General features: G+C 61.2%; 54 protein-coding genes (1 of these 54 running past the window's edge). 23 read left to right on the top strand and 31 right to left on the bottom strand.

Annotated features, from left to right (window positions below):
* Nucleotides 1–126: 126 nt before the first annotated feature.
* From ACQY47_RS11535 to ACQY47_RS11525, 3 genes are all read left to right on the top strand, one after another.
* The gene (locus ACQY47_RS11535; RefSeq protein WP_012722004.1) at nt 127–498 is read left to right on the top strand and encodes a translation initiation factor Sui1; all 372 of its coding nucleotides are present in this window, start codon (nt 127–129) and stop codon (nt 496–498) included.
* Between the two features lie 212 nt (nt 499–710).
* Nucleotides 711–2,624, top strand: coding sequence for an arginine decarboxylase (speA, locus tag ACQY47_RS11530; protein ID WP_017136738.1), 1,914 nt, complete (start codon nt 711–713; stop codon nt 2,622–2,624).
* Between the two features lie 175 nt (nt 2,625–2,799).
* On the top strand, nt 2,800–3,663 hold the full coding sequence (locus ACQY47_RS11525; RefSeq protein ID WP_428557122.1) for an alpha/beta hydrolase: 864 nt from the start codon (nt 2,800–2,802) through the stop codon (nt 3,661–3,663).
* 8 nt (nt 3,664–3,671) lie between these two features.
* Here the strand turns inward: ACQY47_RS11525 and ACQY47_RS11520 are convergent, their stop codons facing one another.
* The 3 genes from ACQY47_RS11520 to ACQY47_RS11510 all read right to left on the bottom strand — a co-directional run bounded on the left by ACQY47_RS11520 (nt 3,672) and on the right by ACQY47_RS11510 (nt 5,859).
* Nucleotides 3,672–4,100: a hypothetical protein gene (locus tag ACQY47_RS11520; RefSeq protein WP_428557121.1), complete on the bottom strand. Its 429-nt coding sequence runs from the start codon at nt 4,098–4,100 to the stop codon at nt 3,672–3,674.
* A 118-nt stretch (nt 4,101–4,218) separates the two neighbouring features.
* Entirely contained in the window at nt 4,219–5,562 is a 1,344-nt protein-coding gene (locus tag ACQY47_RS11515) for an MATE family efflux transporter (protein WP_428557120.1), read from the bottom strand.
* A 3-nt stretch (nt 5,563–5,565) separates the two neighbouring features.
* A complete protein-coding gene (locus tag ACQY47_RS11510) occupies nt 5,566–5,859 on the bottom strand; it encodes a hypothetical protein (protein WP_017136733.1) in 294 nt (97 codons plus the stop codon).
* Between the two features lie 154 nt (nt 5,860–6,013).
* Here ACQY47_RS11510 and ACQY47_RS11505 point away from each other — a divergent pair, with 154 nt between their 5' ends.
* The 5 genes from ACQY47_RS11505 (at nt 6,014) to ACQY47_RS11485 (ending at nt 10,689) form a co-directional block, all read left to right on the top strand.
* Entirely contained in the window at nt 6,014–6,322 is a 309-nt protein-coding gene (locus tag ACQY47_RS11505) for a MazG-like family protein (RefSeq protein ID WP_017136732.1), read from the top strand.
* Nucleotides 6,315–7,064, top strand: a complete 750-nt coding sequence (locus ACQY47_RS11500) for a methyltransferase (RefSeq protein WP_017136731.1) — start codon at nt 6,315–6,317, stop codon at nt 7,062–7,064. Before ACQY47_RS11505 ends, ACQY47_RS11500 begins: the two co-directional genes overlap by 8 nt.
* A gap of 24 nt (nt 7,065–7,088) precedes the next feature.
* The gene (locus ACQY47_RS11495; RefSeq protein WP_200433787.1) at nt 7,089–7,691 is read left to right on the top strand and encodes a DUF4136 domain-containing protein; all 603 of its coding nucleotides are present in this window, start codon (nt 7,089–7,091) and stop codon (nt 7,689–7,691) included.
* Nucleotides 7,692–7,736: 45 nt separating this feature from the next.
* Nucleotides 7,737–8,294, top strand: a complete 558-nt coding sequence (locus tag ACQY47_RS11490) for a DUF4136 domain-containing protein (protein WP_428557119.1) — start codon at nt 7,737–7,739, stop codon at nt 8,292–8,294.
* Nucleotides 8,295–8,712: 418 nt separating this feature from the next.
* Complete coding sequence (locus tag ACQY47_RS11485) at nt 8,713–10,689, top strand: pilus assembly protein TadG-related protein (protein WP_428557118.1); 1,977 nt, start codon at nt 8,713–8,715, stop codon at nt 10,687–10,689.
* Here ACQY47_RS11485 and ACQY47_RS11480 read toward each other — a convergent pair.
* Both ACQY47_RS11480 and ACQY47_RS11475 read right to left on the bottom strand, forming a co-directional pair.
* Nucleotides 10,686–13,415: a PAS domain-containing sensor histidine kinase gene (locus ACQY47_RS11480; protein WP_428557117.1), complete on the bottom strand. Its 2,730-nt coding sequence runs from the start codon at nt 13,413–13,415 to the stop codon at nt 10,686–10,688. The genes ACQY47_RS11485 and ACQY47_RS11480 overlap by 4 nt on opposite strands.
* Nucleotides 13,412–13,852 (bottom strand): TadE/TadG family type IV pilus assembly protein, encoded by a 441-nt coding sequence (locus tag ACQY47_RS11475; protein ID WP_428557116.1) that lies wholly within the window; start codon nt 13,850–13,852, stop codon nt 13,412–13,414. The genes ACQY47_RS11480 and ACQY47_RS11475 overlap by 4 nt, the downstream gene beginning before the upstream one ends.
* 72 nt (nt 13,853–13,924) lie before the next feature.
* Between ACQY47_RS11475 and ACQY47_RS11470 the strand changes: the two genes are divergently transcribed.
* Together ACQY47_RS11470 and ACQY47_RS11465 are read left to right on the top strand one after the other, a co-directional pair.
* Complete coding sequence (locus tag ACQY47_RS11470; RefSeq protein ID WP_428557115.1) at nt 13,925–14,398, top strand: prepilin peptidase; 474 nt, start codon at nt 13,925–13,927, stop codon at nt 14,396–14,398.
* A 126-nt stretch (nt 14,399–14,524) separates the two neighbouring features.
* Nucleotides 14,525–15,307 (top strand): response regulator transcription factor, encoded by a 783-nt coding sequence (locus tag ACQY47_RS11465; RefSeq protein WP_428557114.1) that lies wholly within the window; start codon nt 14,525–14,527, stop codon nt 15,305–15,307.
* A 188-nt stretch (nt 15,308–15,495) separates the two neighbouring features.
* Here ACQY47_RS11465 and ACQY47_RS11460 read toward each other — a convergent pair whose 3' ends face one another.
* From ACQY47_RS11460 to cpaB, 8 genes are read right to left on the bottom strand one after another with little or no spacing between them, the layout of a single operon-like run.
* Nucleotides 15,496–15,765 (bottom strand): DUF3613 domain-containing protein, encoded by a 270-nt coding sequence (locus ACQY47_RS11460; RefSeq protein WP_017136724.1) that lies wholly within the window; start codon nt 15,763–15,765, stop codon nt 15,496–15,498.
* A 2-nt stretch (nt 15,766–15,767) separates the two neighbouring features.
* Nucleotides 15,768–16,490 (bottom strand): tetratricopeptide repeat protein, encoded by a 723-nt coding sequence (locus ACQY47_RS11455; RefSeq protein WP_017136723.1) that lies wholly within the window; start codon nt 16,488–16,490, stop codon nt 15,768–15,770.
* Between the two features lie 10 nt (nt 16,491–16,500).
* Entirely contained in the window at nt 16,501–17,394 is an 894-nt protein-coding gene (locus ACQY47_RS11450; protein ID WP_428557113.1) for a type II secretion system F family protein, read from the bottom strand.
* A gap of 1 nt (nt 17,395) precedes the next feature.
* Nucleotides 17,396–18,277 (bottom strand): type II secretion system F family protein, encoded by an 882-nt coding sequence (locus ACQY47_RS11445; protein WP_428557112.1) that lies wholly within the window; start codon nt 18,275–18,277, stop codon nt 17,396–17,398.
* Nucleotides 18,278–18,296: 19 nt separating this feature from the next.
* The gene (locus ACQY47_RS11440) at nt 18,297–19,559 is read right to left on the bottom strand and encodes a CpaF family protein (RefSeq protein ID WP_428557111.1); all 1,263 of its coding nucleotides are present in this window, start codon (nt 19,557–19,559) and stop codon (nt 18,297–18,299) included.
* Nucleotides 19,556–20,749, bottom strand: a complete 1,194-nt coding sequence (locus ACQY47_RS11435) for a pilus assembly protein (protein ID WP_428557110.1) — start codon at nt 20,747–20,749, stop codon at nt 19,556–19,558. Before ACQY47_RS11435 ends, ACQY47_RS11440 begins: the two co-directional genes overlap by 4 nt.
* On the bottom strand, nt 20,746–21,966 hold the full coding sequence (locus tag ACQY47_RS11430) for a type II and III secretion system protein family protein (RefSeq protein ID WP_099548151.1): 1,221 nt from the start codon (nt 21,964–21,966) through the stop codon (nt 20,746–20,748). Before ACQY47_RS11430 ends, ACQY47_RS11435 begins: the two co-directional genes overlap by 4 nt.
* A gap of 15 nt (nt 21,967–21,981) precedes the next feature.
* Nucleotides 21,982–22,908 (bottom strand): Flp pilus assembly protein CpaB, encoded by a 927-nt coding sequence (gene cpaB / locus ACQY47_RS11425; RefSeq protein ID WP_099488030.1) that lies wholly within the window; start codon nt 22,906–22,908, stop codon nt 21,982–21,984.
* A gap of 331 nt (nt 22,909–23,239) precedes the next feature.
* Between cpaB and ACQY47_RS11420 the strand changes: the two genes are divergently transcribed.
* The 3 genes from ACQY47_RS11420 to ACQY47_RS11410 all read left to right on the top strand — a co-directional run bounded on the left by ACQY47_RS11420 (nt 23,240) and on the right by ACQY47_RS11410 (nt 24,163).
* A complete protein-coding gene (locus ACQY47_RS11420; RefSeq protein ID WP_200433799.1) occupies nt 23,240–23,434 on the top strand; it encodes a Flp family type IVb pilin in 195 nt (64 codons plus the stop codon).
* A gap of 66 nt (nt 23,435–23,500) precedes the next feature.
* Nucleotides 23,501–23,695, top strand: coding sequence for a Flp family type IVb pilin (locus ACQY47_RS11415; protein WP_200433800.1), 195 nt, complete (start codon nt 23,501–23,503; stop codon nt 23,693–23,695).
* A 60-nt stretch (nt 23,696–23,755) separates the two neighbouring features.
* On the top strand, nt 23,756–24,163 hold the full coding sequence (locus ACQY47_RS11410) for a response regulator (protein ID WP_200433801.1): 408 nt from the start codon (nt 23,756–23,758) through the stop codon (nt 24,161–24,163).
* Nucleotides 24,164–25,068: 905 nt separating this feature from the next.
* Here the strand turns inward: ACQY47_RS11410 and ACQY47_RS11405 are convergent.
* The 4 genes from ACQY47_RS11405 to ACQY47_RS11390 form a co-directional block, all read right to left on the bottom strand.
* Complete coding sequence (locus tag ACQY47_RS11405; protein WP_428557109.1) at nt 25,069–26,751, bottom strand: ShlB/FhaC/HecB family hemolysin secretion/activation protein; 1,683 nt, start codon at nt 26,749–26,751, stop codon at nt 25,069–25,071.
* A 183-nt stretch (nt 26,752–26,934) separates the two neighbouring features.
* The gene (locus ACQY47_RS11400) at nt 26,935–28,734 is read right to left on the bottom strand and encodes a collagen-like triple helix repeat-containing protein (RefSeq protein ID WP_428557108.1); all 1,800 of its coding nucleotides are present in this window, start codon (nt 28,732–28,734) and stop codon (nt 26,935–26,937) included.
* A 302-nt stretch (nt 28,735–29,036) separates the two neighbouring features.
* Nucleotides 29,037–29,885, bottom strand: coding sequence for a MaoC family dehydratase (locus ACQY47_RS11395; protein ID WP_428557107.1), 849 nt, complete (start codon nt 29,883–29,885; stop codon nt 29,037–29,039).
* Between the two features lie 2 nt (nt 29,886–29,887).
* Nucleotides 29,888–31,231: a 3-oxoacyl-ACP reductase gene (locus ACQY47_RS11390; RefSeq protein WP_428557106.1), complete on the bottom strand. Its 1,344-nt coding sequence runs from the start codon at nt 31,229–31,231 to the stop codon at nt 29,888–29,890.
* A gap of 114 nt (nt 31,232–31,345) precedes the next feature.
* Between ACQY47_RS11390 and ACQY47_RS11385 the strand changes: the two genes are divergently transcribed.
* Together ACQY47_RS11385 and ACQY47_RS11380 are read left to right on the top strand one after the other, a co-directional pair.
* A complete protein-coding gene (locus ACQY47_RS11385) occupies nt 31,346–32,623 on the top strand; it encodes an acetyl-CoA C-acetyltransferase (RefSeq protein ID WP_428557105.1) in 1,278 nt (425 codons plus the stop codon).
* Between the two features lie 134 nt (nt 32,624–32,757).
* Complete coding sequence (locus tag ACQY47_RS11380) at nt 32,758–33,654, top strand: PA4780 family RIO1-like protein kinase (RefSeq protein WP_017134705.1); 897 nt, start codon at nt 32,758–32,760, stop codon at nt 33,652–33,654.
* A gap of 213 nt (nt 33,655–33,867) precedes the next feature.
* Here the strand turns inward: ACQY47_RS11380 and cueR are convergent, their stop codons facing one another.
* The 3 genes from cueR to ACQY47_RS11365 all read right to left on the bottom strand — a co-directional run bounded on the left by cueR (nt 33,868) and on the right by ACQY47_RS11365 (nt 36,928).
* Complete coding sequence (gene cueR / locus ACQY47_RS11375) at nt 33,868–34,269, bottom strand: Cu(I)-responsive transcriptional regulator (protein ID WP_017134706.1); 402 nt, start codon at nt 34,267–34,269, stop codon at nt 33,868–33,870.
* Nucleotides 34,266–36,482, bottom strand: a complete 2,217-nt coding sequence (locus ACQY47_RS11370) for a heavy metal translocating P-type ATPase (protein ID WP_428557104.1) — start codon at nt 36,480–36,482, stop codon at nt 34,266–34,268. The genes cueR and ACQY47_RS11370 overlap by 4 nt, the downstream gene beginning before the upstream one ends.
* Nucleotides 36,483–36,547: 65 nt before the next feature.
* Nucleotides 36,548–36,928, bottom strand: coding sequence for a hypothetical protein (locus tag ACQY47_RS11365; RefSeq protein WP_017134708.1), 381 nt, complete (start codon nt 36,926–36,928; stop codon nt 36,548–36,550).
* Between the two features lie 147 nt (nt 36,929–37,075).
* Between ACQY47_RS11365 and ACQY47_RS11360 the strand changes: the two genes are divergently transcribed.
* The gene (locus ACQY47_RS11360; RefSeq protein WP_017134709.1) at nt 37,076–37,273 is read left to right on the top strand and encodes a heavy-metal-associated domain-containing protein; all 198 of its coding nucleotides are present in this window, start codon (nt 37,076–37,078) and stop codon (nt 37,271–37,273) included.
* Nucleotides 37,274–37,360: 87 nt separating this feature from the next.
* A complete protein-coding gene (locus ACQY47_RS11355) occupies nt 37,361–38,554 on the top strand; it encodes a multidrug effflux MFS transporter (RefSeq protein ID WP_017134710.1) in 1,194 nt (397 codons plus the stop codon).
* Between the two features lie 8 nt (nt 38,555–38,562).
* Here the strand turns inward: ACQY47_RS11355 and ACQY47_RS11350 are convergent, their stop codons facing one another.
* The 3 genes from ACQY47_RS11350 to ACQY47_RS11340 form a co-directional block, all read right to left on the bottom strand.
* A complete protein-coding gene (locus ACQY47_RS11350; RefSeq protein WP_017134711.1) occupies nt 38,563–38,745 on the bottom strand; it encodes a hypothetical protein in 183 nt (60 codons plus the stop codon).
* Between the two features lie 145 nt (nt 38,746–38,890).
* Complete coding sequence (locus tag ACQY47_RS11345) at nt 38,891–39,904, bottom strand: zinc-binding alcohol dehydrogenase family protein (protein WP_017134712.1); 1,014 nt, start codon at nt 39,902–39,904, stop codon at nt 38,891–38,893.
* Between the two features lie 158 nt (nt 39,905–40,062).
* A complete protein-coding gene (locus ACQY47_RS11340; RefSeq protein ID WP_017134713.1) occupies nt 40,063–40,356 on the bottom strand; it encodes a putative quinol monooxygenase in 294 nt (97 codons plus the stop codon).
* Nucleotides 40,357–40,474: 118 nt separating this feature from the next.
* Here ACQY47_RS11340 and ACQY47_RS11335 point away from each other — a divergent pair, with 118 nt between their 5' ends.
* The 3 genes from ACQY47_RS11335 (at nt 40,475) to ACQY47_RS11325 (ending at nt 43,698) form a co-directional block, all read left to right on the top strand.
* A complete protein-coding gene (locus ACQY47_RS11335; RefSeq protein ID WP_428557103.1) occupies nt 40,475–41,389 on the top strand; it encodes a LysR family transcriptional regulator in 915 nt (304 codons plus the stop codon).
* Nucleotides 41,390–41,537: 148 nt separating this feature from the next.
* Entirely contained in the window at nt 41,538–42,224 is a 687-nt protein-coding gene (locus ACQY47_RS11330; protein ID WP_017134715.1) for an ArsR/SmtB family transcription factor, read from the top strand.
* A 103-nt stretch (nt 42,225–42,327) separates the two neighbouring features.
* A complete protein-coding gene (locus ACQY47_RS11325; RefSeq protein ID WP_428557102.1) occupies nt 42,328–43,698 on the top strand; it encodes an MFS transporter in 1,371 nt (456 codons plus the stop codon).
* A 131-nt stretch (nt 43,699–43,829) separates the two neighbouring features.
* Here the strand turns inward: ACQY47_RS11325 and ACQY47_RS11320 are convergent, their stop codons facing one another.
* Nucleotides 43,830–44,783, bottom strand: a complete 954-nt coding sequence (locus ACQY47_RS11320; RefSeq protein ID WP_017134717.1) for an adenosine deaminase — start codon at nt 44,781–44,783, stop codon at nt 43,830–43,832.
* A 194-nt stretch (nt 44,784–44,977) separates the two neighbouring features.
* On the opposite strand from ACQY47_RS11320, the gene ACQY47_RS11315 reads away from it, so the two are divergent.
* On the top strand, nt 44,978–46,069 hold the full coding sequence (locus ACQY47_RS11315) for a calcium:proton antiporter (protein WP_236462734.1): 1,092 nt from the start codon (nt 44,978–44,980) through the stop codon (nt 46,067–46,069).
* A gap of 781 nt (nt 46,070–46,850) precedes the next feature.
* On the opposite strand, the gene ACQY47_RS11310 is transcribed toward ACQY47_RS11315, so the two are convergent.
* The 3 genes from ACQY47_RS11310 to ACQY47_RS11300 all read right to left on the bottom strand — a co-directional run bounded on the left by ACQY47_RS11310 (nt 46,851) and on the right by ACQY47_RS11300 (nt 49,459).
* Complete coding sequence (locus ACQY47_RS11310; RefSeq protein ID WP_428557101.1) at nt 46,851–48,209, bottom strand: 8-oxoguanine deaminase; 1,359 nt, start codon at nt 48,207–48,209, stop codon at nt 46,851–46,853.
* A 187-nt stretch (nt 48,210–48,396) separates the two neighbouring features.
* On the bottom strand, nt 48,397–49,083 hold the full coding sequence (locus ACQY47_RS11305; RefSeq protein ID WP_017134720.1) for an SDR family oxidoreductase: 687 nt from the start codon (nt 49,081–49,083) through the stop codon (nt 48,397–48,399).
* Nucleotides 49,084–49,108: 25 nt separating this feature from the next.
* On the bottom strand, nt 49,109–49,459 hold the full coding sequence (locus tag ACQY47_RS11300) for a MerR family transcriptional regulator (protein ID WP_099550558.1): 351 nt from the start codon (nt 49,457–49,459) through the stop codon (nt 49,109–49,111).
* 83 nt (nt 49,460–49,542) lie between these two features.
* Here ACQY47_RS11300 and ACQY47_RS11295 point away from each other — a divergent pair, with 83 nt between their 5' ends.
* Nucleotides 49,543–49,959, top strand: coding sequence for a hypothetical protein (locus ACQY47_RS11295; protein ID WP_428557100.1), 417 nt, complete (start codon nt 49,543–49,545; stop codon nt 49,957–49,959).
* 66 nt (nt 49,960–50,025) lie between these two features.
* On the opposite strand, the gene ACQY47_RS11290 is transcribed toward ACQY47_RS11295, so the two are convergent.
* From ACQY47_RS11290 to ACQY47_RS11275, 4 genes are all read right to left on the bottom strand, one after another.
* Nucleotides 50,026–50,607, bottom strand: coding sequence for an IMPACT family protein (locus tag ACQY47_RS11290; protein ID WP_065930576.1), 582 nt, complete (start codon nt 50,605–50,607; stop codon nt 50,026–50,028).
* 12 nt (nt 50,608–50,619) lie between these two features.
* Entirely contained in the window at nt 50,620–51,279 is a 660-nt protein-coding gene (locus ACQY47_RS11285) for a TetR/AcrR family transcriptional regulator (protein ID WP_017134724.1), read from the bottom strand.
* A gap of 87 nt (nt 51,280–51,366) precedes the next feature.
* Entirely contained in the window at nt 51,367–52,761 is a 1,395-nt protein-coding gene (locus tag ACQY47_RS11280) for a uracil-xanthine permease family protein (RefSeq protein ID WP_428557099.1), read from the bottom strand.
* An 88-nt stretch (nt 52,762–52,849) separates the two neighbouring features.
* A complete protein-coding gene (locus tag ACQY47_RS11275) occupies nt 52,850–53,770 on the bottom strand; it encodes a LysR family transcriptional regulator (RefSeq protein ID WP_017134726.1) in 921 nt (306 codons plus the stop codon).
* A gap of 125 nt (nt 53,771–53,895) precedes the next feature.
* Here ACQY47_RS11275 and ACQY47_RS11270 point away from each other — a divergent pair, with 125 nt between their 5' ends.
* Nucleotides 53,896–55,164, top strand: partial view of an aspartate aminotransferase family protein gene (locus ACQY47_RS11270; protein WP_017134727.1) — the 5' portion only. The gene runs 81 nt beyond the window's last position; only the first 1,269 of its 1,350 coding nucleotides appear in the window; its start codon is at nt 53,896–53,898; the stop codon falls past the right edge of the window.

Raw genomic sequence — 55,164 nt, 5'->3', positions numbered from 1 at the left:
CACCCGAACCGCCTTGGCGTTTCGGTAGCGCTGCCCCTGCCTGAGTGGGGCTTCGCGGTCGGTAAGCTGCCTTTTGTAACGAGAGCCGGGTTCCGATCAGTCTTTGTCCTCCCAAGAGGATTGCCGGTGGCCAAAAAAGCCGCATCCTTCGCCGCCCTTGGTGGCCTGGTATTTTCCACCGACGCAGGTCGACACTGCCCGGACTGTCGTCAGCCCGTGGATTCGTGTACCTGCAAACAGACCCTGATCCCTGAAGGCGACGGCATTGCCCGCGTACGACGCGAGAGCAAAGGCCGTGGCGGCAAGACGGTGACTACCATCACTGGCGTGCCCTTGGCTGAAGAAGCCCTGAAGGAACTGGCTACCACGCTGAAAAAGCGCTGTGGCACCGGTGGCGCGTTGAAAGACGGCGTCATCGAGATCCAGGGCGATCACGTCGAGTTGCTGTTGGCCGAGCTGATCAAGCTGGGTTACAAAGCGAAGAAATCCGGCGGCTAGCAGCCTCTGTGAAACCCACCCCGATGGCCCTTTGCTGAACGCGAACTGTCGTCTCCATGGTTTTCACAGAGCCTGTTCCTGACCGGTGTCTAAACTCTGTCCTGCGAGTGGGGTCTACCTTCCTTACAGGCAAATCGTCATTTTCATTCTTTAGACTTCGCCAGCCTTGCAAGAAGGGCGTGGTGATCTTCGACTTTATATAGGGGACTTCGATGTCCGTACGACGCACACGCAAAGACGATGGCAGCCAATGGACAGTTGCGGACAGCCGCAGTGTTTATGGGATTCGCCATTGGGGGGCCGGGTATTTCGCGATCAATGATGCCGGTCGCGTTGAAGTCCGTCCGAACGGCCCGAACAGCACACCGGTTGATCTGTACGAGCAAGTTGACGAGCTGCGCAAAAGCGGTTTGTCCTTGCCGCTGCTGGTGCGTTTTCCCGACATCCTGCAAGACCGTGTACGCCAGCTGACCGGTGCGTTCGATTCGAACATCGAGCGCCTGGAATACCAGAGCAAGTACACCGCGCTGTACCCGATCAAGGTGAACCAGCAGGAAGCGGTGATCGAGAACATCATCGCCACCCAGAACGTGTCGATCGGCCTGGAAGCTGGCTCCAAGCCCGAGCTGCTGGCCGTGCTGGCCCTGGCACCCAAGGGCGGCACCATCGTCTGCAACGGTTACAAGGACCGTGAGTTCATCCGTCTGGCGCTGATGGGCCAGAAGCTTGGTCACAATGTGTTTATCGTGATCGAGAAAGAATCCGAAGTCGGCCTGGTGATCGAAGAGGCTGCGAGCCTCAAGGTCAAGCCGCAGGTTGGCCTGCGTGTGCGTTTGTCGTCGCTGGCGTCGAGCAAATGGGCCGACACCGGTGGCGAGAAGTCCAAGTTCGGTTTGTCGGCGGCGCAATTGCTGTCGGTGGTCGAGCGCTTCCGCGCCGCTGGGCTGGACCAGGGCATCCGCTTGCTGCACTTCCACATGGGTTCGCAGATCGCCAACCTGGCCGACTACCAGCACGGGTTCAAGGAAGCCATTCGTTACTACGGCGAACTGCGCAACCTCGGCCTGCCGGTCGACCACATCGACGTGGGCGGTGGCCTGGGCGTGGACTACGACGGCACGCACTCGCGTAATGCCAGCTCGATCAACTACGACATGGACGATTACGCCGGTGTAGTGGTGGGCATGCTCAAGGAATTCTGCGACGCGCAGAGCCTGCCGCACCCGCACATCTTCTCCGAAAGCGGCCGCTCCCTGACCGCCCACCACGCCATGCTGGTGGTACAGGTCACCGACGTTGAAAAACACAACGACGACGTGCCGCAGATCGAGAACAAGGAAAGCCTGCCGGAAACCGTGCAGTGGCTGGTGGACCTGCTGGGCCCGACCGACATCGAAATGGTCACCGAGACGTATTGGCGCGCCACTCACTACATGAGCGACGTGGCTACCCAGTACGCCGACGGCAAGCTGACGCTGGCCGAAAAAGCCCTGGCCGAACAGTGCTACTTCGCCGTGTGCCGTCGCCTGCACAACTCGCTCAAAGCCCGCCAGCGCTCGCACCGCCAAGTGCTGGACGAGCTCAACGACAAGCTGGCCGACAAGTACATCTGCAACTTCTCGGTATTCCAAAGCTTGCCGGACACCTGGGCCATCGGCCAGGTGCTGCCGATTCTGCCGCTGCACCGTCTCGACGAAGAGCCGCTGCGCCGCGCCGTGCTGCAAGACCTGACCTGCGACTCCGACGGCAAGATCAAGCAATACGTCGACGAGCAGAGCATCGAGACCAGCCTGCCGGTGCATGGCTTGAACGAAGGTGAAGACTACTTGCTGGGCATCTTCCTGGTGGGCGCTTACCAGGAAATTCTCGGTGACATGCACAACCTGTTCGGTGACACCGACTCGGTAAACATCTACCAGCGTGAAGACGGTTCGGTGTACAGCGCCGGGATTGAGACCCACGACACCATCGAAGACATGCTGCGCTACGTGCACTTGTCGCCGGAGGAGTTGATGACGCACTACCGCGACAAGTGCGCCAGCGCGAAGATCAGTGCCAGCGAGCGTACGCAGTTCCTGGATGCGTTGCGTCTGGGGCTGACGCGTTCGTCCTACCTGTCCTCGTAAGTACACTGCTCCCACCAAGATCTTCAAGTAACAGAGATCCAGTGTGGGAGCGGGCTTGCCCGCGATAGCGGTGTATCAGTCCGCACATTCAGGGCTGACACACCGCCATCGCAGGCAAGCCCGCCCCCACATTTGGATTTTCGTTTGGTCGTACCTTCTGTGTGAGGTCTGAACGATGTCGAGCAAATGGCTGCAAGCATTAACCCTGGCAGTCGCCGCATTCCTCTCGGCCTGCTCGCCGATCAAAGTGCTCAACGCACTGACCCCTTCCAGCACGTTCACCAAAACCTCCTCCATTGCCTACGGCCCCGACCCGCGCCAGAAACTCGATATTTACCGTCCCGTCACTGCCTTGCCCAACGCCCCTGTCGTGGTGTTTTTCTACGGTGGCAGCTGGAACAGCGGCTCCAAGGATGACTACGGTTTCGTCGGCGAAGCTCTGGCTTCACGCGGCATTGTGGTGGTCATAGCGGACTATCGGCTCTACCCGCAAGTGCGTTACCCCGCTTTTCTCCAGGACGGCGCCCACGCGGTGGCCTGGACTCATCAGCACATCGCCGAATATGGCGCCGACCCCAAGCAGCTTTACCTGATGGGCCATAGCTCCGGCGCGTACAACGCCTCGATGCTGGCGCTGGATGCGCGTTGGCTCAAAGAAGTGAACCTGTCACCCTCGATGCTCAAGGGTTGGATCGGCCTGGCTGGGCCTTATGACTTCCTGCCGATTGAAAACCGCGATGTGCGCCCCGTGTTTTTCTTCCCGGACTCGCCGCCCGATTCCCAGCCCATCAACCACGTCAGTCACGACGCTCCACCAAGCCTGTTGATCGCCTCGGTGAGCGACACGCTGGTCAACCCCACGCGCAATACGGGCGGGTTGGCTAACAAGCTGCGTGAAGCGGGTGTGCCAGTCGAGGCGTTTTATTTCACCCGGACCAGCCACGCGACATTAGTTGCGTCCATTGCCAAGCCGTTGCGCTGGCTGGCGCCGGTACTGGATCGGGTCACGGCTTTTATCCGCTCCACCCCTGGCCAGTGAGGCTGGCTTCACCGGACAACCAGGGTGTACAGGGTTGAGCTTTCGGGATTGGTTTCCTCCAACGTGACAGACTGCAGCGTGTTTTGCGCTGAAGGACTGACGGTCAGGCTGGGACCATTGCCCATCAGTGTTCGACCTTGGGGTGGCAGCGTCGCTCTTATGCCTTGTTGCGTCACGAAAACCTGGAAATCCGTTTGATTCCAAACCTCCACGCCTTTCTGGAGGGCGGGCTGCGCTGGGAGTGTTGACGGAGCGTCATCCAGTTTGAGTGTCCATTCGCCTGTGTCCGCAGTGACGGGTGCAACCTGAATGGGCGGTTCGGCGACGACTTCGGCAGGGGGCTTGGCTTTTTTCTTCCTGGACGTGCCGATAACGGCGACGGCGATCAACACGACCACTATCAACGCGCCGATAATCAAGTAGGTGTTGTTGCTCATGTGGGGTCTTCCTTGAGTTGAATTGAGATCGCAGCCTGAAGCTGAAGGCTCTTCAGGGGCGATCTCCATTCAACGCCGGAACGTCAGCGTTGTAACCTGTGAGAACTGACAGGTCGAACTACCCTAACCATTGATTACGTTTGTTCAGCCGCCAAGCGATTGCCCACAGCGTGAGGCTGCGCAGGGCCATGAACAACAGGAAACTTATCCACAGCCCGTGGTTGCCGAACCCCTGCAACAACCACGCGAACGGCAGCAATATCACCACCGTCAACAGCATGCCGTTACGCATTTCCCGCGCGCGGGTGGCGCCGATGAACAGGCCGTCCAGCAGGTAGCTCCACACCGCGATCAACGGCAGTACGGCCAGGTAAGGCAGGTAGATGTCGGCGGTTTCGCGCACGCTGGGGATATCGGTTTGCATGGCGATAAACAGGTGCCCGGCAAAGGTGAATAGCAGCGCGAAACCCACGCTGGCGATCAGTGACCAGCCGCAGGCGACCACCAGCGAGCGGCGCAGAGCCTGGCGGTCGTGAGCACCGATAGCATGCCCACACAAGGCTTCCACCGCGTGGGCGAGCCCGTCCAGAGCGTGGGCCGTGAGCAATAACCCATTAAGCAGCAACGCGTTCGCTGCCACTGTCGCATCCCCAAGACGTGCGCCTTGCACAGTGATCATGAAAAATACCGACTGCAAGGCCAGGCTGCGGATGAAGATATCGCGGTTCACCGCCAGCAGTGGCCGCCAGCTTTGCCACCGCTTCAAAGCGGCCCAGGCGATATGCCCGGGGTACGCACGCAAGGCTCTTTGCGTGAGTGCCAGGCCGAGCAGGGCGCCCGTCCATTCGGCGATAACGGAGGCGCGTGCGGAGCCGACCACACCCCAGTCCAGGCCGAGTACAAACCACAGGTTCAAGGCGATGTTGACGAGGTTGGTGGTCAGCAGAATCGCCAGCGGCGCACGCGCATTTTGCGTGCCGAGGAACCAGCCGACCAAGGCATAGCTGGCCAGCGCGGCGGGCAGGCCGAACAAACGGGTGTGGAAAAAATCGCGGGTCAGTTGGTTCAGCTCGGGCGAGGGCTGCATCCACTCCAGGGCCAGATGGCTCAGTGGAATGCCCACCGTGCCCAGCAGCATCGCCAGCCCCAGCGCCAGTAACAAACCTTGCAGCAGGATTTGCCTGAGCGCCGCGCCATCCCCGCGCCCGGCGGCTTGCGCGGCAAACCCGGTGGAGCCCATGCGCAGAAAGCCCATGGCCCAGGCCAGGAAGGTGTACAGGCTGGCGCCCACGGCCACAGCACCGAGTTGATGGGCATGGGGCAGGTGGCCGATGACCATGCTGTCCACCAAGGCTACCAGCGGCACCGAGATGTTCGACAAGATCATCGGCGCCGCCAATGCCCAAACGCGGCGATGGGTGCGGCGGTCGCGCCAATCGGTCAGCAGGGTGAGTGTTTTCAAGTATTAATGCACAACCCAGCTGAGCAACCACAAACCCAGCATCAACCAGATAATTCCCATAATGATCGAGGCGCGCATAAACGCACGCACCGCCGAGTACAGCAACATCAACCCGATGATGAGGGCGGCGATGCTGATGATCGAGGTGTCCATGCCCAATGTGCGCGACAGCCCTTCAATAAAGTTGCCGCCCGCGTGGGTCAAGGCGCCGAACAACCCGCTGAGCCCGTCGACGATAAAGCGGATGACGGACCCCAGTGCCTGGCCCAACCATTCGAAAAAGCTTTCTACCTGCATGTGTGTGTCCTGATGAAGAGGTGGGCGTCGCTGAGCCTTTGGTCGTTATTACACCAAGCGAGTTCCCTTTTAGCATAGAGGTTTACGCGTTACAGGGATTCACTTGCCTTCGCCCGGCATCCGCCCGAAGCTATACACCTTCAGGAGCCCCCGCATGAACCTCGAACACCTCACCGAACGCTTGCACCGTATTCGCGATACCAACGACTGGAAGCGCTTCCACAGCCCTAAAAACCTGGCCATGGCCGCCAGTGTGGAAATGTCCGAGCTGGTGGAAATATTCCAGTGGCTGACCGAAGACCAGTCGCGCCAACTGCCGGCGGACAAACTCACCCACGCCGGGCAGGAAGTCGGCGATATCGTGCTGTACCTGCTGTTGCTGTGCAGTGAGCTGGGCCTGGACATGAACGAAGTGGTACGCGCCAAACTGGCCGACAGCGAACGGCGGTTTGCCCATGAGTGACCGTCACTTCGACCAGTTGGCCACGCGCTTTGCCGAAAAGATCTACGGTGGCGCCAAAGGCGCGATCCGCCTGGCGGTGTTGCAGGCCGACCTGACTGAAGCCTTGCCCGAGCGCCCTTTGCGCGTACTGGATATCGGCGCGGGCCTGGGGCATATGTCGCTGTGGCTGGCCGAGCGTGGCCATCAAGTGACCCTGGCCGAGCCCGCCGAGCCGATGCTTGAAGGCGCCCGTCAACGCTTTGCCGACGCCGGGCAGACCGCGACTTTTATCCATGCCCCCTGGCAGCAATTGCTCGGCCAACTCACCGAGCCCTACGACCTGGTCCTGTGCCACGCCGTGCTCGAGTGGCTGGCCGAACCCCACGCGATCCTGCCGGTGCTGCACCAGCTCACGGTGCCCGGCGGCTGGTTGTCGCTGGCGTTCTACAACCGTGATGCGCTGATTTACCGCAACCTGCTCAAAGGCCACTTCCGCAAAATGCGCAAGAACGACATGGCCGGCGAGAAGCAAAGCCTTACCCCGCAACAACCGCTCGACCCACGGGAATTGGCGGCGCAACTCGAGGGGCTTTGGCAGGTCGAAAGCCAAAGTGGCGTGCGGGTGTTCCATGACTATATGCCGATGGAATTCCAGGCCCGCGCCAATCTGCAGGACTTGTTGGAGATGGAACTCGCTCACCGTCGTCACCCAAGCTTTGCCGGACTTGGGCGTTATTTGCACTGGATCTGCCGTCCGGTTTAAGCGGCCCAGTCTGCGGAGGTCGAAATGCGTCGTCTCTGTTTGATCCTGTTATCGATGGGCTTGGGCGCTTGCTCCACGCCCAACCCCTACGTGGCCGCCTCGGCCCCGATGCCGCCGGCTCCGGCCCAGGCGGCGAATACCTTTGATGCCAGCGCCTACCCGGCGCCGGTGCGCGACTATGGTGCCTACCGTAGTTGGGGCTGGCTCAACGGCCAACTGCCCGCGGGCACGGCCTGGGCGGATTCGGCGCAAATCGCCGAAGCGGTCAGCGGCGCCCTCGACCAGCGCGGCTTGCGCCCCTTGCATGACAACCGCGCCCCCGACCTGTTGGTGACCGCCGATGTGCGCCTGGAAAAACGCTTGCGCCAGGTGCAGGACGACTATGGCTACGGCTACGGCGGCTATAACCGCTATGGCAACGGTTACGGCATGTACAACACGGTGCCGGTGGTGCGCACCTATGAAGTGACGGTTGCGGTAGCACGCGTCAGCCTGTTCGATGCCCGCACGCGCCAGCCGGTATGGAGCACCAGTGCCGAAACCACCAGCCAGGGCAGTCTGAGCGAGCGCGCTGATGCATTGCGTGAAGCGATGCAAAAGGCAATGAGCGCTTATCCACCCAGTTAGCAGCTATTCTCATCTCAGGCTTATTCCGTCTTTTGGAGAACACCCATGCTTCGTCGCCTTGCTGCTCTTGCTGTAGTGGTCTTGTTGAGTGGCTGCCAGACCAGCCAAGTCAACCATGACTTTGATGCCAGCCGCGATTTTGGCGCCTACCGCAACTGGGCCTGGAAAGACCCGGCCCTGCAATACCGCCCGGATGATCCACGGATCAAGAGCGACCTCACCGAGCAACGCATTCGCCAGGCTGTGGGTGAGCAGCTCGACCAGCGCGGCCTGCGCCCCGCCGCTGCAGGCACCAGGGCCGACCTGAATGTGCAGGCCTATCTGATCGTCGAAGACCGCCAGCAGCAAGTCACCACAAACTACGGCGGCGCCTGGGGCGGCCCGTGGAATGGCTACTGGGGCGGGCCGATGTACAACGAAACGCGCAACATCACCTACAAAGTGGCGACCATCCAGATCGACCTGCTCGACGGCAAGGACGGCAAACTGGTATGGCGTGGCAGCGACGAGCAGATGATGGCCAGCACGCCGAACCCGCAGGATCGCAGCGATGCCATTCGCAGTACGGTAACCAAGATCCTCTCCAACTACCCACCGCACTAAAGACCACCGCCAAACCCTGTGGGAGCGGGCTTGCCCGCGATAGCGGTCTGTCAGTCACCGATGTATTGACTGATCCACCGCCATCGTGGCACAGGTATCTACACAACGTTTGAAGGCAGCCAATTTCTCCTGTGGCGAGCAGGCTTGTCCTGCGTTGGGCTGCGAAGCAGCCCCAAACCCGGACGCTGAGTTCTTTCAGGAAAACTGCAGTGCCTATACTGGGGCCGCTTCGCGACCCAACGCAGGACAAGCCTGCTCGCCACAACAGCCCACTTGCCACTAACCGGTTGTATAGATATCGATGGACATCGCGGGCAAGCCCCACATTTTTGATCTTCACCACCTCCAGCCCTTGTCTACACTCAATTGCATCCCAGGAGAGTAAGCGCTCGGCAACTCGCCGGCACAGGAGTGCTCGATGTCTCCCCGACTTGGTTCCAGGCAACGTGGCGCAATCGGCCTGATGGCCGCCGGCGTGTTGGCGGTGGCATTGGCCTTTACATTGCTGATGATCGACAGCGGCCGCCTGTACCTGGAGAAGCGCAAGCTGCAAGGCGTGGCAGACACGGCGGCGCTGGAAGCGGTGAGCCGCAGCGGCACGTGCCTGAGCGGTTTGAGCGCGGCGGCGTTTGCCGGGCAGAGTGTGGCGCGCAACCATTTTGTGGTGGGCAGCGGCAATACCCTGGTGACCCAATGCGGCACCGTGACCACTGCCGCGTCGGGCCGGCGTATGTTCAGTGCCAACCCGGCAGTGTCATCGGCGATTCAAGTGGTGGTGAGCAAAACCGTGACCACCAGCGTGGCCGCTGGGGTTTGGGCGTTGTTCTCCGGCAACTCGCTGAGCCTCAACACCGTATTGACCGCAACCGCAGTGGCGGCGGTGCCCACGCCACCCTCGGCCCAGCTCACCATCAACAGCACCCTGGCCAGCGTCAACACGGCCAGTGCCAGCCTGTTGAACCCGCTGTTTAGTGGCCTGCTCGGCGGTAACGTCAACCTGACGGTCGCCGGATGGAATGGTTTGCTCAATACCAATATCAACCTGCTCAGTTACCTCAACCAACTGGCGGTCAACCTCAATGTGGCCGCCGGTAACTACACCCAACTGCTCAACACCAACGTCACCGCCGCGCAGTTGATCCAGGCCGCGGTCACCGTGCTGACCGCCAACGGTGCGACGGTGGATGTGATCACCGCCCTGGGCAGCTTGCAAGTCGCGGCGATCAACCAGGCGCCGTTGACCGTTGGGCAGATCCTGCAACTGCAGACCGGCACCACTGCTGCGGCGCTGAATGCCAACCTGCAGGTGTTCCAGCTGATCCAGGGCGTGGTGCAATTGTCCAATAGCCAGAGCGCGGCGGCGGCGACCTTGCCCATTAGTGTGCTGGGCCTGGCCAATATCACCACCCAGGTCAAAGTGATCGAACCGCCGCAGTTGTCGGCCATCGGCAACCCGGCGCTGGCGGCGGCCAACCCTAATGGGCCTAATCAAATTTACGTGCGCACCGCCCAAGTGCGCACTGAAGTGACCGTGAGCTTGCCGGTATTAAGTGCGTTGTCGGGGCTGAACACGGCGGTGAATGACCTGTTGGGGCCACTGACGCCGGTACTCGGCAGCCTGCTGAGCCTGAACCTGGTGAGCACAATCAACTCGACCTTGTGCTTGCTGGGCGCCGGTTGCCAGCAGGCGGATTTGCTGGTGCTGCCGGGCAACCTGCCGATCAACATTGTGCTGGATGCCGGGGCCGCGAGCAGTTACGTCACCGCCTACAGCTGCCCCACCGGCAACGCCGGCACCAAGAGCCTCACCGCCTACACCACCACGTCGTTGGCGTCGTTGAACGTAGGCAGTATCACCAATGCGTTTTCCACAACCTTGCCGATGACGGTAGCGCCGTTGCCGCTGATCGATATTGGTACCAAGACCTGCCACAAGATACTCGGCATCGGCAGCTGTGACCCGCGTGTACCGTTTGCCGGCGGCGGTATCGCGATCAAGGTGGTCAGTCCGATTGCGCAGAGCAATCAAACCCTGGTGTTCTCCAGTACCACGCCATTTGCCACGCCGCCGAACGTGGGCCTTGCGCCCACCTATCAAGCCGCCACCCCGGCCACCAATGTGGTGAGCAGCCTTTCGACCACCCTCAACGGCGTGGGCATCACGGCGTATCAACCGTCCGGAGGAAGCCCGTTGGGCATTCTGGCGCCTACGATCACAGCGCTGCTCAGTGGCGTCAGCGCGATTGTCACGCCGGTGGTGGATGGCTTGCTCGGCCCGCTGCTCAACCCGATCCTCAACAACCTGCTGAGTATGCTCGGCATCAGCCTGGTGAATGTGAACGTCGGCGCCAACCTCACCTGTGGCCAGACCGGCGAGGCTTACCTGGTGATTTAAACGTCGATGGCCCTGGGCAGTTCCACGCAGAACCGTGCGCCGTGTTCGCCGTTGCTGACGCTCAGGCGCCCGCCCATGTTCTCGACGATGCCGTAACTCACCGACAAGCCCAACCCGGTGCCCACGCCAATCGGCTTGGTGGTAAAAAACGGCTCGAAGATGCGCTCCAGCAAGCGCGGGTCGACGCCGCCGCCGTTGTCTTCGACCCAGATGCGCACGTGGCGGCTGTCGTGTTCGGTGTGCAGGGCAATCCACGGGCGCAGCTCGGGGTTCTTTTCGCGCTGGCTCAACAGCGCATCGCGGGCGTTGACCATCAGGTTTATCAGCACTTGCTCAAGCTGGTCGACGTAGCCTTTGACCTGCACCGGGATATCCGCCTGGGTCAGGCGCACTTCAACGCCTTTGCCACGCAGGCCTTCACTGAGCAACGACAAGGTGCCCTCCAACGCCTGCGCCGGGTCGAAAGGTTGCTGCTCGACCTCCGAGCGGCGGCCGAACACACGCATATGGTCGACCACCCGCGCCGCACGCTGCACCTGGGCGTCGATGCGCTGGAGTTTTTCGGTCAGGTAGTCGATCTGCACGTCGCCATTGCTCAGGCGCTTGAGCACATTGACGATGGCCATGCGCATCACGTTCAGCGGCTGGTTGATCTCATGGGCCAGGCCCGTGGCCATTTCACCGAGGGTGGCCATTTTCGCGCTTTGCGTCAGTTGCTGCTGGGAGCGCCGCACTTCGGTGTTGTCGCGGCCCACGGCCTGCACTTCCACAAGGGTGCCGTGCTCATCAAAGACGCCTCGGTCCGACCACACCCACCAGGCATGTTCGCGGCCGGGCAACTGCAGGCTGATTTCGGCTGTGCTCACCGGGAACTCCGGCGTCAACTGCTGGATGCGCTGCACAAACGCTTCGCGCTGTTCGGTCGACAGCCATTCACCCAGGTTGACCCCGCGCAACTGCGCAGGTAGGCACTCCAGGTAATTGGCCAGCGGCGTGTTGCCGAAGGCCAGGGTCAGGTCCGGGCGGTAGCGGCAGATCATTGCCGGGGAGTCTTCCACAAGGATGCGATAGCGCTCCTCACTGTCCTTGACCTGCTGGGCGGCCAAGGTTGCCTCGGTCACATCCAGCCACAGGCCGACCGCTTCGACCGGCACGCCCAAGTCGTCGCGCAGCAGCTTGGCTTCGTCGAGCAGCCAGTGGTAATCCCCGTGTGTGTCTTGCACGCGGTAACGGCTGCGCACGCTGCCTTCACGCAGCAATTGGCGGGTGCGCTGGAAGTACAGGTCGCGGTCGTCCGGGTGTACCCATTGCACCAGGCTGTCATGGGTGCATTCGGCCAGGGTGCGACCGAGCAAGGGCAGCAGACTGTGACTGAAAAACACCGGCTGCAGCGCGCCATTCACATAGCGCTGCACATAGATCACCGCCGGTGAGCTGGCAATCAGGTTATCCAGGCGGGCGCGGGCGGCATCGGCTTGCAGCTGCTGGTTTTGGATGTCGCTGATGTCGAGCATAAAACCGACCCAGCGCCGCTGTTCACCGGCGCCCAGCACCTGGCCCTGCACGCGATACCAGGTCGGCGCGACGCTGTCGCCACGGTTGAGGCGCGCGCTGGCGAGCAAGGGTTTGCCGAGGGTTTGCAGGTCGCGTAGACGGCTATGCAGTTCCTGGCGGTCGGCGGGGTGAATGTGGTTCAGCCACGCTTCGAGGGGTTGCCGGGTTGGGCCGTCTTCCGGGTCGAGGTTGCGCATCAATTGGGGGGCGAGCTGGATTTCGCCGCTGGCGGGCAATAACTCAAACCAGCCCGTGCCCAGCAGGCCTTGCAACGCTTCCTGGCGCTCGAGTTGTTGATGGTGACGGTGTTCGCGCAGGCGGCTGAGCAGTGGGGCGGCGAGGGCGGCGGCGAGGTTCAGCCAGTCGCGGTCGTTGCTGTGCAGTTGGCCACTGTACGCGCCGCACAGCAGCCATGCGGCGATGCCTTGGCCATCGCGATAGGGCACAAGGAACCCATCGGCATTACCGAAAATACTGTGCAAACGCGGGTGCTCGCCGCGCCCATAAGGCGCTTTCAGGCTCAGCGGCGTGGTGCCGTTGAGGCTGTCCAGGCAGGTCCCGAGGCGTTGCCCAGTGTGCCAGAACAACGGTGCATCATGGTTGGCGTACTGGCTGTAGACCCTCCAACCCTGGTCTTCCTGATCGAGCAGCGCCAGGGCCACGCAGGGGATACGCCAGCGCTGCGCCACGCTGCTTAACTGTTCGTTGAACACCTCGGGCAGGCGGCTGAGGCTGCACACGCGCAGTTGCTCACTGACGCGGCTGCTCAATTGGTGGTTCTGTTCGCGCTGCTCGGCCAATTGCCGGCCGCCGAGCAAATCACCAATGTCTACGGCATGCAGCAGCCAGCCATTGTCGTGGGGTTCAAGCGTGCCGCGGGTGTGCAGGGTTTGCCCGGCGATCCCGTGAAAATCCAGGTCGAGGCTGTGGCGCTGCCAGTCGGCGGGCACGCCCTCAACCGTTACGGCGCTATGCGCACTCAGCAGTTCTTGCAAAGGCGGCGAGTTAACCAGCGGCGGCAACTGTGGGCGCAACGTACCGCTTAGGTCGAGCACGCGGCCTTGGCTATCCAGATGTACGTGCAACCCGGCCGACGGCGGCGCGGGCGTGTCGATTTCCAGTGCGCCATTGCGACCGAGCAGTCGCCCGAAAAGTCTGTCCCCCGAAGTCAAAACTGCAGGCTCGACTGGGCCTGCAGGATTGCCGGTAACTGCGGCACGGTGCCGATGCCCGGCAGGACAATAAAGGGCATCACGGACTGAAGGTTGGCCGACGGGTAGTTGATCTGCACCGATAACAGGCCGCCGTTGAAGGTGGTGGTGACTTGTGTGGCTGCGTTGAAATTATACGAGGGAGGAATCCACCCCAGGCGGGTAGCCACCGCTGTTTTGGCAGTGGCCTGTACGGCGGCGGGGTAGCCTTGCATGTTGGGGTCCAGCCCTACGCTCAGGCGCACGGCTTCGGCGGTGGCCTGGTTGAACGACTGCAACAGCAGCAGCGGCAGGCTATAGCTGACCGTGCCGTAGAACACGGCAAAAAAAATCACGAACACGGCAATGAACTCGATGGCTGCCGCGCCTTTTTGCTTATTCGGGAGGCTTGTTTTCATCACCGCGTCTACCCTGACGGCTACTACTTGATATCAGCATAGAATCAATCGGCGAAAAGGGATGTTTTTTACGTGATCCATAGCGCAGTGGTGCTGTTGTGGTTGGGGCTGTGTGCCGTACAGGACGTTCGCCAGCGCTTGCTTGCCAATCGCCTGACGCTGGGCGCGGCGTTGTTGGCGTTGATCTACCTCCTGTGGACGGGCAACACCTGGCTCGGCGCTTCCGTCGGGCAGGGGCTGTGGGCGTTTTTTCTGGCGCTGCTGTTGACCTTGCCGGGTTACGCCCTGGGCCGCCTGGGCGCCGGCGATGTGAAGCTGCTCGCGGCCTTGGCGCTGGCCTCCAATGCCGACTACCTGCTGGGGTCATTTGTGGCGGCCGCCATCGCCAATCTGCTGTGGCTGTTGGCCGCGCCAAAGCTTTGGCCGCTTATGAGTCAAGGGGTTAAAAACCATCTGGGTTACCTGGCGCCGGATCCGTCAAGAAAGCTGCCGTTTGCGCCGTTTTTACTGGTGGGTTTTGCCGCCACCTGGTTTTGGATCCATTAATCGCCTGAGGGTATTAACGCTATGTACATAGTCAGAAAGTACGTCTACGTTTAATACGTGGCTGTACAGGAATATTCGTGGTGAAGGATTAGTCAAACTTTTGGCTTGCAATGCATGGAGTAGCGCGTGAACAAGCTTACCTCTGCTGTAAAAGTGCTCGTGGTCGACGATCAACCGCTGATCGTGGAAGAGCTCTGTGAATTTCTTGAAAGCAGCGGTTTCCGCTGTGTCCCGTGTGAATCCAGCCAGCAGGCCTTGAAGCGTTTTACCGAAGACGCCGAGATTGGCCTGGTGCTGTGCGATCTGCATATGCCGGACATGGACGGCATCGAGTTGGTCCAGGCTCTGCAGAAGGTTGCAGGCAAGCAGCGCGCCTTTGAGGCGATCATGTTGACCGGCCGCGCGGACAAGCAGGATGTGATCAAGGCGCTGCGCGCAGGGATCGCGGATTACTATCAGAAGCCAATCAACCTCGATGAGCTGCTCGAAGGCTTGCAGCGCCAGGAAGCGGCGTTGGAGGAGCGCAAGAAAGAGCTGCAGCTGGGGCACTTGAACCAGAAGCTGCAATTTCTTTCCGAATCGATCAACGACCTGTACCAGGACCTCGATAAAGCACGCCGCAGCCCGCCAGGGCATGAGAGTGACGAGGTGCCTGCAGAGGAGGCCGGGCCGGTGGAAATTCCGGCGATCTTCAACCAGCTGTCGCCACGTCAGCTGGATGTGGCGCGGCTGGTGGGCAAGGGGCAGACCAATTATCAGATTGCCTGTGAGCTGGGCATTACCGAGAACACCGTGAAGCTGTATGTGTCCCAGGTGTTGCGCCTGACGCACATGCATAACCGCACGCAGTTGGCGCTGGCGTTGTCGCCTAACAACTCGGCGATGCGCCAGCGAGTCACCGCCCACTGAGTGGGAGCGGGCTTGCTGTGGCGAGGGAGCTTGCTCCCGTTGACTGCGCAGCAGTCTCCGGCTTTTTTGGGGGCGCTTCGCACCCCAGCGCAAGCAAGCTTGCTCGCCACAGAAAGCCCGCTTGTGTCTGAATGATCGTTCCCACGCTCTGCGTGGGAATGCCGCCCAGGACGCTCCGCGTCCTGCTATCAACTACCGCCCTGGGCTGTCCCGCCCGCCTTCTGATCGAAGTACTCCGGAATCGGGTGCTTGTAGCTTTCCAGCAAGCGTTGCGCCGCCAGGTCACGCTCGGCGGCTGAGGCTTTTTGCTGGGTGCTTGAGGCCGCTTTCCCGCTGGACTGCAAGGTCAGCCAGCTTTCGGTCACCGCCTGCTGCGGCGATGACGGGCCGGGCTCAATGGCCATGACACTGAGGGGCAGTGCCAGCACGGCGAGGCTGGTGAGATATAGCATTTTCATGATCAATTCCTCGGGGTGCTTGCGGCATCACTCATGGTAGCCACTTGGTCTTTGACCTTGGCGACGGGAACGCTGGCGCCTTTGAGTTTCTCGGCGCGGGCCTGGGCGTCGGTAACTTGTTCCGGGCTCAGGTTCATTTGGCTGGCCACCTGCGCGGCCTGCTTCCAGTTGTCCTGATAGATCATCAGGGTCACCAGATTGATCGCCGCCAGCGGGTCGCTCTGCTTGAGCTCCATGGCAGTCATGAACTCGAAGCGTGCGTCTTCCAGGCGCAGTTGGTTGAGGTACACCACGCCCAGGTCATTGCGGATTTTTTCATCCGTCGGCGCCAACCGGGCCGCGCGTTGCAAGTGCGCCATGGCTTGGCCGTTGTCGCCCTTGGCCGAGGCCAACTGGCCCAGGCCGTGTTCGCCTTCAGCCGCCATGCAGGTGCCGATCAGGCTTTGATAAAGCGGCTGTGCCTCGCTACGCCCGAGCAGACGATACGCCTTGGCCTGGCGCAGGCGCACCTGGGGCAGGTTGGCCGGCAGGCTCTGCAGGTTCGCCAGGCTGGCGTGCAGCTTGCCGTCGCCGGCCATTTCATCGGCCAGGTTCAGCGCCAGTTCCTGGTCCGACCCTGGTTTGGGGCAACTGCCGCCCGCTGTCAGGGCCGCCCACGGCGTTTGGCCGTTGGTGGCACAACCCCCGAGAAGCAACAGGCTCAAACCGGCTATCAAGGCTTTCATCGGGCGGTCCTCATAAGTTACTCAAGGCCCGGGAGATGCCGATGAACGCCGGCCCCCCGAGCACGATCAGCAGGGCGGGAAACAGGAACACCATCATCACCACCGACATCTTTGCCGACATCTTCGACACGAATTCCTGAATGCGTGTGAGGCGGCGGTCATCGAGCAATTGCTTGAGCGCCAGCAGCGATTTCATCGCGCCGCCGCCTTGCTGGACCAGTTGCTGGAGGATGGTGCAGGTGTCGGTGAATTCATCCACGGCCAGCATCCGCGCGGTCTTGCCCAGTTCTTCGCTCAGCTCCAGGCCGGAGTCGACACGCGTCAGGATCAGGCGCAACTCATAGGTAAGGTCCGGTAGCAGGCGCTGCGCTTCAATGCTCAGCACGCGCAGCGCTTGTTCAACCGCCATGCCGGACTCGAACAAGATGCGCAGCAGTGGAATGAAGGTCGAGACCTCGCGGGAGATACGCTGTTGGCGCGCCTTGGCGGCCCTGGCCAGGATGCGTTTAGGCAACAAGTAACCGATGCCCATGCCGATCACGGGCGCCAGCCACGGCGAGGCCGTATTGGGAAACAGCAGCTCCTGGCCCACCAGCACCACGCCCAGCGCCAACAACGGCGTGCCGACCTGCAGGGCTGCGAACATTGAGCGTTGGCTGGCCTGGCGCCAACCGACGCGGCTGAGCAGCAGTTGGGTTTCGTTGTCCAGGCTGACGGAGCGTTGCGCGATAGGGCTGTTGCCCAATTGGCGCATCAACGAATTGAGCGTGCGTTCATGCCCCATCTGGCCCTGCAAGCGCTGGGCGACCAGGCGCTGGCCGCGCCGGTGTTTGAGCAGGTTGGCCAGCACCAGCGCCAGGGCGGCCAGGAGCAATACGGCGCTGATCAGCAGTGGGATAGCCATCTCATACGCTCCGCAGCATGCGCCACAAGGTGAAGCAGCCCAGCAGTTGCATGCCGAGTGCCACGAACAACAGCGTGCGCCCGGTGCCGTCGTTCCACATGGTCATCAGGTACGCCGGGTTCACCGCCAGGAAGTAGCCGATCATTGAAATGGGCAGGGCGCCGAGCACGTAGGCGGTCACGCGGGTTTCGCCGGTCAAGGCGCGCAATTGGCGGGCGGCCTGCTCGCGCTCGCGGATCATCTTGATCAGGTTTTCCAGCAGTTCGCTGGCGTTGCCGCCATAGCGATGGTTGATCTTCAAGCCCAGCGCAAAGAGGCGAAACTCATCACGCTCGTAGAACTCGGCAAAGTCGTGGGTCGACTCCGGCAGGCTTACGCCCAACTGCACGTTGCGGCGGATACGGCCCATCGCCTCTTGCAACGGGTCTTCAGTGATCTCGATGCCGCCCAGCACCGAATCCGCCAGGGTGCGCCCGGCCTTGAGGCTGCGCACGGTGTGGTCGAGCAATTGCGGCAGTTGTTCGATCATGCGCTTGATGCGCCGCTGGTAGCGCCAGGCGATGTACAGGCGCAGCAGCAGCGGCGGCAGCACCAGCATCACCAGCAGGCCGAGCCAGCCGGCCACCAGCAGCCCCAACGCCACGCCCAGGGCCCAGATTGCTAACCAGAGGCCCAGGCTGTCGGTGGGTTTGCCCAGGCCTGCGCGCAGGAACATCCGCTCCACGCCACTCCACTGGTTGGCTTCTTCGCTGAGCTGCGGTTGGCCCTCGGCGAGCCGGCTCAGTACCCGCTCGGTCTGGGCACGGCGCAGGCCGTTCTGAAAGGAGCGGATCGACAGGCCGATCAGGATCAGGCAGATGAGTAGCAAAATGGCCCCGGTCATGGTCATGTCCCTTTCAAGGCTAAGCCGGTTCGCGGCGCAGTTTATCGCCGGCCGGGTTGACCGCTTCGCGCAAGAAGCCGAAGCCGGTGCGCCGGTCATGACGGAACAGGGTGTTGGTGACGTACACATCCTCGCGGATACCCACTACCTCCACCACTTCGCTGACGCAGCGACGCCCGTCCGGCAAGCGGGTCAACTGGATCACCACATCGAGCGCCGCGCAGATCATTTGTCGCAGGGTTTTCTCCGCCACCACACGGCCGGTCAAGCCCACCAGGGTTTCCAGGCGCAGCAGCGCATCGGCGGCGTTGTTCGCGTGTACGGTACTCATGGAACCGTCGTGGCCGGTGTTCATGGCGGTGAGTACATCGAGCACTTCCACGCCACGGATCTCACCAAGGATGATGCGGTCGGGGCGCATCCGCAGGGCGTTGCGGATCAGGTCGCTGGCCTTGACCTCGCCGTGGCCCTCGGCATTCGGCGGGCGGGTTTCCAGGCGCACCACATGGGGATGGCCCAGTTGCAGCTCGGCCACGTCTTCGATGGTGACCAGGCGTTCATGGGGGTTGATCAGTTGGCTGAGAATATTCAGCAGCGTGGTTTTACCGGTGCCGGTACCGCCACTGATCAGGATATTGCAGCGCTTGCCCACGGCCTCCTGGAAGAAGTCAAAGATGTTCTGGTCGATGGTTTGCATCGCCACCAGGTCGCTGCTTTTGAGCATGTCCTTGCGGAACTTTCGAATCGACAGGCACGGCCCGTCCAGCGCAATCGGCGGGATGATCGCATTGACCCGGCTGCCATCCGGCAGGCGCGCATCGACCATCGGCGACGACTCATCCAGGCGCCGCCCCAGCGGTGCGAGGATGCGTTGCATCACGCGTTCAACGTGGTGCGAATCAATAAAGCGCAGGTCGCTTTGATGCAGCAAACCGTCACGTTCGATAAATACCCGATGCGGGCCGTTGACCAGGATTTCGGTCACGGACGGGTCGCGCAGCAACACTTCCAGCGGGCCGAAACCGGTCAGTTCATCGACGATCTCCTCGGCCAGGCGCTCCATCTCATAACGGGAAATCGCCAGGTGCATGCGGTTGATATATTCGGCCACTTTGTCGATGACAAACTGCGCCAACAGCGGGCGTGAACCTTCCAGCAAATTTTTGCCCGACTCCTCGATGGCATCGATGATGTAGCGATGCAGCACCAGCTTGAGCCCGTCGTGGTCAGTGTTGCCGCCGACGCCGCGAGCGGGTGAGCCGAAGAGTTTTTCGCCGTTCATTTTCCGGCTCTCAGCAAGCGTTCAAACCAGGTGTGCGAGGGTTTTTTCATGCCTTCGGAGCGCTTCGCCAGGCGCTCGCCCAGGGCTTTGAGGTTGTGGGTCAGGGTTTCTCGCGGGGCCAGGGCGAACAGGGTTTGCCCTTGGTTCTTGGCATTCAGGCGCACCTCCGGGCTCAGCGGCAGTACCGCGATCACCTCCAGCCCATAGCTTTTTCCCAGGGCATCGGCGTCGGGCGCGCAGCCTTTGATGTAGCGGTCGACCAACAGCTTGGCGTGTTCCAGCTTCATGCCTTTTTCGCGCCACTGGTTCAGCACGCCAAGGTTACGCCGGCAGTCCAGAACGCTCTGGTCGGTGCACCACAGCAGCTTGTCGCAATGGCTGACAAAAGTGCGCAGCGCTTCGCTGTCGGGCTGGCCGGCGAGGTTTACCACGATGTGCTGGAAGTGTTGGCGCAAGGCACTGAGCAGCATGTACAGCTCGGCCGCGCTGGTCTGTTCCAGGGGCTCGTCGTTGGGGGCGTAGGCGAGGATGCGCAGGCCGTCTTCGGCAGAGGTAAACGCGCTGTTGATCAAGGTGGTGTCCAGACGCCTGAGGTGGCGCAAGGCATCGCCGAAATTGAACGAGCTTTCCAGCCCCAACAACGCCAGGCTGTCACCGCGCGGCAGGCCCAGGTCGAGCAACAGGGTTTGCTGGCCGCTTTTTTGCACCACCAGCGCCAGGTGGCTGGCCAGCAGCGCGCCGTCGGCATTGCTTTGGGTGCCGTACAGCACGGTGAGGCCACCGAGTTGAGTGTTGGTGGTCACCGGCGGCAGGCGTTTGCTCAGGCGGCGTACCAGCCCGGCGACTTCGCTGGAGCGTGAGCCATAGGCGACAAAATCGCGGGCGCCGGCGCGCATGGCATTGAGTACAAGCTGGTTGTCCATGCCATCGCCGAGGGCGACGATGGCGAGCATCGGCTTGGCCTCCAGCGCGCCTTCGATCAGCGCGCTTTGGGCCACCACGTGTTCGCGGTCGAGGCCGATAAACACCAGGTTGGCGAAGGTCACGTCCACCAGCGCGAGCAGCTCGTCGAGGGTGCCGCTGCCGGCGCTGACCACTTGGCCAAGCGGTGCCAGCGCGCCCTGCAGCCATTCCAGGTCGGTGCTGTTGCGGGTGATTGCCAGAAACGTCTGGCTCAGGCTATCGCTCATTGAGACAACCCATTGAGTCGGTCGAAATTGCCGTTTTCCAGGAAGTACAGGCGGTACCAGTTCGGGTCGTAGTTGCGCAGCTTCTCGCCGGGCAAGGACGGCAATTGGGCGTTGGCGGCCAGCGGCTGCACCAGGTGCGGGGTGACGATCATCAGCAGCTCTTTGTCCTGGCGGTTGACCGAGGAATCACGAAAGAACGCACCGAGAATCGGGATATCGCCCAGGCCTGGAAACTTGCTGATATTGGTGGTGTTGGTGCTGCTGATCAGGCCGCTGATCACGAAGCTTTCGCCGTCGGCCAGTGACACGCTGGTGTCGGTGCGGCGGATGGTCAGGGCCGGCACCTGGATGTTTTGAATGACCACGGCATTGGTGTAGTCCAGCTCGCTGACTTCGGGGGCCACCTTGAGGGAGATGCGATTGTGGTCGATCACCGTTGGCGTGAGTGTCAGGCGAATGCCGAACTCTTTGTACTCGATCGAGATGTTGTTGCTGGCGCTGCTGGGCACCGGGATCGGTACTTCGCCGCCGGCCAGGAAAGTCGCACTTTGCCCACTCATGGCTACCAGGCTTGGACGCGCCAGGGTGTAGGCAAAACCACTGCTTTCCAGGGCATTGATCAGGGCAGAAACCCGCCCGCCGCCAAAGCCGATATTAAAGTTGGTGGTGCTCACCGGCAGCTTGAACGTGTCGACGGTAGGCGAGAGCAATTTGGGGCTGCCGAGGAAAAAGTTGCTGCCGATGCCGAGGATCTTGGTGCTGGCTTCCTTGAGTTTGGAGCGGCTGACTTCGACGAAGCGGATATCGGTCTGTACCTGGCTGGGCAGCGTCGGGTCTTCTGACGGCGACAGCGACAGGCTGGTCAATGCCGAGGTAGCCTTGCCTTTGACGAACACCATGCTTTGGCGCGGCGTGTTCGAACAGGCGGTCCAGACCATCAGGCTGGTGGTGCCGGAGGCCACGCCGGTGAGCAGGAAACCGCGATCGCCATTGAGGTGTACGTCGGCAATTTTCGGGTCGCCAATGGCCAGGCGTGTGATGGCGACAGGGGATTGCAGCTCCTGTTGCAGGCCCTCGCCCACCGACAGTGCTGCGGGTAATTGGCCCAGGCTGCCGCAGTTGCCCGGGGCGGCTGCAACGAGCCCCACAGACAAGTTCGACAGCATCAGGGCACAGGCGATTTTCAGCGTGAACACCGGTGCGAAACGTCGGTTCATGCACAGCATCCTTGTTCAGTCGGGTGTTTGTTGGGTTGCTTGATTACCGCGTATCACCTCAACACCGGTGCGGCGCGCGGGGCCACCCTGGGCGACTTTTTTGGGCGCCTGGACGAAGGCCAGTTGGGTGAATTGGTAGAGGTCGCGGTTAGCGCTTTGCAGCTTGCCCGGTGCATCGCTCTCACCGGCCCAGTAGTGGCTCAGCAAGCGTTCATCGGCGCTGCGCACCGCCAGGCGCAAGGTGCCGGCCTGGGTCGCCAGCATCAGTTGGCTCAGCAGTTGTTCGGGCACGGCCAGCACCACGGTGCGAGAGGGGGCATGGCGTTGGGCTTTTTCTTCGGCGGTCATTGCTGGTGGTGAAGCGGGAACGCCGTCGTTGGTCAGGCCCATTTGATCGCCGACACTGAGCAGGCGCATGGCAGGGATCACCACTTGAGCGGATTGTTCGACGTTGGCGACGTCCTGGCGCAGGTACAGCAACACGTCCACATAGTCGCCTGGGCTCAGTTGGCCGGCAGCGCCAATCACTTCATCGACGGCAACCGCGAGGGCGCGTTCGTTGGGGCGGATCATGCGGGCCAGCGGGCCACCGGGGCTGAAGCTCTCATCGTTGAGCCAGGTGCCGGCCTGCAAGGCGCGCCATGGTGTGCGGCCGATGGCCTGGTCAACACTGGTCATACTGCCCGCTGGCGCTGTGCGCAGTTTTTCGATGCTCAGGTCTGCGGCGGTCAGGGCAATAAAGGGCGGTACATCGTGGGCCAGCACCACCACCGATTGGCGGGTCTGGTCCTCGACCACGGCGACGGCTTTTTCTACCGGTGCGGTAGGCGGTGGTGGCGGCGCCGGGGCAGGTTCGCGGCTGAGCACCAACCCCCAATAACCGGCAAACAGCGCACCGACCAAGAGCACACCGGCAAGTACCATGCTGAGACGCGTGTTCATGACGGCTCTCCTTTTCCTGTTGCACCAAAACCCGTCGATCCCAACAGGCTAATTCCGCAACTCGGCTGCTATGAACAGTGACTAACTATTTCGCTATTTGAAGGTAGTTCAGCTAGGACAAAATGCCATTACTGACAGAAAGATTTCTTCGTGGCGCGCCTCGATAGCCTTGAAAACAAGGGATTCAGGCGCCAACAAAACGACCACTACTTTGTGATTAATCAGTTCTTACAGTTGTGAGGGTGGGGTTTGTTGACAATGCTGAGGTGGCACATGGCAATTACTGTGCAGCACCGAGCTAGGGCGTCTGGTCGCCCATAGGAGTAGTACGATGATCCTCGAACTGTTGATTAAACTCCATGTTCAACTTCAGCTACTTTTTCATCGCAAAGAAGGCGCGACCGCGATTGAATATCTGATTCTCGTGGCAATTGTAGCATTGGTGATACTGGCAGCCGGGACGACCCTGGGGCCGAAGATCACTACATTCTTTGGCAAGATCCAGACGGCCATTACTACAACGTAAGTAATGACTATTCAGTTCCGTGGGCAGAGCCTTGATATGGCGTTGGGTCGCCAGAGGAGAAGTAACATGGTCCTTGATCTGTTGGTGAGACTGTATGTGCAACTGCAGGTGTTTTTTCGGCGCAAGGACGGCGCAACGGCAATTGAATATCTCATTCTTGTGGCCATTGTAGCGTTGGTGGTACTGGCGGCTGGGACGACGCTGGGGCCTCAGATTACGACGTTCTTTGGCAAAATTCAGACGGCGATTACCACGACTTGAGTTTGGCGCAGCCTGCTGTTGAGTACAGACAGTTTTGATTGATGACATCAGGTAGTGCCCATGAATGCTGCAGCTGCACCTTTGCGTCAACAAATCCTGTTGGTGGACGACGAAGAAGATGCCCTCGTAGAACTGGCGGAGTCGCTGGAGAACGAGGGCTTCGTTTGTTTTACCGCTACCTCTGTGACTTACGCGTTGCAAGAGCTGACGCTGAATCCTGACATTGCCCTGGTTATTACTGACCTGCGTATGCCTGAGGAGAGTGGCATCTCGCTGATCAAGCGCTTGCGTGAGCACACGGATCGTCAGCATTTGCCGGTGATTGTGATGTCTGGGCATGCGGAGATGGATGATGTGAGTGACATGCTGCGGTTGCAGGTGTTGGATTTGTTTCGCAAGCCCATTTATCTGGTGCGCTTGATTGATACGCTTAACAGTCTTTTTCCTTTGCGTAAGTCTCGGTTGTAGCTGGGGGGTGTTGAGTACATATCCGTTGCTGCGGTAACGGCCGCCTATGGTTCCGCTCTTACAGCGGGTCACTTTTGGCAAACGCCCCAAAAGTAACCAAAAGGTCTGTGCCCCACCACTCGGCACCTCGCTTAGGCTCGGTGTGCCCTCACTCCGGCTTGAATCCGTGGGCCGCCGCGATGGGCCATCCTTGGCCCAGCGCGGCTAACCCGGCGTCCTGCCGGGTTACCCACGGATTCAAGCCTGCGTTCGGCCAGCGTGGTTAACGGGGCGTCTCAGATCAAGATCAAGATCAAGATCAAGATCTACAGCACGGCGGCCTGAAAGCCGACCTGAGTGGTTGAAGCAAAAGCCAGATCAAGTGCAAAGCCAAAGCCTATCTGAATACACTGAAGAATTGCTTTTCTGTGGGAGCTGGCTTGCCTGCGATGCAAACACCTCGGTACATCAGGCACACCCAGTTGATGCCATCGCAGGCAAGCCAGCTCCCACATTAGACCGAGCATGGATTTGCTGTTGCTGTTGCTGTTGCTGTTGCTGTTGTCCTTACATCCTTTTCGATGACGAAGTCAGCGGTCTTTTGATCTGCGCTTGTGATCTTGATCTTGATCTGAAATCGCCCCGTCAAACACGATGGCCGGAATCTGACAGTGATTTGGGGGGTAAACCGGCAGGGATGCCGGTTTAGCCGCGCTGGGCCAAGGATGGCCCATCGCGGCGGCCCCCCAAATCACTGGCGGATTGCGGGCATGCCGAGCCTAAGCGAGGCACCGAGTGTTGGGGCGAAGACCTTTTGCTTACTTTTGGGTCTTTCCAAAAGTGAGCCGCTGTAAGAGCGGAACCATAAGCAGCCATCACCCAAATAACGGATATGTACTCCGCAGCCCCGCAGCCACCCACAACCCTCACAACTGATAACTGAAACTCAAGGTATACCGCGGCCGACGGTTAAAGCTGTCCAGGGCGATGTCCGACATCGGCTTGGCCGCTTCCAGGGCGATGTTGTAGTACTTGTTGTCGCCGAAGCGCAGGCCCACGGCCGCCGAGGACATGTCGTTGCCTTTGACCGGCAGTTCGTTGAACCAGGTCTTGGCGCGGTCAAGCACCACATACGGTTGCAGGATCTTCACCCAGTCGCCAGCGCGGTTGAAGCTGTAGTTGACCTCATACGCCACGCCCCAACCCTTGTCGCCCGAAGCTTGATCATCGGGGTAGCCACGGCCGAAGTTCTGCCCGCCAAAGGTGGCGCGCTCGCTGTCGGGCAAGGTGGCGTCGCTCCAGTAGAACGCACCCGAAAGCACGCCTTGCCAGTTGTCGAAGAACTTGTCGCTCTGCACGCCGGAAAGGCGCAGGCGGAAGAAGTCCAGATCAGGTTTAGCCGTGCCCAGGTCGCTGTGGGCTCTGGCACCCAAGCCGTTGATGCCTTGGTACAGGCCGGCGCTGAGGATGCGCAACTGGCGGGTGTCGGACTTGCGCCAGTCACCCTCGAACGCAAGGGCGCGCAGGTCGCTTTCGATGTCGAAACGGTTGGGGTAGCCCACGAGTTGATAGCGCGTGGTCTGGTCCACCGCATACAGGCGTGTGGCCAGGGTCAGCGACTCATTGGGTGAGGCAATCAGCGGGTGGCTGAGGCCAATGGTGTAGCGGTCGATCGACTGGTGCGGCTTGAGCTCGAAGCCGCCGTCCAGCTGGATATTGCTTTTGGGGTCGGCGCGATAACGCTCGGCGCCCAGTATCAACTGGCTGCCCTCGGCATTGATGAATTGGCTGTAGCCCACGCGGTAGTAATGTTCTTTGTCGTCACCCGGCGGGAACAGGCCGCTGACGTAAAGCTGCTCGCCCATGGACGTCTGGGAATTGCTGGTGGCGGTGAGCAACGCTTGGGTGCCGTTACGGTTGTTATCGACCAGGCTCATGCTGGTGGTAAACGGTTTGCGCGAGGCTTCGATCTTCATGTGCGTGGCGCCATCGGTAGTGCCCGGCGGCGGCACTTGCGCCTGCAGGGTCACGCCGGGAATACGCCCCATCAGCGTGGTATAGCGCTCGAACGTCTTGCGCGTGAGCGGTCGCTCGGCCAGCAGTTTGTTAGCCAGCTTGTCGACGTAGGCCGAGACTGAGCCGATGTCGCCGCTTTGCTCGTAATCCTTGATGTAACCCTCCACTAATACCACGCGCACCAGGCCGTTTTCGAAGGTCTGTTGCGGCAGGAACGCGTAGGACAACAGGTAGCCGTCCTGCTGGTAGCGACGCGTGATCGTGCGGGTGGCTTCGATCAGTTGCGCGAGGTTGGTCTCACGGCCAATCAGGGGCGCATAGGCCTTGGCTGTTTCGTCCAGCGGGTAGATCGTACCGCCCTCGATCTGCAGCTTGCGGATGGTGACTTTGGTGTCCATCAGCAACGGCTGGTTCTGGGTGGCAGGCGCTTGCGGCAACTGGGTCTGGGGTGTGGTCGGCCGATAAGCGTCGGCGGGCAGGTTGGGCACCGGCAAGTTGCGGATGGTGTCGTTGCTGTTGAGGAAGCTGGGAAGGGTCTCGGCCTGAACGTAAGCACTGAGGGTGAGCAATAACAACGGCGTCAACACGCGCATAGGACACTCCATGGTCAAACTGCAGCAGCGTTTCGGGCCCGCCGGGTTCTGGGACGCGGTTCGGGAGGGCCAGGTTTTTTAGATAAGACCGGCCCATAAAAAAGACGAGAGACTTATAAGGGTCTCTCGTCTCAACCAAGCGTAGGCGCTGTAGGGGAGGCCGTCTAATCGGCCAGGTGCAATTTATTTTTTGCCGGTCAGGCCGTTCAGCAAACCGCCCAGACCGCCGCTTGTACCCGTGGTTGTAGTGCCACTGCCCGATGTGCTGGCGCCGGTGCCGCCGGTGAGGCCGCCGAGCAAGCCGCCGCTACTGCCACTGGTGCCACCGGTGACCAAACCACCTACCGAGCCTACGGTGTTGCCGACTGCGGTGACGGTGGTACCTACCGCGTTGGTGACTGGGTTGGCATTGGCTGCGGTCAGGTTAGTGCCGATACCGCTCACTGCACCGCCGACTTGTGTCACCAGACCGTTGACCGGAGCGCCGAGGCCGGTAGTGGTGCCGACGTTTTGGGTCAGGCTGGTTACACCGGACGTTACTGGGTTAAGCGCCGCGCCCACGTTAGTGGCCAGGCCTGCCACCGGCGCAGTGGCGGCGGTGTTGGCGACGCCCGTGCCACCGAGAACGGTGCCGAGCGAGGCGACCGTGTTGCCCAATGCGCCACCGGTGACACCTGCTGCACTCACAGTGCCGTTGGTGTTGCCGGCGTTCAGGCCGCTACCCACGTTGGCCACCAGGCCACCGACCAGTTCAGGCAGGCCGGGCGCTGCTGCGCCACTGGCTGGAGCGACATAGCCGCCGGATTTATCGAGTGTGCCGCCTACGCCCGTCAGAGCGCTGCCGACGATGGTGGTAACAGGGTTGCCGGTGCCGCCAGCACTGGCGACTTGGGTGCCCAGGCCGGTGACGGTGCTGCCGACTTTATCCAGCAGCCCATTCACAGGGGTGCCCAGGCCGGTTGCCTTGCCGAGGTTGCCGGTAGTGTTTTCCACCAGCGACACCACAGGCACCAGTACTTTGCCGCCCACTGTGTTAGTTAACGAGCCCAATGGGCCAGTGGTGCTGGCAGTGCTGACGGTATCGCCGAGCATGGTGACGGCTTGACCGACTTTATCCACTACACCACCTACCGCTCCACCGACGCCACCGGTCAAACCGCCCACTACGGGTACGCCGCCGAGGGTGGTCGAGAGCGATTTCCCAGTGGTCGACAGGCCAGTGCCCAGATCGGCAACGCCATTACCTACACCTGCGACCGTGATGCCCAGGGAGTTGCTGTTAGTGCCCAGCGAACCAAGACCGTTGGTGACGCCAGTGCCGATGCTGGTGACTGCAGTGCCGGTCGCCGTAACCAGGCCGCCTGCTGTTGTGCCGACGATAGGCACATTGTTCAAGGTCGAACCGAGGTCACCGACCGCTGCGCCTACGTTACCGACAGTGCCGCCCAGGGTGCCGGCAATCTGGCCGGTAACCAGAGGTGTAGTGGTTGAACCTGTGCCGCCGCCGGTTCCGCCACCTGTGCCACCGCCAGTGCCACCGCCGGTTCCGCCACCAGTGCCACCGCCGGTTCCGCCACCAGTGCCACCACCGGTGCCGCCACCGGTGCCGCCACCGGTGCCGCCACCTGTGCCACCGCCGGTTCCGCCACCAGTGCCGCCACCGGTTCCACCACCTGTGCCGCCGCCAGTGCCGCCGCCGGTTCCGCCACCTGTGCCACCGCCAGTGCCACCACCGGTACCGCCATCTGTACCGCCGCCAGTGCCACCACCGGTTCCGCCACCTGTACCACCGCCAGTACCACCGCCAGTACCACCGCCAGTACCACCACCAGCGCCGCTACCTGCACCTGCATCAGGAGAAGATGCCGCCACACTGCTGTGATGCCCGCCACCACCGCTGCTGCAGCCACCGAGGCTCATCGCCATGACCAGGGCCAGCGCGGTACTTGCTTTCCAAAGCACTACTTGAGTTTGAGTTTTCATGATTGAGTTTCCTTGCACCTGTACAACCTGGGTTGTTTTCAAACGCTCGCTATTTCTAGGGATAGCGATACGTTTGTCCGTGTTGTCATCACAGACCCGGGCACTCTTTCGCGCAACGCTCAACTTGGTATTAACGATTTATATACACCGGGCTGCAGTCGGCTTAATGACTAATACGAAGGGTGTAATCGAGGGGTGTATCAAGATATTTATATTTTAAAAATCATGGGCTTGAATAAACAAACGGACGCCGAGGCGTCCGCTATAACTTAGGGTGTATATATACAATTAATGTGCTTTTTTCAGGCGATGGGTTGCCACTTACCGAGCATATGTTGAATATCGCCGGGGCCGTTCAACTGTAACTCTCCGCTCGAGCCTGCGGCGCTGCTGAGCAAAACAACTTCACTGGGCAGGCGTACCGGTTTTTTGAACTCGACGTCTATTTCTACATTGGCGGCAGGCAAGTGCTCGTGTAGCGCGGCCAATGTACGGGCGGTATTCCACAGCCCATGAGCGATAGCCTGGGGAAAGCCGAACAGCTTGGCCGTCAGCGCGCTCAGGTGGATCGGGTTGTAGTCGCCGGATACCCGCGCGTATTGGCGGCCGATATCAGCGGGCGCCTTCCACCGCGCCAGTTCGCTGACATTGCCGAAGACGGACAAGGGCTCCACTTGCGCCTCGCCGTCCAGCTTCACGCCTCGACACAGCATGCGGCTGTCGGCTTCCCACAACAGTCCCAGCGCATCCTCGACCGTGGTCACAATGTCAAAGGTCGCACCTTTGGCGTGGGGCTGCAGATTGTGCGCGTATACACCGACCAGCAGGTTATTCACGCCGCCCAATGGCCGGTGGATACGAATGCGATTGCTCAGGTGAATCAACCCCAGCAGTGGAAAGGGGAATTTTTTGTCGGTGAGCAATTGCATCTGCAAACCGAACGCCAGGATATGCGGGTAAGTGCCCGGCAGCACCGGGCTGTCGGCAAACCCGCAGACCTTGCGATAAGCCGCGACGTCGGCCGGGTTCACGCGCACATGGCAGCGCAACCCTTCATCCGGCAAGGTGCTGCCGCTGATCTTGCGCTTGAGCGCCGCCCGCCAATACAGCGGCAACAGAAACGGGGTGCTGTCCAATGTCTGCCACTGCATAGTCACGCTCCCAGCAGGCTTTGCCCACATACGCGCAGCGCCTGGCCGCTGACGGCCCCGGAACCCGGCTGCCCGAGCCAGGCGACGGCTTCGGCCACGTCTTGCGGCAAACCACCCTGGCCCAAGGAACTCATGCGCCGCCCGGCTTCACGCAGGGCGAAGGGAATGTGCGCGGTCATCTGGGTTTCGATAAAACCCGGCGCGACCGCGTTGATGCTGATGCCACGCTCGCCCAGCAGCGGCGCCCACGCCTGGGCCAGGCCAATCAGCCCGGCCTTGCTCGCGGCGTAGTTGGTTTGCCCGCGATTACCGGCAATCCCGCTGATCGACGCCAGCAGCACTACGCGGCCGTTGTCGTGCAGGGTGCCGCTATCAAGCAGGGCTTTGGTCAGCACTTGGGGCGCGTTGAGGTTGACCGCCAGTACGGCGTCCCAATATTCCGGCGTCATGTTGGCCAGGGTTTTATCGCGGGTGATGCCGGCGTTATGCACCACGATGTCGATGCCGTCCGGCAGGTGTTCGATCAACTGTGTGGCCGCGTCTTCGGCACAGATATCCAGCACCACAGTGCGCGCCCCCAAGCGAGCGGCGAGGGCTTCGAGGTCGGCCTTGGCCTGGGGCACATCCAACACGATCACTTCGGCACCGTCGCGCGCCAGGGTTTCGGCAATGGAGGCGCCGATACCACGCGCAGCACCCGTGACCAGCGCCATGCGCCCGGCCAGCGGGCGCGTCCAGTCTTCAACCGGGGTGGCGCAGGCTTGCAGGCGAATGACCTGGCCAGAGATATACGCACTTTTCGGTGACAGGAAGAAACGCAGCGCGCCTTCCAGCTGATCTTCAGCGCCGTCGCCCACATACAACAGTTGCAACACGCCGCCGCTGCGCAATTCCTTGGCCAGTGAACGGCTGAAACCCTCCAGGGCACGCTGTGCACTGGCGGCAAACGGGTCGCTGAGGCTTTCCGGCGCGCGTCCCAGAATCACCAGATGTGCGCTGTGATCGAGATTTTTCAGCAAAGGCTGAAAGAATTCGCGCAGTTGCTTGAGCTGGTCGGTGTGCTGCAAGTCGCTGGCGTCAAACACCACGGCCTTGAGCTTGGGGCCGTGGCCTGGGATCCAGGTCGACGATTCGGCGCCGTAGGTGTAAATCGCGTCGGTCAGTTTGTGCGCAAATACCTGCACCTTGGCGGCCAGCGCGCCACCGCCCAGCAGCAGAGCACCTTCCACCGGGCGCAGGCGCCCAGCTTGCCAGCGTTCCAGGCGTACCGGTGACGGCAGGCCAATGGCGGCGACCAGGCGATGGCCGAGGCTTGAGTTGGCGAAGTCGATATAACGGTCAGACATGGAACGCTCTCCGAGTGCTGGGGTTCAAACGGTGGACCATCAATAGGTGAAAGTCGTTCGATTGAGCCTAGGCTAGGCTCAGAGATTCACCCCATAACCTTCAGGGAGCTTTCCATGACTCAATTGCGCCGTGTAGCGATCATTGGCGGTAACCGCATCCCCTTCGCCCGTTCCAATGGCCCATATGCCACGGCGAGTAACCAGGCGGTGCTCACCGCTGCCCTCGAAGGCCTGATCGAGCGCTACAACCTGCACGGCCTGCGCATCGGCGAGGTGGCGGCCGGTGCGGTGCTCAAGCATTCGCGCGACTTCAACCTCACCCGCGAATGCGTGCTGGGCTCGCGCCTGTCGCCGCAAACCCCGGCCTATGACATTCAGCAGGCGTGCGGCACCGGGCTGGAAGCGGCGTTGCTGGTGGCCAACAAGATTGCCCTGGGGCAGATCGAATGCGGGATTGCCGGCGGCGTCGACACTACGTCCGATGCGCCGATTGGTGTGAATGAAGGCCTGCGCAAAATCTTGCTGCAAGCCAACCGCAGCAAGTCCATGGCGGATAAATTAAAAGTCCTGTTACAACTTCGTCCCCATCACCTTAAGCCTGAGCTGCCACGCAATGGCGAGCCGCGCACGGGCCTGTCCATGGGCCAGCATTGCGAGCTGATGGCGCAGACCTGGCAGATACCGCGTGCCGAGCAGGATCAACTGGCGTTGGAAAGCCATCAGAAAATGGCCGCGTCCTACGCCGAAGGCTGGCACAACGATTTGCTTACGCCGTTTCTCGGCCTGACCCGCGACAATAACCTGCGCCCCGACCTGACCCTGGAAAAACTCGCCAACCTTAAACCGGCGTTCGAGCGCAGTGAAAAGGGCACGCTCACCGCCGGTAACTCCACGCCACTGACCGACGGCGCCTCCTTGGTGCTGCTGGGCAGTGAAGCCTGGGCCAAAGAACGTGGCTTGCCGATTCTGGCTTACTTGCGCGATGGCGAAGCGGCGGCTGTGGATTTCGTCAACGGCGCCGAAGGCCTGCTCATGGCACCGGTGTACGCGGTGCCACGCTTGCTGGCGAGAAATGGCCTGACACTCCAGGATTTTGACTACTACGAGATTCACGAAGCCTTTGCTGCCCAAGTTTTGTGCACGCTCAAGGCCTGGGAAGACCCGGAGTATTGCAGGACGCGTCTGGGGCTCGACGCGCCGCTGGGCGCCATTGACCGCAGCCGGCTCAACGTCAAAGGCAGCTCATTGGCGGCCGGCCACCCGTTTGCCGCCACAGGCGGGCGCATCGTCGCCAACCTGGCCAAATTGCTCGACGCGGCGGGCAAGGGCAGAGGGCTGATTTCGATCTGCGCCGCTGGCGGCCAGGGCGTGACGGCGATTATCGAACGCTGATTGCCGACGAAATTGGCATATTGAGTGCATTCTTCAGCGGTCAGAGGTCGGTAGCCCCTCCCACCGGCGCGCCGATTGCCGTATAACGAGTGCCATACGCGTATTTGGTAATAAAGGACCCACAATAAAAGCTGATGAAGACTCCTAAACGCATTGAACCCCTGATCGAAGACGGTCTGGTCGACGAAGTGCTGCGCCCTCTCATGAGCGGTAAAGAAGCAGCTGTTTATGTGGTGCGCTGCGGCAATGAATTGCGTTGCGCCAAGGTTTACAAGGAGGCGAATAAACGAAGTTTTCGTCAGGCATCCGAATACCAGGAAGGCCGTAAGGTTCGTAACAGCCGCCAGGCCCGGGCCATGGCCAAAGGCTCCAAGTTCGGCAAGAAAGAAACCGAAGACGCTTGGCAAAACGCTGAAGTGGCGGCGTTGTTCCGCCTCGCCGGCGCGGGCGTTCGCGTGCCTCAGCCATTCGACTTCCTGGAAGGCGTGCTGCTGATGGAACTGGTGGCCGACGAGTACGGCGATGCAGCGCCGCGTCTTAACGACGTAACGCTGGAGCCGGACCAGGCGCGCGAATATCACGCCTTCCTGATTTCCCAGATCGTGCTGATGCTGTGTACCGGCCTGGTGCACGGTGACCTGTCCGAGTTCAACGTACTGCTCACGCCGACCGGCCCGGTGATCATCGACCTGCCCCAGGCAGTGGATGCGGCGGGCAACAACCACGCATTCAGCATGCTGGAGCGGGATGTGGGCAACATGGCTTCCTACTTCGGGCGTTTTGCCCCGGAGTTGAAGAAGACCAAGTACGCCAAGGAAATGTGGGCACTGTACGAAGCCGGCACCTTGCACCCGGCCAGCGTGTTGACCGGCGAGTTTGATGAGCCGGAAGAGCTGGCGGATGTGGGCGGTGTGATCCGCGAAATCGAAGCGGCGCGGCTGGATGAAGAGCGCAAGCAAGCGGTTCGGGCGGCGGATGATGCGCCACCGAGCAAGACCGCGGAAGAACCGCCGCCGCCTTGGATGCAGTGATCTCCCGGCAATTGGAGATCTAAAAAGTGTGGGAGCTGGCTTGTTGTGGGAGCTGGCTTGTGTGGGAGCTGGCTTGCCTGCGATGCAGACACCTCGGTATGTCAGTTAAATCGCGGTGATGCAATCGCAGGCAAGCCAGCTCCCACATAAGGCAGCTCCCACATAAGGCAGCCCCCACAAGCCTGTTCCCACATTTGTTTTGTGCAGAGCTGATCAAGCGCAACAGCTGCCCGACGCCAACTCCTTGAGTATCGGGCAATCCGGCCGATGGTCACCCTGGCAGTGTTCCACCAGGTCCTGCAACGTGTCGCGCAATTGCCCCAGCTCCAGAATCTTCTGGTTCAGTTCCTCGATATGCTGGCGCGCCAGGGCTTTTACGTCGGCGCTGGCCCGCTGGCGGTCTTGCCACAGGGTCAGCAGCTTGCCGACTTCTTCCAACGAAAACCCCAGATCCCGCGAGCGTTTGATAAACGCCAGCGTGTGCAAGTCATCGCTGCCATACACGCGGTAGCCGCTGTCGGTGCGGTGCGCGGCTTTGAGCAGGCCGATGGATTCGTAGTAGCGAATCATCTTGGCGCTCAGCCCGCTCTGGCGGGCGGCTTGGCCTATGTTCATGGGCGCTTGTCCTCCAATTGCTCCGGTTTCCAAATGCTCGGTTTCCAGGTTTTCAACAATAACGCATTGCTCACCACGCTGACGCTGGACAAGGCCATGGCCGCACCTGCGAGCACCGGGTTGAGCAGGCCAAAGGCAGCCAGCGGAATGCCGATCAAGTTGTACACAAAGGCCCAGAACAGGTTCTGGCGGATTTTTGCGTAGGTCTTGCGGCTGATCTCCAGCGCGGCCGGCACCAGGCGCGGGTCGCCACGCATCAGCGTGATCCCGGCGGCGTGCATAGCCACATCGGTACCGCCGCCCATGGCGATGCCGATATCGGCGGCGGCCAGGGCCGGGGCGTCGTTGATGCCATCGCCGACCATGGCGACGACGCCTGTCTTTTTCAGCTCGGCCACCGTCGCGGCCTTGTCGGCTGGCAGCACTTCGGCGTGTACATCATCGATGCCCAGCGCCAGGGCGACCACGCGGGCACTGCCGCGATTATCGCCGGTGAGCAAGTGGCTGCTGATGTGCTGAGCCTTGAGTTGTTCCACGGCTTCCAATGCGCCGGGCTTGAGGGTGTCGCCAAACGCAAACAGCCCCAACACGCGTGGTTGTGCGCCTTGTTCAATCAACCACGACAAGGTGCGGCCTTCGGCTTCCCAGGCGTTGGCAGACTCGGCCAGCTCACCTGCGCTCAAGCCGTTCTCTTCGAGCATGCGGCGGTTGCCCAAGGCCAGTTCACGGCCATCCAAAGTGCCAGCAATGCCGCGTCCGGTCAGCGATTGGCTGGCGCTCACGTCCGCCACGATCAGCCCTTTTTCACCACACGCATCCAGCACGGCCTTGGCCAACGGGTGCTCGCTGCCGCGTTGCAAGGCGCCAGCCTGTTGCAGCAATAAATCTTCATTGCCATCCACCGCGGCCAGGTGCGCAATTTTTGGCGCGCCGGAGGTGAGTGTGCCGGTCTTGTCGAACACCACCGCGCTGACGGCATGGGCACGTTCCAGCGCTTCGGCGTCCTTGATCAGGATGCCATAGCGCGCCGCCACGCCGGTGCCGGCCATGATGGCGGTCGGTGTGGCCAGGCCCAGGGCGCATGGGCAAGCAATCACCAGTACCGCGACGGCATTGATGATCGCGGTTTCCAGTGAAGCGCCGTACAACCACCACCCCACCAGCGTAACCAAGGCCAGCACCAGCACGGCCGGCACAAAGACCTGGCTGACTTTATCCACCAGTTTCTGGATCGGTGCCTTGGCAGCCTGGGCGTCTTCCACCAGACGGATGATTCGCGCCAGCACACTTTCTGCACCCAGCGCCTGGGTGCGTACCAGCAAACGGCCTTCGCCATTAATGGCGCCGCCGGTGATCTTGTCGCCCGGCTGTTTCGGCACCGGCAGGCTCTCGCCGCTGATCAAGGCCTCGTCGGCATGGCTTTGGCCGTCCACCACTTCGCCGTCCACCGGGAAGCGCTCGCCGGGTTTGACCAGCACCAGGTCGTCGAGCTTCAGCGCAGTGATGGCGACGTCTTCTTCACGGCCTTCAAACACGCGAATCGCGCGTTCCGGGCGCAGGGCTTCGAGGGCACGGATGGCGCTGGCGGTCTGGCGCTTGGCGCGGCTTTCGAGGTATTTGCCCAGCAGCACCAGGGCGATCACCACGGCCGAGGCTTCGAAATACAGGTGCGGCATAGTGCCCACGGGCGCGGTGAGCCATTCATAAATGCTCAGGCCATAACCGGCGCTGGTGCCGATGGCCACCAGCAGGTCCATATTGCCAGCACCGGCGCGCACGGCTTTCCAGGCGGCTATATAGAAGCGTGCGCCAAAGATGAATTGCACGGGAGTGGCCAGCGCGAATTGCACCCAGGCCGGGAGCATCCAATGCAGGCCGAACGGCTCCACCAGCATCGGCAGCACCAATGGCAGCGCCAACGCGATGGCCAACAACAACGACCAGCGCTCGTGGTGCAGACGCTGGGCCTGTTTAGCGTCGGTGACGGTCTCGCTTTGCGGCAGGGTGGCGGTGTAGCCGGCCTTGTCGACGGCGGCGATCAGCACGCCGGGGTCCATCTGGCCGAGTACTTCGACGTGGGCACGCTCGTTGGCCAGGTTGACGCTGACGCTTTGCACCCCCGGCACCTTGCCCAGCGCGCGCTCGACACGCCCGGCACAGCTGGCGCAGGTCATGCCGCTGATGGGCAGGTCAAAGGTGGTGGATCCATTCATGGGGCAGTCCTCCAGAGAAGTTGCCCCTAGCATCAACCTTGACCTGCGGGGAAGGTCAAGCGCCTTTAATACTCCAGTGCGGCGGGTTTAAGGTACATACCGTCCGGGCCTTGGGCGATACGCAGTTTGCGTATGTCTCCGGCCTTCAACGTGATGTTCTGCGCAGGCGGTGCGAGCATGCCCGGCAGGCAACCTGGCGATTGACCCGGCAGCAGCTTGAGGCGCAGCGACACATTGCCCGCCGGCAAGTTGAACGAGGTGGCCTGTTCCTGGAACAGGCGCCCGGCCAACTGGTCCTGGATATACAGGCCGATTTCGCAATTGGTCGGCACTTCCAGGCGCTCGCGGGAAATGATCAACACCGCATAGTCCTGGTCCGCGTACGCCATGGGCGCAGCGGCGGACAAGCTCAACAGGCCGATAAGGCTAAAAAACGACCAGCGCATGGCGAATGCTCCGTGGTTCAAATCCAAGATGCATGAAGCTTGGCCGAGGCAACGCTGGAATACCAGCCCGGTCGCAATTTTGAGCGCTTGACCTTGCCATCGTGGCAAGGTCGAGACTGGCCCCAACCTCATCAAAGGAGTCATGTCATGCAAGTATTCAGTGTTGAAGGAATGACCTGCGGCCATTGTGTTCGGGCGGTCACTCAAGCAGTACACAGCCAGGACCCGGCGGCGAGCGTCAACGTCAACCTGGCCGCCAAGGAAGTCGGGGTTGAAAGCCGGCTGTCCGACGAGCAAGTCATCGCGCTGATCACCGAAGAAGGCTACAGCGCCAAGCTCGCGTAAAATTTCCGATAGTTAGCGAGCTATCGTAATGTTCATCACACCCAAGCGCGGCTAGACTGTCGGGCTGCCGACTCACTTGGGTGTCTGATGAACCTCCGCATAATCCTGATTCTGGGCGCCTTGAGCGCCTTCGCGCCGTTGGCGATCGATTTTTACCTGCCGGGCTTTCCGGCGATGGCCACCGCCTTTGCCACCGACGAAAAACACATCCAGCTGACCCTCGCCGTGTATTTCGGCGGCCTGGCCATCGGCCAATTGATCTACGGGCCGCTGGCGGATCGCTTTGGCCGGCGCGTGCCGCTGCTCAGTGGCGTGACTCTGTTTACCCTGGCGTCCTTCGCCTGCGCCTACGCGCCGTCCCTGGACTGGTTGATCGGCGCGCGTTTTGTGCAAGCCCTTGGCGGCTGCGCGGGCATGGTGATTTCGCGGGCGGTGGTCAGCGACAAATGTGATGCCGTGGGCTCGGCCAAAGTCTATTCGCAGCTGATGCTGGTGACCGGCCTGGCGCCGATCCTCGCGCCGTTGGCGGGTGGGGTGATGGTCGGCCTGTGGGGCTGGCAGTCGATTTTCCTCGCGTTGTCGATTTTCAGCGTGATGGCGGCCATCGCCGTGGCGGTCGGGTTGCCGGAAACCTTGCCGGCCGATAAGCCGCGTCAACCGCTGTCCGGCTCGCTGAGCCGCTATGTCAGCCTGTTGTCGGACCGGGTTTATCTGGGCTACGCCCTCACCGGTGGTATCTCGATTGCCGGGATGTTTGCCTACATCGCCGGTTCCCCGTTCGTCTTTATCAAACTCTATGGCGTGCCCGCCGAGCATTACGGCTGGGTATTTGGCTCCAATGCCGCCGGCTTTATCCTGGTAGCGCAGCTTAATGCGCGGTTGCTGGCCAAGCGTGGCCCGGCGTTTCTGCTGTCGCGCACCGTGTGGGTCTACGTGGCGGCGGCGTTGACGCTGTTGGCCATTGCCGCGCTGCGTACCGAGGCGTTATGGCCGTTACTGGTGCCGCTGTTTATCTGCATCGCCAGCCTGGGCTGCATTTTGCCCAACACCTCGGCGTGTGCCATGGCCGGGCAGGGCGCACGGGCCGGCAGCGCCTCGGCATTGCTCGGTTGCATTCAGTTTGGTGTGGCGGCAGGCGCGGCGTCCTTGGTCGGCGTGTTGCACGACGGCACGGCGATGCCGATGGCGATGGTCATCAGCTTGTGCGGTGTATTGGCGGTGACGATTGCGGTGTCGACCCAGCGCCTGCAACGGGCGAGGGCCGCGCAGGCGCAGGTCTGAGGTGCTAATCAGCCGGCGGCGGAGCGTTGCTGGCTGAGGGGAATGCGGTGGGGCGCCTGGATGCGGGCCTGCAGGGTGTCGGCAAAGGCGCGGGCCTCGGCCTCACTGCGGAAGGTGAAGGCGTCACCGTCGAGGCTGACCTGCCATTTGTTGCCTGGGGATTTTGCTAACGCTCTTATCAGGATCTTCATTGCTGACTTCCTCACGTAAAAGAATCGTGGCAAAGGCGGCCAATATAAACCTGAATGCGTTCGCAAATATGACAAAGATCAACTCTCTGACTAGCGGTGTCGTCCATTACTCACATGAATAATGGACGACTCTGACAGCTACTTGTTAGAACCCTTCCAATACGATCTTGCCCTTGGCCTTGCCGCTTTCCAGCAGCGCATGGGCGCGGCGCAGGTTGGCTGCGTTGATCACGCCGAAGTGCTCGCCCACCGTGGTTTTCAAGGTGCCGGCGTCGATCAGTTCGGCCACGCGGTTGAGCAGATTGTGCTGTTCGATCATGTCCGGCGTCTCGAACATCGAGCGTGTGTACATGAACTCCCAGTGCAGTGACAGGCTCTTGCGCTTGAGTTTGCTCACATCCAGCACCTTGGGGTCGTCGATCAACGCCAGCTTGCCTTGCGGCTGCAGGGCTTCGACCAGTTCGTCCAAGTGATGGTCGGTCTGGGTCAGGCTGGCGACGTGGGTTACCTGCGCCTGGCCGGCATTTTTCAACGCCTCGCTCAGTGGCTGGCTGTGATCGATCACCACATCGGCGCCGAGCGCCTTGGCCCATTCCTGGGTTTCCGGGCGTGAGGCGGTGCCGATAACGTTCAATGCGGTGAGCTGCTTGGCCAACTGGGTCAGGATCGAACCCACACCGCCGGCAGCGCCAACGATCAGCAGGCTCTGGCCTTCATCTTCTTTACCTTCACGTACTTGCAGGCGCTCGAACAGCAGCTCCCAGGCGGTGATGGCGGTGAGTGGCAGTGCGGCGGCTTCGGCAAAACCCAGGCTCTTGGGCATATGGCCGACGATGCGTTCATCCACGGTGTGCAGTTCGCTGTTGCCGCCTGGGCGCACCAGGGAACCGGCGTAGAACACCTTGTCGCCCGCCTTGAACAGCGTCACTTCGCTGCCGACCGCCTTGACCACACCGGCTACGTCCCAGCCCAGCACCTTGGCCGCGCCGTTTTCCGGGGCGACGTTCTGGCGCACTTTGGTGTCCACCGGGTTGACCGAGATGGCTTTGACCTCCACCAGCAGGTCACGCGGGCCGGCGACCGGCTCCGGCAATTGGATGTCTTGCAGGGATTTTTCGTCGCTGATCGGCAGTGAGGCGTAGTAGGCAATGGCTTTCATATTGGCTCCGGGTAAAGAAGGTGGTCGAGAGTCAGGCTAAATGTGGCGAGGGAGCTTGCTCCCGCTGGGCTGCGAAACAGCCCCAAAACCTGTCGGTAAGCGCTTCGCACCCCAGCGCAAGCAAGCGTGCTCGCCACAAAAACCTGCTGATGGGGTGATCAGGCAAGAAATTGCAGGCGCTTGAGTTCGAAATGTTCGAGCACATCCGCAGCCTTGGCGCGGAAGCTTTGGATATGCGCGCTCTGGTCGTGATCGGCCAGCGCCGCGTCGTCGCTCCAGCGTTCGAGCATGTAGAAGGTTTCCGGGTGTTGCAGGTCCTGGTGCAGGTCGTACTGCTCGCAACCGGCTTCCAGGCGAGTCGGTTCCAACAGGCCGCGCAGCAGGGTTTCCAACTTGGCCTGCTGGCCGGGTTTGGCGATCAGCGTGGCGATGACGTTAAAGGCAGCGGACATATTCAACTCCAGACACGTGATGTACGGGATGGGCAGATGATTAGCTATTTCCAGCACAGATAAAAGCGGCTAAAACAGCAGTCTGTTTCAATAGAATTTTGATAATAGGCGAGGGTACATGCTGCGTTTTGATGATTTGCAGTTGTTTGTGCGGGCGGCGGACCTCGGCAGTTTGTCGGCCGCTGCACGCATCATGGACCTCTCGCCTGCCGTGGCGAGCGCGGCGCTCAAGCGTATCGAACAGCAACTGGGCACGCGCTTGCTGGCGCGCTCCACCCGCAGTTTGCGCCTGACTGCCGAAGGCGAAGGTTTTTTGGAATATGCCCGCTCCGCGTTGAGTTCGCTGGACGAAGGGCGGCGCTTATTGGCCAGCGGCCAGGACCATGTCAGCGGTGTGCTGCAACTGTCGGCGCCGTCGGATTTCGGGCGCAACCAGTTACTGCCGTGGCTGGATGAGTTTCAGCTTGAATACCCGCAATTGAACATCCGCCTGCTGCTGGGCGACCGCATTGCCGACCTATTCCGCCAGCCGGTGGATATCGCCCTGCGCTACGGCGAGCCTGAAGATTCCAGCCTGGTCGCGCTGCCCATCGCCCCGGACAACATTCGCGTGCTGTGCGCCGCACCCAGCTACCTGGCACGGCATGGCGAGCCCCGGCATCTTGAGCAGTTGGCGCAGCACAATTGCCTGTTGTACATGCTGGGCAGCCGTGTCCACGACCACTGGGGTTTTTACGACGGCAAGCGCGAGGTCGGCCTGACGGTCAGCGGTGATCGCTTCAGTGACGACGCCGATGTGGTGCGCCGCTGGGCGGTGGCGGGTGTCGGCATTGCCTACAAGTCGTGGCTGGATGTGAGCACCGACGTGCTCGCGGGGCGTTTGCGCCTGGTGTTGCCGGAGCTGCGCGGCGAGCGCACGCCGCTCAACCTGCTGTGCGCCCACCGTGCTCAGTTGAGTAAACCCATTAACCTGCTGCGGGAAATGCTCGTGTCCCGTTGTGCGGCTTTGACCGCGCAAAGGCCGGGGCGATAGAGCGTTAGGCAATAGCCTCCACCAAAGCCAGAAATTTCACTCAGAGCCTGTCCCCATTCGCGCTGTCGGACGCCGCGGAATGGGCGGTTTGCGCCCCTATACTTTGGTTCCAACCGCAGCAGACAAATGATTTACAAGGAGTGAATACATGGAAGAAGCACCTTGCATCAGTCAGATCGCCAGCTTGCTCGCTGAGCCCAAGCGCACCGCCATGCTCTGGTCACTGATGGACGGTTCGGCGAAAACCGCAGACGAACTGGCTATGCTCGCCGGGCTGTCCGCCGCGTCGGCCAATGCGCATCTTGCGCGCCTTATCGGCAGCGGTTTGCTGCGCAGCGAGGCCAAGCGCGGCAAGCGCCTGTTTCGCATGGCCGCCGTGGATGTCTGTGCGGCCGTCGACGCATTGGCATGTACCACCTTGGCCTGTGCCGCACGCAGTGCTCCGCAGGTTTCCCCGCGAGTATCCCTGGCGCCGCCGCCGTTGCGGCGCGCGCGTTTGTGCCAGGGGCATCTGGGCGGTGAACTGGCAGCGGGGCTTTATCAGCGCATGCTGGAGGCCGGCTGGATCGACCGCTACGAACAGCGTACCGACGTGACCGTCACCGGCGCGCAGCATTTCGCGACCCTGGGCATTTTTATCCAGGCACTGTCTGCGCCGCTGGCCTGCGATTGTTTTGACTGGAGCCAGCAGCAACCGCACCTGGGGGGCGCATTGGGCGCCGGGTTGTTGCAGTTGTTTTTGCAGTGCGGCTGGATCAACGCGGTCAACGAGTCGCGTGCCTTGCTGGTGACCGACCTGGGGCTTGCGGAAATCAACCGTCTGGCCACGGCGTAGGTGCGTGCGTCGCTCAGAGTTTCAGTCAGGTCGTATCCAGCAATAATCGGGTAAAACGATGCCGCACACTCGCCTTGGGGATTTTTCACTCGGGGGGTATGGCATGGGTATGCAAGGCTATAGCGCAGCGGAACGGCTGGAACGGTTGCCCATCAGCGGTTACCACCGAATCATTTTCATCATCATCGCCTTGGCGTTTTTTTTCGACTCCATGGACCTGGCGATGATGACCTTCCTGTTGGGCTCGATAAAAACCGAGTTCGGCCTGAGCACGGCCCAGGCCGGGTTACTCGCCAGTTCGAGTTTTTTTGGCATGGTGGTCGGTGCGTCCTTGTCCGGCATGTTGGCTGACCGTTTCGGGCGCAAGCCGGTGTTTCAGTGGAGCATCGTGTTGTGGGGCGTCGCCAGTTACCTGTGCTCCACGGCGCAGACGGTGGAAACGCTGACGCTGTTTCGCATCCTGCTGGGGATCGGCATGGGTATGGAATTCCCGATTGCGCAGTCGATGCTCTCGGAGCTGATTCCCGCCAAGGGCCGTGGGCGATATATCGCCTTGATGGATGGCTTCTGGCCGCTGGGGTTTGTGGCGGCGGGTGTGCTGTCCTACTTTTTGCTGCCGGTGATTGGCTGGCGCGACATCTTCCTGGTGTTGGCGGTACCGGCGGTGTTTGTGCTGGCGATTCGTTTTTTTATCCCGGAATCGCCACGCTGGCTGGAACAGGCCGGGCGGCATGCAGCGGCGGACAAGGTGTTGCTCGGCATTGAGCAGAAGGTCCGCGACTCGCTGGGGCGAACGGACTTGCCGGAGCCGATTGCCTTGCCACGAGTTGAGAGCGTGCCGGGCACGTTTTTCTCGGCGTTCCAGCAGTTGTGGTCGGCGCAGTATCGCCAACGCACGATGATGATCTGGAGCGTGTGGTTTTTTGCCTTGCTGGGTTTCTACGGGCTGACCTCCTGGCTGAGTGCGCTGTTGCAGCAGTCGGGTTTTGCCGTGACGCAATCGGTGTATTACACGGTGATCATTTCCCTGGGCGGGATACCGGGCTTCTTGATGGCGGCCTGGCTGGTGGAACGTTGGGGCCGTAAACCGGTGTGTGTGGTGACATTGCTGGGCGGCGGGGTGATGGCGTTTCTGTATGGGCAGAGCGCGGTGTTTGGCGGCAACGTGGGGCTGCTGATTACCTCGGGGTTGTTGATGCAGTTCTTTCTGTTTGGCATGTGGGCGGTGCTGTACACCTACACACCGGAGCTGTATCCCACTTCGGCGCGGGCCACCGGTTCCGGGTTTGCCTCGGCGATTGGCCGGGTCGGGTCATTGCTGGGGCCGTTGGTAACCGGGCTGGTGTTTCCGATAACCGGGCAGGGTGGGGTGTTTGCCTTGGGGGCGCTGTGTTTTGCGGTGGCGGCGCTGGTGGTGTGGGTGTTTGGGATGGAGACCAAGGGCAAGACCCTGGAAGAACTGACCGAAATCTAGAGGTCAATACACAATCAATGTGGGAGCCGGGCTTGCCCGCGATAGCGGTGGCTCAGGCAGCGAATGGCTGGCTGATACACCGCTATCGCAGGCAAGCCAGCTCCCACATTATTTGAACTGCGTTTATGCAGTTATGGCTTTACGAGCCGCGCATCCAGGCTGTTCTGCGCCAGGCGTTTGGCCTGGTCCTGGGTCATGCCCAGGGAGGTGTACAGCGCGTGGAAGTTCTCGGTGACATAGCCGCCGAAGTACGCCGGGTCATCCGAGTTCACCGTCACCTTCACGCCACGCTCAAGCATGTCGAGGATGTTGTGTTGGGCCATGTCGTCGAACACACAGAGCTTGGTGTTGGACAGTGGGCACACGGTCAGCGGGATCTGCTCGTCGATGATGCGTTGCATCAAGCGTTCGTCTTCGATGGCGCGTACGCCATGGTCGATACGCTGGATTTTCAGCAGGTCGATGGCCTCCCAGATGTACTCGGGCGGGCCTTCTTCACCGGCGTGGGCCACGGTAAGAAAGCCTTCATGGCGGGCACGGTCGAACACGCGCTGGAACTTGCTCGGCGGGTGGCCCATTTCCGAGCTGTCCAGGCCGACGGCCACAAACGCGTCACGGAACGGCAGCGCCTGGTCGAGGGTTTTCTCGGCTTCGGCTTCGCTCAGGTGGCGCAGGAAGCTCAGGATCAAACCGCTGGTGATACCCAGTTGCTGCTCGCCATCTTTGAGCGCAGCGGCGATGCCGTTGAGCACCACTTCGAATGGCACGCCACGGTCGGTGTGGGTCTGCGGGTCGAAGAACGGTTCGGTGTGGATCACGTTCTGTTCTTTGCAGCGCAGCAGGTAGGCCCAGGTCAGGTCGTAGAAATCCTGGGAGGTGCGCAGCACATCGGCGCCCTTGTAATACAGGTCGAGAAACTCTTGCAGGTTGTTGAAGGCGTAGGCCTTGCGCAGGGTTTCGACGTCATTCCACGGCAGTGCAATCTTGTTGCGTTCGGCCAGGGCAAACAGCAACTCAGGCTCCAGCGAGCCTTCCAGGTGCAGGTGCAATTCAGCCTTGGGCAGGGCGTTGAGCCAATCGTACATGTTCTAAATTCTCATCAGGTGCAATGGCGGCATTCTACAGGCCATGGCTGAAATAGTCGGCAAAACCTGACCAGCAGGAGAGTATTGGTTTTATTCGCGCAAGGGCCATCTGAACTAAGGTGTAACGAAACGTTAGCGACGTGGTGCAGTCTGTACCCCATCAATGACTGATTTGCTGCACAAAAAGGCCCGGAATGCTCACATCCCTCAAGCAAGAAAAATTCATGTGGCTGGCGTTGATCGCCGCCATCGCCGCCTACCCGTTGGAGCACTGGATGCTGCACAGCGGGCAGATGATCGCCCTGCTCGGCGGCATGGCGCTCATCGCTTTTATTGTCATGGCGTCGATGCGCGTCGCCCACCACGCCGAGCAACTGGCGGAAAAGGTCGGTGACCCTTACGGCACCATGATCCTGACCCTCGCCGCCGTGCTGGTGGAAGTGGTGATCCTGGCGATCATGATGAGCAACGAGCCCTCGCCGACTTTGGTACGTGACACGATCTATTCGGCGGTGATGCTCGATATCAACGGCATCCTTGGCCTGGCCGCGCTGATGGGCGGCATCAAGCATGGTGAACAGTCCTACAACGATGACTCGGCACGCAGTTACAGCGTGATGATCCTCACCGCCATGGGCGTGTCGATGGTGGTACCGGAATTTATCCCCGAAGCCGACTGGAAAATTTACTCGGCCTTCACCATCGGCGCGATGGTGTTGCTCTACACCCTGTTCCTGCGCATGCAGGTGGGGCCGCACAGTTACTTCTTCAGCTACAGCTACCCGGAAAAACGCAGAAAAAAGCAGCCGGAAGAACAGCAGGAGCCGTCGATCAACCTGGCGTTTTCCATCGGTACGTTGGTGTTTGGCGTGATTGTGATTGGCGCATTGGCCGAGGTGATGTCCAAGACCCTCGACCTGGGCCTGGAAGGTACGGGCGCACCGCCGGTGATTACCGCGATTGTGGTGGCGGCGATTTCGGCCGCGCCGGAAATTCTGACGGCATTGCGTGCAGCCTTGGCTAACCGCATGCAGTCGGTGGTCAACATCGCACTGGGTGCATCGTTGTCGACGGTGATTTTGACGGTGCCGGTGATGGAAGCCATGGCGCTCTACACCGGCCAGCCGTTCCAGATGGCGATGACGCCGGTGCAAACCGTGATGGTGTTGATCACACTGGTGGTGAGTGCGATCAACCTCAATGATGGCGAAACCAATGCCATCGAAGGGATGACGCACTTTGTGTTGTTTGCGACCTTTATCATGTTGTCGTTGCTTGGGGTGTAACCGGCCCTCAAGCACACCTTAAAACCCATGTGGGAGCCGGGCTTGCCCGCGATGGCATCAACTCGGTATGGCTGATAGACCGAGGTGTCTGCATCGCAGGCAAGCCAGCTCCCACATGTGTTGTTTGCGACCTTTATCATGTTGTCGTTGCTTGGGGTGTAACCGGCCCTCAAGCACACCTTAAAACCCATGTGGGAGCCGGGCTTGCCCGCGATGGCATTAACTCGGTATGGCTGAAAGACCGAGGTGCCTGCATCGCAGGCAAGCCAGCTCCCACATGTGTTGTTTGCGACCTTTATCATGTTGTCGTTGCTTGGGGTGTAACCGGCCCTCAAGCACACCTTAAAACCCATGTGGGAGCCGGGCTTGCCCGCGATGGCATTAACTCGGTATGGCTGAAAGACCGAGGTGCCTGCATCGCAGGCAAGCCAGCTCCCACATGTGTTGTTCGCGACCTTTATCATGTTGTCGTTGCTTGGGGTGTAACCGGCCCTCAAGCACACCCTAAATCCCATGTGGGAGTCGGGCTTGTCCGCGATGGCATTAACTCGGTATGGCTGAAAGACCGAGGTGCCTGCATCGCAGGCAAGCCAGCTCCCACATGTGTTGTTTGCGACCTTTATCATGTTGTCGTTGCTTGGGGTGTAACCGGCCCTCAAGCACACCCTAAATCCCATGTGGGAGTCGGGCTTGCCCGCGATGGCATCCACTCGGTATGGCTATAGACCGAGGTGTCTGCATCGCAGGCAAGCCAGCTCCCACAGTTGGCTTTGTGCAGGGCTCAGGTTCCGGCGATCAGTTGTTTCGCCGCCTGGCTGTGATCGGCAATCAAGCCTTTCAGGTCCAGCCCTTCAACCTGCCCATCGATCACCCGCCACTTGCCGCCGATCATCACCCGATCCGCGCGGTCGGCGCCGCACAGCAGCAGCGCCGAAATCGGGTCATGGCTGCCGGAAAAACGCAGCTCATCGAGTTTGAACAGCGCCAGGTCAGCCTGTTTGCCCACGGCCAACTCACCGATATCCGTGCGCCCCAGCAACTGCGCCGAGCCTTTGGTGGCCCAGCCCAGCACGCCTTCCGGGGTGATCTTTTCTGCGCCGTAACGCAGGCGCTGGATGTACAGGGCCTGGCGCGCTTCGAGGATCATGTTCGAGGCATCGTTGGAGGCCGAACCGTCGACGCCCAGGCCAATCGGCGCGCCGGCGGCGAGCAGGTCCAGGGTCGGGCAGATGCCGGAAGCCAGGCGCATATTCGAACTTGGGCAATGGCAGATACCGGTGCCGGCGGCGCCCAGGCGGGCGATCTCATCCGGGTTGAAGTGAATGCCGTGGGCCAGCCAGGTGCGTGGGCCGAGCCAGCCGACGCTGTCGAGGTAGTCCACCGTGCGCAGCCCGAAACGCTGCAGGCAGAAGTCTTCTTCGTCGAGGGTTTCGGCCAGGTGCGTGTGCAGGCGCACGTCGAGGCTGTTGGCCAGTTCGGCGCTGGCTTGCATGATTTGCGGGGTGACCGAAAACGGCGAGCAGGGCGCCAGGGCGATCTGGATTTGCGCGCCATCGCCGCGCTGGTGGTATTCGCGGATCAGGCGCTGGCTGTCTTCGAGGATCACCTGGCCTTGTTGCACGGTTTGCTGCGGCGGCAGGCCGCCATCGGCTTCGCCCAGGCTCATGGACCCGCGAGTGAGCATGGCGCGCATGCCCAGTTCGCGCACGCTTTGCACCTGCACGTCGATGGCGTTTTCAAGGCCTTCGGGGAACAGGTAATGGTGATCTGCCGCGGTGGTGCAGCCAGACAGCAGCAATTCAGCCAAGGCGACTTTGGACGCCAGCGCGAGTTTTTCCGGGGTCAGGCGTGCCCAGACCGGGTACAGGGTTTTCAGCCAGGGGAATAAGGGCTGGTTGACCACCGGCGCCCAGGCGCGGGTCAGGGTTTGGTAGAAGTGATGGTGGGTGTTGATCAGCCCCGGCAGGATCACATGTTCGCGTGCATCGAACACTTGTCCGCACGGCACGGCGGGTTCTTTTCCCCAGCCCAGCACTTCGGTGATCACACCGTCTTGCAGCACCAGGCCACCACGGGCGTCGAGGCCATTGGCGGTGAAAATCGCGAGGGGGTTTTTTAACCAGATACGGGTCGCAGGCATTGGCCGGCTCCTCTGAATGATGGGTTCAGGTTTGCCAGCTCAGTGTTGCCCTGTCTGCTGATCCAGGGTCGCCGGTGAGGGCGAGGAGCAGAGTTTACGTGTAGTCCATGATCAGGTCTATCTGTAGGAGCGAGGTGCTCTTGAGACCATCGCGGGCAAGCCCGCTCCCACAGGTTGGACCGAGCTGTTACCAGGCGATGGTGTCGCCCTTGTAGTCCACGAAGTGATGGCCGCCTTTGCCGGTGTAGGCATTCACCTGATCCACCAGGCCGCGCACGCTGGTGTCGACATCGATGTGCGCGTTTTCGCCGCCCATGTCGGTTTTCACCCAGCCCGGATGCAGCGACAGCACGGTGAGCTTATGGTCGCCCAGTTGCGTGATAAAGCTGTTGGTCATGGAGTTGAGTGCAGCCTTGCTGGCCTTGTACAGCGCCAGGTCGGAGCCATCGGGAATGGTCACGCTGCCCAGCACCGAACTCATGAACGCCAGCACGCCGGTGTCTTTGCGGATCTGCCCGACAAAGCGCTGGGCCAGGTTGATCGGCGCCACGGCGTTGGTGAAAAACAGCTGGCCGACTTCCGCCAGGGTGGCGTGGCCCGGCTCCTGGTTGGCAGGGCCTTTGACGCCGGCGTTGACGAACAGCAGGTCGAAGGTGCGCTCCTTCAGGCGTTGGGCCAAGGCGATCACGGCTTGCTGATCGTCCATGTCCAGCTTCTCGATCTGCACCTGGCCCACGGCTTTGAGCGCATCGGCCTTGTTCGGGTCGCGCACGGTGGCGGTCACCTCCCAGCCGTCCTGCAGCAGTTGCTTGACCAGGCCAAGGCCCAGGCCGCGCGAGGCGCCGATGATCAGTGCGGTTTTTGGCGTAGACATGAAGGGCTTCCTTTGGAGTGGAGGTTCACGGATTCAGTGGACAACGTTGCCCGAGCCTTTGCTGCAACTCCTGGCGCAGATGGCCGAGTTCAGTGATGCGGGTTTCGATCAGGTTGAGCTTGTCTTGCAGCAATTGTGTGACGGCAGCGTCGGGATCGGGCGCCTGCCATAAGGCGGCGACGCTGGTGCCGATCTCGCCGAGGCTGAAACCCAGGCGCTGCGCAGTCTTGATATAGAGCACCAGTTGCAGCATGTCCGGCGGGTAGTCGCGGTAACCGTTGGCGCTGCGTTGCGCGGCGATCAACCCGCGCTGCTCATAGAAGCGCAAGGTGTCGCGGCTGACCTGGCTGGCCTGGGCTAATTCGCCGATACGCATGGGGCGGGCTCGAGAGGGCTTGACCTTGGAGCATACTCCAGGCTTTAGCCTGCTGGCTTCTTGAATTGAAGGAGCTTGCTGCTATGTGGACACAAAAACGCTACCGAACACTGGTGCGGGCCAGTGCCTGGTATGACTTGATCATCACCGCCGCGTTTGTCACGCCGTGGAGTTTTGCATTAGTACACGGCCTGTTGCAGGGCTTGAACCTGCCGGGCGAGCTACCGCCGTTTCTGCCTGCGCACGTATTGATGGCCAACCTGCTCGGCTCGATCGTGTGCGTGTGGGCAGTGCTGCGTATTCGCGACCCTCAACGCCAATTCGGGCGGTATGACGCGGCCGGCCGTGGGCTGTTTGCGACCTGGCAGCTGTACGCGCTGATGCAGGGCGCCACGTCGGTGCTGTGGATAATTCTGCTGTTGGAACTGCTATGGGGCGTTGCGCAACTACTCCCGGTGAATACTGATCAAAAAATGACCGGCGCCCGTAAGCCCTTATGACAAAAGGGTTACAGACGGGTGTGCTCAGGTTATCCACAGGCAGGTGCACAGTAGATGTGGGCAGTTTCAGCGTTCGAGCAGGATGCGCCCACGGCTGAGGTCGGCGAGCTGGGTTTGCAGCGTGTCGATGTGCGCCTCGCCGAGTGCGAGCTGTAGCTCGACGCCGTTGGCGGTGAAGGTTTCTTCCACCACCAGCCCGCCCAGTTCGGCCACGCGCAGTTTCACCAGGTTCAATTCCGAGAAACTGCAGGCACAGCTCAGCGGCACGCGGCTGATCAGCTCGATGCGTTCGGCATTCTGCAGGCATTTGTTCGCGCCGCCGCCGTAGGCGCGAGCCAGGCCGCCGGTGCCCAGCTGGATGCCGCCGTACCAGCGAATCACCAGCACGGCGACCTGATCAAAGCCTTGGGCTTCAATGGCGGCCAGGATCGGTCGCCCGGCCGTGCCGCCGGGTTCGCCATCGTCGTTGCTGCGGTACTGGTCGGCGAGCTTCCAGGCCCAGCAGTTGTGCGTGGCGTTGAGGTCGCTGTGCTGCTCGAAAAACGCCTGGGCGTCTTGCGCGCTGGTGATCGGCGCGGCCAGGGTGATAAAGCGGCTTTTGCGTATTTCTTCACGAAATTCGCAAAGGCCGGTCAGCGTGAAAGGCATAAGTCGCTTCGTTTATAGGGCCGGCTTGATGCCGCAGCCTTTGAGGATGATATGGATCAGGTTGGTGCCGGCGTCTTCCATGTCCTGCTTGGTCAGCTTGGTGCGACCGGTGACGCGGCAGATCTGGGTGGCGAAGTCGGCGTAATGCTGGGTGCTGCCCCACAACAGGAAGATCAGGTGTACGGGGTCGATGGGGTCCATCTTGCCGGCTTCGATCCAGGCCTGGAACACCGCTGCGCGGCCACTGAACCAGGCGCGGTAGTCCTGGCTGAAATATTCGGTCAGGCATTCGCCGCCACTGATGATCTCCATGGCGAAGATCCGCGAGGCTTGGGGGTGGCGCCGGGAGAATTCCATCTTGGTACGGATGTAGCGTGTCAGCGCGACGGCGGGGTCGTCCTCGGCGGTCAGCGCGTTGAAGGTACTGTCCCACAGTTCGAGGATATTGCTCAGTACCGCGATGTACAGGCCGAGCTTGTTGGTGAAGTAATAATGCAGGTTGGCCTTGGGCAGCCCGGCACTCGAGGCAATGGTGTTCATGCTGGTGCCTTTGTAGCCATGACGCGCGAATTCGTCTTCAGCCGCCTGGAGAATCGCTTGTTCATTCTTTTGCCGAATACGGCTGGCAGGTTTACCGGCGTGGTTGCTGTGGGCAGGAACTTCGAGGCTCATGGAGGTTTCCGTGCTGATCGATAGAGACGACGTGTGCACAGATAACCCACCCTCAAGCCTCAGACAAGTCCCGATGCAATAAAACCGTCAAAGCGGTTCCAGTGTGTCGCTTTCCGGCGCGTGGTTTGCGCCTGCGGTATTCGCTTTGGCCTCGGGTAATAACAGGCACAACACGATGGCCGTCAGGCCGCCGCTGGTGATGGCCGAATCGAACAGGTTTTGCACCAGAGGTGGCATCAAGTGCAGCAACTCAGGTTGGGCGGCAATGCCCAGGCCAACGCCGAACGAGGTGGCGATGATCAACATGCTGCGTCGATCCAGCGGCGCCTGGGCCAGAATACGCACGCCGGCGGCGGCCACGCTGCCGAACATCACCAGGGTTGCGCCGCCCAATACCGGTTTGGGGATTTGCTGCAGCACCGCGCCGATCAGTGGAAACAGGCCGAGACAGAACAGCAGCACACCAATGTATAAGCCGACGTAACGGCTGGCCACGCCAGTGAGTTGGATCACGCCGTTGTTCTGCGCAAACGTGGTGTTGGGGAATGCGCTGAAGGTGGCTGCGATCATGCAACTGACGCCATCACCCAATACGCCGCCCTTGAGTCGACTTATATAAGAAGGGCCGCTGATCGGCTGGCGGGCGATCATGCAGTTGGCGGTCAGGTCGCCAACAGTTTCGATACTGCTGATCAGATAAATCAGCGCGATGGGCAGGAAGGCGCTCCAGTCGAAGTTGAAACCAAAGCGAAACGGCATCGGCACGCTGATCAATGGCAAGTCGGGCAAGGCTTGGGGCACCAGCTTGCCGCTGAACCACGCGGCCAGGCTGCCGAGGGCCAGGCCGATGATGATTGCCGAGAGGCGTACCCACGGCGTGTTCGAGCGGTTGAGCAAGATGATCGTCAACACGACGAACAACCCCAGGGCCAGGTTGGTCGGCGCGCCGAAGTCAGGCGCATTGAAACCGCCACCCAGGTCGGTGATGCCGACTTTGATCAGGCTGATGCCGATCAAGGTGATGACAATGCCGGTGACCAAGGGCGTGATCACACGGCGCAATTGGCCGATAAAACGGCTCAACACGATCTGCACCGCCGCGCCGAAAAAGCACACGCCAAAGACCATCGCCATGATGTCTTCCGGGCTGCCGCCGCGTTGCTTCACTAGAAAGCCTGCTGACAACACCGCGCCGAGAAACGCAAAGCTGGTGCCTTGCAGGCAGATCATGCCGGCGCCGATACCAAATGGCCTGCGTGCCTGAATGAAAGTGCCCACGCCGGACACCATCAACGCCATGCTGATCAGGTAGGGCAGGTGGGCGGTGAGCCCTAAAGTAGAGCCGATGATCAGTGGCGGGGTGATGATGCCGACGAAGGCGGCCAGCACATGTTGCAAGGCTGCCAGTAGGGTCGGCAGTGGTTTGGGGCGGTCGTTCAGGCCGTAGATCAGGTCGTTGGGGCTCAAGGTTTCTGGTGGCATGGCGGGCAAACTCAGGGCGGACGGTTCAAGGTCCTGGCTCCCTTGCAAAAAGCTGTCCAGTTGCTCAGCTTTTAACGAGAGGCCCGAGTTAGCGCGTTGCCGCCAGGCTTTCCAGAAAGCTTTCCAGCACCAAATGAGGGCGGCGGCCCTTGCGCGTGACCGATGCGAGGCTTAAATCGTAAAAACGTGTAGCCGGTTTCAGCGCGCGCAGGCGGCCTTGTTGCACCCACAGGCTGGCGTAGTGGTCGGGCAGGTAGCCGATATAGCGGCCGGTGAGAATCAGGAACGCCATGCCTTCACGGTCCGAAGCGCTGGCCGTGCAATTAAGGGCTTGGTAATGGGCCTGGATTTCGGCGGGCAAGCGGAAGGTCGGGGCGATGGCGTCCTGGCTGTCGATACGTGGGTCGTCCAGTTGCTTGTCGTCCGCGTAAAACAACGGGTGGCCAACCGCGCAGTAGAGCAGTGAACGTTCGCTGTACAGGGGTTGGTATTCCAGGCCGGACAGCGCGCTCGCCTGAGGTACTACGCCGACATGCAGGCGACCATCGAGTACACCTTGTTCCACCTCGTTCGGCGCGATCATGCGGATCTGGATTTGTACGTCGGGGCCGCGTTCCTTCAACTGCGCCAGGGCGTGGGTGATGCGCATGTGGGGCAGGGTGACCAGGTTGTCGGTGAGGCCGATGATTAGTTCGCCGCGTAAATGCTGATGCAGGCCGTTGACCTCGGTGCGAAAGCTTTCCAGCGCACTTAATAGCTGCAAGGCCGATTGGTAGACCTCGCGGCCTTCTTCGGTCAGGGAGAAACCGGCACGCCCGCGCTGGCACAGGCGCAATCCAAGGCGTTGCTCCAGGTCGCTCATCTGCTGGCTGATGGCCGAGCGGCCGATGCCGAGCACGGTTTCGGCCGCCGAGAAGCCGCCGCACTCCACCACGCTGCGAAAGATGCGCAACAGGCGGATATCGAAGTCGCTGACTTGGGCCAGGGGATCGGGTCGACGGCTGCTCATAGTTTAGTGAAGGCCTGACTGAAGGTTAGAAGAGTTGGATTTCACCGACTTTATCGCCGTGGCAATTTAGCTGCAACAACGCTTTTCAATCCCGACGCTGCCTTTTGCCCTGCGAGGTTTTGCTGATGAACATGCCCGAAAACGCCCCATCGTCCCTGGCCAGCCAACTGAAGTTGGATGCGCACTGGATGCCTTACACCGCCAACCGCAACTTCCAGCGCGACCCGCGCCTGATCGTCGGCGCTGAAGGCAGCTGGTTGATAGATGACAAGGGCCGCAAGGTGTACGATTCGTTGTCGGGCCTGTGGACGTGTGGCGCCGGGCACACCCGTAAAGAGATTCAGGAAGCAGTCTCCAAGCAACTGGGCACCCTGGACTACTCCCCGGGCTTCCAATACGGTCATCCGTTGTCCTTCCAGCTGGCGGAAAAGATCACCGACCTGACCCCAGGCAACCTGAACCACGTGTTCTTCACCGATTCGGGCTCCGAGTGCGCCGATACCGCGGTGAAGATGGTGCGTGCGTACTGGCGCCTGAAAGGCCAGGCCACCAAGACCAAGATGATCGGCCGCGCCCGTGGCTATCACGGTGTGAACATTGCCGGAACCAGCCTGGGTGGCGTGAACGGCAACCGCAAGCTCTTCGGTCAGGGCCTGATGGACGTTGACCATCTGCCGCACACGTTGCTGGCGAGCAATGCCTTCTCCCGTGGCATGCCGGAGCTGGGCGGCATCGCCCTGGCCGATGAGCTGCTCAAGCTGATCGAACTGCACGACGCGTCGAACATCGCAGCGGTGTTTGTTGAACCGATGGCCGGTTCCGCTGGCGTGCTGGTGCCGCCACAGGGTTATCTCAAGCGACTGCGTGAGATCTGCGACCAACACAACATCCTGCTGGTGTTCGACGAAGTGATCACCGGTTTCGGCCGTACCGGCTCAATGTTCGGCGCCGACAGCTTTGGCGTGACCCCGGACCTGATGTGCATTGCCAAGCAAGTCACCAACGGCGCGATCCCGATGGGCGCAGTGATTGCCAGCAGCGAGATCTATCAGACCTTCATGAACCAGGCGACGCCGGAATACGCGGTGGAATTCCCCCACGGCTACACCTACTCGGCGCACCCGGTGGCTTGCGCGGCTGGCTTGGCGGCATTGGACCTGTTGCAGAAGGAAAACCTGGTGCAGAGCGTAGCCGAAGTCGCCCCGCACTTTGAGAATGCGTTGCACGGGTTGAAGGGCAGCAAGAATGTGATCGACATTCGTAACTACGGCCTGGCCGGCGCGATCCAGATTGCCCCGCGTGACGGTGATGCCATCGTGCGTCCATTTGAGGCCGGCATGGCCTTGTGGAAAGCGGGTTTCTACGTGCGCTTTGGCGGTGACACCCTGCAGTTC

It is taken from the genome of Pseudomonas edaphica (genome assembly GCF_965277385.1).
GTDB classification, from domain to species: domain Bacteria; phylum Pseudomonadota; class Gammaproteobacteria; order Pseudomonadales; family Pseudomonadaceae; genus Aquipseudomonas; species Aquipseudomonas edaphica.
Note: the sequence above shows the minus strand (reverse complement) of the source record. Positions and strands in the feature narration are given on the sequence as shown.

What these genes read in the sequence shown, in the direction of transcription:
- speA (WP_017136738.1), top strand. Translation starts at nt 711, where the DNA reads ATGTCCGTACGACGCACACGCAAAGACGATGGCAGCCAATGGACAGTT.
- ACQY47_RS11525 (WP_428557122.1), top strand. Translation starts at nt 2,800, where the DNA reads ATGTCGAGCAAATGGCTGCAAGCATTAACCCTGGCAGTCGCCGCATTC.
- ACQY47_RS11520 (WP_428557121.1), bottom strand. Translation starts at nt 4,100, where the DNA reads ATGAGCAACAACACCTACTTGATTATCGGCGCGTTGATAGTGGTCGTG.
- ACQY47_RS11510 (WP_017136733.1), bottom strand. Translation starts at nt 5,859, where the DNA reads ATGCAGGTAGAAAGCTTTTTCGAATGGTTGGGCCAGGCACTGGGGTCC.
- ACQY47_RS11505 (WP_017136732.1), top strand. Translation starts at nt 6,014, where the DNA reads ATGAACCTCGAACACCTCACCGAACGCTTGCACCGTATTCGCGATACC.
- ACQY47_RS11500 (WP_017136731.1), top strand. Translation starts at nt 6,315, where the DNA reads ATGAGTGACCGTCACTTCGACCAGTTGGCCACGCGCTTTGCCGAAAAG.
- ACQY47_RS11495 (WP_200433787.1), top strand. Translation starts at nt 7,089, where the DNA reads ATGCGTCGTCTCTGTTTGATCCTGTTATCGATGGGCTTGGGCGCTTGC.
- ACQY47_RS11490 (WP_428557119.1), top strand. Translation starts at nt 7,737, where the DNA reads ATGCTTCGTCGCCTTGCTGCTCTTGCTGTAGTGGTCTTGTTGAGTGGC.
- ACQY47_RS11485 (WP_428557118.1), top strand. Translation starts at nt 8,713, where the DNA reads ATGTCTCCCCGACTTGGTTCCAGGCAACGTGGCGCAATCGGCCTGATG.
- ACQY47_RS11475 (WP_428557116.1), bottom strand. Translation starts at nt 13,852, where the DNA reads ATGAAAACAAGCCTCCCGAATAAGCAAAAAGGCGCGGCAGCCATCGAG.
- ACQY47_RS11460 (WP_017136724.1), bottom strand. Translation starts at nt 15,765, where the DNA reads ATGAAAATGCTATATCTCACCAGCCTCGCCGTGCTGGCACTGCCCCTC.
- ACQY47_RS11455 (WP_017136723.1), bottom strand. Translation starts at nt 16,490, where the DNA reads ATGAAAGCCTTGATAGCCGGTTTGAGCCTGTTGCTTCTCGGGGGTTGT.
- ACQY47_RS11450 (WP_428557113.1), bottom strand. Translation starts at nt 17,394, where the DNA reads ATGGCTATCCCACTGCTGATCAGCGCCGTATTGCTCCTGGCCGCCCTG.
- ACQY47_RS11445 (WP_428557112.1), bottom strand. Translation starts at nt 18,277, where the DNA reads ATGACCGGGGCCATTTTGCTACTCATCTGCCTGATCCTGATCGGCCTG.
- ACQY47_RS11440 (WP_428557111.1), bottom strand. Translation starts at nt 19,559, where the DNA reads ATGAACGGCGAAAAACTCTTCGGCTCACCCGCTCGCGGCGTCGGCGGC.
- ACQY47_RS11435 (WP_428557110.1), bottom strand. Translation starts at nt 20,749, where the DNA reads ATGAGCGATAGCCTGAGCCAGACGTTTCTGGCAATCACCCGCAACAGC.
- ACQY47_RS11430 (WP_099548151.1), bottom strand. Translation starts at nt 21,966, where the DNA reads ATGAACCGACGTTTCGCACCGGTGTTCACGCTGAAAATCGCCTGTGCC.
- cpaB (WP_099488030.1), bottom strand. Translation starts at nt 22,908, where the DNA reads ATGAACACGCGTCTCAGCATGGTACTTGCCGGTGTGCTCTTGGTCGGT.
- ACQY47_RS11420 (WP_200433799.1), top strand. Translation starts at nt 23,240, where the DNA reads ATGATCCTCGAACTGTTGATTAAACTCCATGTTCAACTTCAGCTACTT.
- ACQY47_RS11415 (WP_200433800.1), top strand. Translation starts at nt 23,501, where the DNA reads ATGGTCCTTGATCTGTTGGTGAGACTGTATGTGCAACTGCAGGTGTTT.
- ACQY47_RS11410 (WP_200433801.1), top strand. Translation starts at nt 23,756, where the DNA reads ATGAATGCTGCAGCTGCACCTTTGCGTCAACAAATCCTGTTGGTGGAC.
- ACQY47_RS11405 (WP_428557109.1), bottom strand. Translation starts at nt 26,751, where the DNA reads ATGCGCGTGTTGACGCCGTTGTTATTGCTCACCCTCAGTGCTTACGTT.
- ACQY47_RS11400 (WP_428557108.1), bottom strand. Translation starts at nt 28,734, where the DNA reads ATGAAAACTCAAACTCAAGTAGTGCTTTGGAAAGCAAGTACCGCGCTG.
- ACQY47_RS11395 (WP_428557107.1), bottom strand. Translation starts at nt 29,885, where the DNA reads ATGCAGTGGCAGACATTGGACAGCACCCCGTTTCTGTTGCCGCTGTAT.
- ACQY47_RS11390 (WP_428557106.1), bottom strand. Translation starts at nt 31,231, where the DNA reads ATGTCTGACCGTTATATCGACTTCGCCAACTCAAGCCTCGGCCATCGC.
- ACQY47_RS11385 (WP_428557105.1), top strand. Translation starts at nt 31,346, where the DNA reads ATGACTCAATTGCGCCGTGTAGCGATCATTGGCGGTAACCGCATCCCC.
- ACQY47_RS11380 (WP_017134705.1), top strand. Translation starts at nt 32,758, where the DNA reads ATGAAGACTCCTAAACGCATTGAACCCCTGATCGAAGACGGTCTGGTC.
- cueR (WP_017134706.1), bottom strand. Translation starts at nt 34,269, where the DNA reads ATGAACATAGGCCAAGCCGCCCGCCAGAGCGGGCTGAGCGCCAAGATG.
- ACQY47_RS11370 (WP_428557104.1), bottom strand. Translation starts at nt 36,482, where the DNA reads ATGAATGGATCCACCACCTTTGACCTGCCCATCAGCGGCATGACCTGC.
- ACQY47_RS11365 (WP_017134708.1), bottom strand. Translation starts at nt 36,928, where the DNA reads ATGCGCTGGTCGTTTTTTAGCCTTATCGGCCTGTTGAGCTTGTCCGCC.
- ACQY47_RS11360 (WP_017134709.1), top strand. Translation starts at nt 37,076, where the DNA reads ATGCAAGTATTCAGTGTTGAAGGAATGACCTGCGGCCATTGTGTTCGG.
- ACQY47_RS11355 (WP_017134710.1), top strand. Translation starts at nt 37,361, where the DNA reads ATGAACCTCCGCATAATCCTGATTCTGGGCGCCTTGAGCGCCTTCGCG.
- ACQY47_RS11350 (WP_017134711.1), bottom strand. Translation starts at nt 38,745, where the DNA reads ATGAAGATCCTGATAAGAGCGTTAGCAAAATCCCCAGGCAACAAATGG.
- ACQY47_RS11345 (WP_017134712.1), bottom strand. Translation starts at nt 39,904, where the DNA reads ATGAAAGCCATTGCCTACTACGCCTCACTGCCGATCAGCGACGAAAAA.
- ACQY47_RS11340 (WP_017134713.1), bottom strand. Translation starts at nt 40,356, where the DNA reads ATGTCCGCTGCCTTTAACGTCATCGCCACGCTGATCGCCAAACCCGGC.
- ACQY47_RS11335 (WP_428557103.1), top strand. Translation starts at nt 40,475, where the DNA reads ATGCTGCGTTTTGATGATTTGCAGTTGTTTGTGCGGGCGGCGGACCTC.
- ACQY47_RS11330 (WP_017134715.1), top strand. Translation starts at nt 41,538, where the DNA reads ATGGAAGAAGCACCTTGCATCAGTCAGATCGCCAGCTTGCTCGCTGAG.
- ACQY47_RS11325 (WP_428557102.1), top strand. Translation starts at nt 42,328, where the DNA reads ATGGGTATGCAAGGCTATAGCGCAGCGGAACGGCTGGAACGGTTGCCC.
- ACQY47_RS11320 (WP_017134717.1), bottom strand. Translation starts at nt 44,783, where the DNA reads ATGTACGATTGGCTCAACGCCCTGCCCAAGGCTGAATTGCACCTGCAC.
- ACQY47_RS11315 (WP_236462734.1), top strand. Translation starts at nt 44,978, where the DNA reads ATGCTCACATCCCTCAAGCAAGAAAAATTCATGTGGCTGGCGTTGATC.
- ACQY47_RS11310 (WP_428557101.1), bottom strand. Translation starts at nt 48,209, where the DNA reads ATGCCTGCGACCCGTATCTGGTTAAAAAACCCCCTCGCGATTTTCACC.
- ACQY47_RS11305 (WP_017134720.1), bottom strand. Translation starts at nt 49,083, where the DNA reads ATGTCTACGCCAAAAACCGCACTGATCATCGGCGCCTCGCGCGGCCTG.
- ACQY47_RS11300 (WP_099550558.1), bottom strand. Translation starts at nt 49,459, where the DNA reads ATGCGTATCGGCGAATTAGCCCAGGCCAGCCAGGTCAGCCGCGACACC.
- ACQY47_RS11295 (WP_428557100.1), top strand. Translation starts at nt 49,543, where the DNA reads ATGTGGACACAAAAACGCTACCGAACACTGGTGCGGGCCAGTGCCTGG.
- ACQY47_RS11290 (WP_065930576.1), bottom strand. Translation starts at nt 50,607, where the DNA reads ATGCCTTTCACGCTGACCGGCCTTTGCGAATTTCGTGAAGAAATACGC.
- ACQY47_RS11285 (WP_017134724.1), bottom strand. Translation starts at nt 51,279, where the DNA reads ATGAGCCTCGAAGTTCCTGCCCACAGCAACCACGCCGGTAAACCTGCC.
- ACQY47_RS11280 (WP_428557099.1), bottom strand. Translation starts at nt 52,761, where the DNA reads ATGCCACCAGAAACCTTGAGCCCCAACGACCTGATCTACGGCCTGAAC.
- ACQY47_RS11275 (WP_017134726.1), bottom strand. Translation starts at nt 53,770, where the DNA reads ATGAGCAGCCGTCGACCCGATCCCCTGGCCCAAGTCAGCGACTTCGAT.